General features: G+C 73.8%; 52 protein-coding genes and 1 riboswitch (2 of these 53 only partly in view). Of the genes, 13 read left to right on the top strand and 39 right to left on the bottom strand.

All coding sequences use genetic code 11. The annotated features are described in order from the left end of the window. Nucleotides 1–499 carry the start of a Tex family protein gene (locus OG702_RS31550; protein WP_327293444.1) on the bottom strand. 1,874 nt of this gene lie to the left of the window's left edge, so the window shows 499 of its 2,373 coding nt (coding positions 1–499); its start codon is at nucleotides 497–499; its stop codon lies beyond the left edge, outside the window. Between the two features lie 172 nt (nucleotides 500–671). Continuing rightward, complete coding sequence (locus tag OG702_RS31545) at nucleotides 672–1,178, bottom strand: GNAT family N-acetyltransferase (protein ID WP_327292356.1); 507 nt, start codon at nucleotides 1,176–1,178, stop codon at nucleotides 672–674. Between the two features lie 173 nt (nucleotides 1,179–1,351). On the opposite strand from OG702_RS31545, the gene OG702_RS31540 reads away from it, so the two are divergent. Beyond that, nucleotides 1,352–2,395 carry a fatty acid desaturase family protein gene (locus tag OG702_RS31540; RefSeq protein ID WP_327292355.1) on the top strand — a complete coding sequence of 348 codons (1,044 nt, stop codon included), beginning with the start codon at nucleotides 1,352–1,354 and terminating at the stop codon, nucleotides 2,393–2,395. 36 nt (nucleotides 2,396–2,431) lie between these two features. Here OG702_RS31540 and OG702_RS31535 read toward each other — a convergent pair whose 3' ends face one another. Beyond that, complete coding sequence (locus OG702_RS31535; protein WP_327292354.1) at nucleotides 2,432–3,856, bottom strand: M1 family metallopeptidase; 1,425 nt, start codon at nucleotides 3,854–3,856, stop codon at nucleotides 2,432–2,434. 175 nt (nucleotides 3,857–4,031) lie between these two features. Here OG702_RS31535 and OG702_RS31530 point away from each other — a divergent pair, with 175 nt between their 5' ends. Beyond that, complete coding sequence (locus tag OG702_RS31530) at nucleotides 4,032–4,748, top strand: MerR family transcriptional regulator (RefSeq protein ID WP_327292353.1); 717 nt, start codon at nucleotides 4,032–4,034, stop codon at nucleotides 4,746–4,748. A gap of 46 nt (nucleotides 4,749–4,794) precedes the next feature. On the opposite strand, the gene OG702_RS31525 is transcribed toward OG702_RS31530, so the two are convergent. From OG702_RS31525 to OG702_RS31500, 6 genes are all read right to left on the bottom strand, one after another. After that, nucleotides 4,795–6,978: a 3-hydroxyacyl-CoA dehydrogenase NAD-binding domain-containing protein gene (locus OG702_RS31525; protein WP_327292352.1), complete on the bottom strand. Its 2,184-nt coding sequence runs from the start codon at nucleotides 6,976–6,978 to the stop codon at nucleotides 4,795–4,797. A gap of 43 nt (nucleotides 6,979–7,021) precedes the next feature. Continuing rightward, complete coding sequence (locus OG702_RS31520; RefSeq protein WP_327292351.1) at nucleotides 7,022–8,236, bottom strand: acetyl-CoA C-acetyltransferase; 1,215 nt, start codon at nucleotides 8,234–8,236, stop codon at nucleotides 7,022–7,024. Between the two features lie 71 nt (nucleotides 8,237–8,307). After that, nucleotides 8,308–9,483: a CaiB/BaiF CoA transferase family protein gene (locus OG702_RS31515; protein ID WP_327292350.1), complete on the bottom strand. Its 1,176-nt coding sequence runs from the start codon at nucleotides 9,481–9,483 to the stop codon at nucleotides 8,308–8,310. 112 nt (nucleotides 9,484–9,595) lie between these two features. Beyond that, nucleotides 9,596–11,563 (bottom strand): primary-amine oxidase, encoded by a 1,968-nt coding sequence (locus tag OG702_RS31510; protein WP_327292349.1) that lies wholly within the window; start codon nucleotides 11,561–11,563, stop codon nucleotides 9,596–9,598. Between the two features lie 133 nt (nucleotides 11,564–11,696). Beyond that, nucleotides 11,697–13,223 (bottom strand): APC family permease, encoded by a 1,527-nt coding sequence (locus OG702_RS31505; RefSeq protein ID WP_327292348.1) that lies wholly within the window; start codon nucleotides 13,221–13,223, stop codon nucleotides 11,697–11,699. A 48-nt stretch (nucleotides 13,224–13,271) separates the two neighbouring features. Beyond that, nucleotides 13,272–14,228: a hypothetical protein gene (locus tag OG702_RS31500; RefSeq protein ID WP_327292347.1), complete on the bottom strand. Its 957-nt coding sequence runs from the start codon at nucleotides 14,226–14,228 to the stop codon at nucleotides 13,272–13,274. Nucleotides 14,229–14,473: 245 nt separating this feature from the next. On the opposite strand from OG702_RS31500, the gene OG702_RS31495 reads away from it, so the two are divergent. The 3 genes from OG702_RS31495 to OG702_RS31485 all read left to right on the top strand — a co-directional run bounded on the left by OG702_RS31495 (nucleotide 14,474) and on the right by OG702_RS31485 (nucleotide 17,845). Beyond that, a complete protein-coding gene (locus OG702_RS31495; RefSeq protein ID WP_327292346.1) occupies nucleotides 14,474–15,868 on the top strand; it encodes a hypothetical protein in 1,395 nt (464 codons plus the stop codon). Between the two features lie 96 nt (nucleotides 15,869–15,964). Next, entirely contained in the window at nucleotides 15,965–16,330 is a 366-nt protein-coding gene (locus tag OG702_RS31490) for a nuclear transport factor 2 family protein (protein ID WP_327292345.1), read from the top strand. 57 nt (nucleotides 16,331–16,387) lie between these two features. After that, nucleotides 16,388–17,845: an MFS transporter gene (locus OG702_RS31485; protein ID WP_327292344.1), complete on the top strand. Its 1,458-nt coding sequence runs from the start codon at nucleotides 16,388–16,390 to the stop codon at nucleotides 17,843–17,845. Nucleotides 17,846–17,908: 63 nt separating this feature from the next. On the opposite strand, the gene OG702_RS31480 is transcribed toward OG702_RS31485, so the two are convergent. The 6 genes from OG702_RS31480 to OG702_RS31455 all read right to left on the bottom strand — a co-directional run bounded on the left by OG702_RS31480 (nucleotide 17,909) and on the right by OG702_RS31455 (nucleotide 22,610). Next, nucleotides 17,909–18,349, bottom strand: a complete 441-nt coding sequence (locus OG702_RS31480; RefSeq protein ID WP_327292343.1) for a nitroreductase family deazaflavin-dependent oxidoreductase — start codon at nucleotides 18,347–18,349, stop codon at nucleotides 17,909–17,911. A gap of 54 nt (nucleotides 18,350–18,403) precedes the next feature. After that, nucleotides 18,404–18,589, bottom strand: a complete 186-nt coding sequence (locus OG702_RS31475; protein ID WP_327292342.1) for a hypothetical protein — start codon at nucleotides 18,587–18,589, stop codon at nucleotides 18,404–18,406. Nucleotides 18,590–18,733: 144 nt separating this feature from the next. After that, complete coding sequence (pspAB, locus tag OG702_RS31470; protein WP_327292341.1) at nucleotides 18,734–19,291, bottom strand: PspA-associated protein PspAB; 558 nt, start codon at nucleotides 19,289–19,291, stop codon at nucleotides 18,734–18,736. After that, nucleotides 19,291–20,190: a zinc metalloprotease HtpX gene (gene htpX / locus OG702_RS31465; protein WP_327292340.1), complete on the bottom strand. Its 900-nt coding sequence runs from the start codon at nucleotides 20,188–20,190 to the stop codon at nucleotides 19,291–19,293. The genes pspAB and htpX overlap by 1 nt, the downstream gene beginning before the upstream one ends. Nucleotides 20,191–20,326: 136 nt before the next feature. Continuing rightward, the gene (locus OG702_RS31460) at nucleotides 20,327–21,280 is read right to left on the bottom strand and encodes a quinone oxidoreductase family protein (protein WP_327292339.1); all 954 of its coding nucleotides are present in this window, start codon (nucleotides 21,278–21,280) and stop codon (nucleotides 20,327–20,329) included. Nucleotides 21,281–21,422: 142 nt separating this feature from the next. Then, entirely contained in the window at nucleotides 21,423–22,610 is a 1,188-nt protein-coding gene (locus tag OG702_RS31455) for a citrate synthase (RefSeq protein ID WP_327292338.1), read from the bottom strand. A gap of 110 nt (nucleotides 22,611–22,720) precedes the next feature. On the opposite strand from OG702_RS31455, the gene OG702_RS31450 reads away from it, so the two are divergent. Continuing rightward, on the top strand, nucleotides 22,721–24,004 hold the full coding sequence (locus OG702_RS31450) for a citrate/2-methylcitrate synthase (RefSeq protein WP_327292337.1): 1,284 nt from the start codon (nucleotides 22,721–22,723) through the stop codon (nucleotides 24,002–24,004). Nucleotides 24,005–24,021: 17 nt separating this feature from the next. Here the strand turns inward: OG702_RS31450 and OG702_RS31445 are convergent, their stop codons facing one another. Beyond that, nucleotides 24,022–24,228: a hypothetical protein gene (locus OG702_RS31445; protein WP_327292336.1), complete on the bottom strand. Its 207-nt coding sequence runs from the start codon at nucleotides 24,226–24,228 to the stop codon at nucleotides 24,022–24,024. Nucleotides 24,229–24,349: 121 nt separating this feature from the next. Here OG702_RS31445 and trxA point away from each other — a divergent pair, with 121 nt between their 5' ends. After that, nucleotides 24,350–24,730, top strand: coding sequence for a thioredoxin (gene trxA, locus OG702_RS31440; RefSeq protein ID WP_327292335.1), 381 nt, complete (start codon nucleotides 24,350–24,352; stop codon nucleotides 24,728–24,730). A 231-nt stretch (nucleotides 24,731–24,961) separates the two neighbouring features. After that, nucleotides 24,962–26,542 (top strand): bifunctional 3'-5' exonuclease/DNA polymerase, encoded by a 1,581-nt coding sequence (locus OG702_RS31435; protein ID WP_442814752.1) that lies wholly within the window; start codon nucleotides 24,962–24,964, stop codon nucleotides 26,540–26,542. Nucleotides 26,543–26,609: 67 nt separating this feature from the next. Here OG702_RS31435 and OG702_RS31430 read toward each other — a convergent pair whose 3' ends face one another. The 10 genes from OG702_RS31430 to OG702_RS31385 form a co-directional block, all read right to left on the bottom strand. Further along, nucleotides 26,610–26,828 carry a hypothetical protein gene (locus tag OG702_RS31430; protein WP_327292333.1) on the bottom strand — a complete coding sequence of 73 codons (219 nt, stop codon included), beginning with the start codon at nucleotides 26,826–26,828 and terminating at the stop codon, nucleotides 26,610–26,612. Next, nucleotides 26,825–27,313 (bottom strand): hypothetical protein, encoded by a 489-nt coding sequence (locus OG702_RS31425; protein ID WP_327292332.1) that lies wholly within the window; start codon nucleotides 27,311–27,313, stop codon nucleotides 26,825–26,827. The genes OG702_RS31430 and OG702_RS31425 overlap by 4 nt, the downstream gene beginning before the upstream one ends. A gap of 56 nt (nucleotides 27,314–27,369) precedes the next feature. After that, nucleotides 27,370–28,851, bottom strand: a complete 1,482-nt coding sequence (locus OG702_RS31420; protein ID WP_327292331.1) for a sensor histidine kinase — start codon at nucleotides 28,849–28,851, stop codon at nucleotides 27,370–27,372. Next, nucleotides 28,848–29,591 (bottom strand): response regulator transcription factor, encoded by a 744-nt coding sequence (locus OG702_RS31415; RefSeq protein ID WP_327292330.1) that lies wholly within the window; start codon nucleotides 29,589–29,591, stop codon nucleotides 28,848–28,850. Before OG702_RS31415 ends, OG702_RS31420 begins: the two co-directional genes overlap by 4 nt. A gap of 93 nt (nucleotides 29,592–29,684) precedes the next feature. Next, on the bottom strand, nucleotides 29,685–31,067 hold the full coding sequence (locus tag OG702_RS31410; protein ID WP_442814625.1) for a ricin-type beta-trefoil lectin domain protein: 1,383 nt from the start codon (nucleotides 31,065–31,067) through the stop codon (nucleotides 29,685–29,687). Further along, nucleotides 31,067–32,350, bottom strand: coding sequence for an RICIN domain-containing protein (locus OG702_RS31405; protein ID WP_327292329.1), 1,284 nt, complete (start codon nucleotides 32,348–32,350; stop codon nucleotides 31,067–31,069). The genes OG702_RS31410 and OG702_RS31405 overlap by 1 nt, the downstream gene beginning before the upstream one ends. A 219-nt stretch (nucleotides 32,351–32,569) precedes the next feature. Further along, nucleotides 32,570–33,547: a lysylphosphatidylglycerol synthase transmembrane domain-containing protein gene (locus OG702_RS31400; protein WP_327292328.1), complete on the bottom strand. Its 978-nt coding sequence runs from the start codon at nucleotides 33,545–33,547 to the stop codon at nucleotides 32,570–32,572. A 402-nt stretch (nucleotides 33,548–33,949) separates the two neighbouring features. Further along, nucleotides 33,950–35,866, bottom strand: coding sequence for a ricin-type beta-trefoil lectin domain protein (locus OG702_RS31395; RefSeq protein ID WP_327292327.1), 1,917 nt, complete (start codon nucleotides 35,864–35,866; stop codon nucleotides 33,950–33,952). Nucleotides 35,867–36,127: 261 nt separating this feature from the next. Next, a complete protein-coding gene (locus OG702_RS31390) occupies nucleotides 36,128–37,153 on the bottom strand; it encodes a LacI family DNA-binding transcriptional regulator (RefSeq protein ID WP_327292326.1) in 1,026 nt (341 codons plus the stop codon). Between the two features lie 190 nt (nucleotides 37,154–37,343). Further along, nucleotides 37,344–38,360, bottom strand: a complete 1,017-nt coding sequence (locus OG702_RS31385) for an enoyl-CoA hydratase/isomerase family protein (RefSeq protein WP_327292325.1) — start codon at nucleotides 38,358–38,360, stop codon at nucleotides 37,344–37,346. A 143-nt stretch (nucleotides 38,361–38,503) separates the two neighbouring features. Next, nucleotides 38,504–38,594: riboswitch (ZMP/ZTP riboswitch) on the top strand. A gap of 23 nt (nucleotides 38,595–38,617) precedes the next feature. Between OG702_RS31385 and OG702_RS31380 the strand changes: the two genes are divergently transcribed. Continuing rightward, nucleotides 38,618–40,063, top strand: a complete 1,446-nt coding sequence (locus OG702_RS31380; RefSeq protein ID WP_327292324.1) for a glycine hydroxymethyltransferase — start codon at nucleotides 38,618–38,620, stop codon at nucleotides 40,061–40,063. Nucleotides 40,064–40,143: 80 nt separating this feature from the next. Here OG702_RS31380 and OG702_RS31375 read toward each other — a convergent pair whose 3' ends face one another. Next, a complete protein-coding gene (locus tag OG702_RS31375) occupies nucleotides 40,144–40,425 on the bottom strand; it encodes a DUF4190 domain-containing protein (RefSeq protein WP_327292323.1) in 282 nt (93 codons plus the stop codon). 74 nt (nucleotides 40,426–40,499) lie between these two features. After that, nucleotides 40,500–40,652, bottom strand: coding sequence for a hypothetical protein (locus tag OG702_RS31370; RefSeq protein ID WP_327292322.1), 153 nt, complete (start codon nucleotides 40,650–40,652; stop codon nucleotides 40,500–40,502). A gap of 101 nt (nucleotides 40,653–40,753) precedes the next feature. On the opposite strand from OG702_RS31370, the gene OG702_RS31365 reads away from it, so the two are divergent. The 4 genes from OG702_RS31365 to OG702_RS31350 all read left to right on the top strand — a co-directional run bounded on the left by OG702_RS31365 (nucleotide 40,754) and on the right by OG702_RS31350 (nucleotide 44,265). Further along, entirely contained in the window at nucleotides 40,754–41,389 is a 636-nt protein-coding gene (locus OG702_RS31365; protein WP_327292321.1) for a TetR family transcriptional regulator, read from the top strand. Nucleotides 41,390–41,732: 343 nt separating this feature from the next. Then, on the top strand, nucleotides 41,733–42,812 hold the full coding sequence (locus tag OG702_RS31360) for an AraC family transcriptional regulator ligand-binding domain-containing protein (RefSeq protein ID WP_327292320.1): 1,080 nt from the start codon (nucleotides 41,733–41,735) through the stop codon (nucleotides 42,810–42,812). A gap of 108 nt (nucleotides 42,813–42,920) precedes the next feature. Next, the gene (locus OG702_RS31355; RefSeq protein WP_327292319.1) at nucleotides 42,921–43,328 is read left to right on the top strand and encodes a ThuA domain-containing protein; all 408 of its coding nucleotides are present in this window, start codon (nucleotides 42,921–42,923) and stop codon (nucleotides 43,326–43,328) included. Nucleotides 43,329–43,458: 130 nt separating this feature from the next. After that, nucleotides 43,459–44,265 carry a DUF6227 family protein gene (locus tag OG702_RS31350; protein WP_327292318.1) on the top strand — a complete coding sequence of 269 codons (807 nt, stop codon included), beginning with the start codon at nucleotides 43,459–43,461 and terminating at the stop codon, nucleotides 44,263–44,265. A 54-nt stretch (nucleotides 44,266–44,319) separates the two neighbouring features. Here OG702_RS31350 and OG702_RS31345 read toward each other — a convergent pair whose 3' ends face one another. The 11 genes from OG702_RS31345 to OG702_RS31295 all read right to left on the bottom strand — a co-directional run. Beyond that, complete coding sequence (locus OG702_RS31345; RefSeq protein WP_327292317.1) at nucleotides 44,320–45,276, bottom strand: carbohydrate kinase family protein; 957 nt, start codon at nucleotides 45,274–45,276, stop codon at nucleotides 44,320–44,322. A gap of 85 nt (nucleotides 45,277–45,361) precedes the next feature. Next, complete coding sequence (locus tag OG702_RS31340) at nucleotides 45,362–45,952, bottom strand: hypothetical protein (RefSeq protein WP_327292316.1); 591 nt, start codon at nucleotides 45,950–45,952, stop codon at nucleotides 45,362–45,364. Nucleotides 45,953–46,004: 52 nt separating this feature from the next. Beyond that, a complete protein-coding gene (locus tag OG702_RS31335) occupies nucleotides 46,005–46,763 on the bottom strand; it encodes a hypothetical protein (RefSeq protein WP_327292315.1) in 759 nt (252 codons plus the stop codon). Nucleotide 46,764: 1 nt separating this feature from the next. Then, nucleotides 46,765–47,439, bottom strand: a complete 675-nt coding sequence (locus tag OG702_RS31330; protein WP_442814621.1) for an RNA polymerase sigma factor — start codon at nucleotides 47,437–47,439, stop codon at nucleotides 46,765–46,767. A 347-nt stretch (nucleotides 47,440–47,786) separates the two neighbouring features. Next, nucleotides 47,787–48,986, bottom strand: coding sequence for a glycoside hydrolase family 6 protein (locus OG702_RS31325; protein ID WP_327292313.1), 1,200 nt, complete (start codon nucleotides 48,984–48,986; stop codon nucleotides 47,787–47,789). Between the two features lie 196 nt (nucleotides 48,987–49,182). After that, nucleotides 49,183–50,085: a carbohydrate ABC transporter permease gene (locus OG702_RS31320; RefSeq protein ID WP_327292312.1), complete on the bottom strand. Its 903-nt coding sequence runs from the start codon at nucleotides 50,083–50,085 to the stop codon at nucleotides 49,183–49,185. Beyond that, a complete protein-coding gene (locus tag OG702_RS31315; RefSeq protein ID WP_327292311.1) occupies nucleotides 50,082–50,978 on the bottom strand; it encodes a carbohydrate ABC transporter permease in 897 nt (298 codons plus the stop codon). The genes OG702_RS31320 and OG702_RS31315 overlap by 4 nt, the downstream gene beginning before the upstream one ends. Further along, nucleotides 50,978–52,312 carry an ABC transporter substrate-binding protein gene (locus tag OG702_RS31310; RefSeq protein WP_327292310.1) on the bottom strand — a complete coding sequence of 445 codons (1,335 nt, stop codon included), beginning with the start codon at nucleotides 52,310–52,312 and terminating at the stop codon, nucleotides 50,978–50,980. The genes OG702_RS31315 and OG702_RS31310 overlap by 1 nt, the downstream gene beginning before the upstream one ends. A 10-nt stretch (nucleotides 52,313–52,322) precedes the next feature. Next, entirely contained in the window at nucleotides 52,323–53,759 is a 1,437-nt protein-coding gene (locus tag OG702_RS31305; protein WP_327292309.1) for an aldehyde dehydrogenase family protein, read from the bottom strand. A 285-nt stretch (nucleotides 53,760–54,044) separates the two neighbouring features. Continuing rightward, nucleotides 54,045–55,199 (bottom strand): ROK family transcriptional regulator, encoded by a 1,155-nt coding sequence (locus OG702_RS31300; protein ID WP_327292307.1) that lies wholly within the window; start codon nucleotides 55,197–55,199, stop codon nucleotides 54,045–54,047. A gap of 286 nt (nucleotides 55,200–55,485) precedes the next feature. Beyond that, nucleotides 55,486–55,526: the 3' portion of a hypothetical protein gene (locus tag OG702_RS31295; RefSeq protein WP_327293442.1), read on the bottom strand. 2,800 nt of this gene lie beyond the right edge of the window; the window shows 41 of its 2,841 coding nt (coding positions 2,801–2,841); its start codon lies off the right edge, out of view; it ends in the stop codon at nucleotides 55,486–55,488.

Genomic DNA, 55,526 nt, shown 5'->3' with positions numbered 1-55,526 from the left:
GGATGGCGCGGGCGCCGTCCAGCGCGGCCGCCGCGTCCTCCACCCCGTTGTCCGCGGAGACGTAGGCCGCCGCGGTGGTCTGCGGGTCGAGCGCGGGGTCGGCGAGCAGCGCGTCGGCGAGCGGTTCGAGGCCGGCCTCGCGGGCGATCTGCGCCTTGGTGCGCCGCTTGGGCTTGTAGGGCAGGTAGATGTCCTCCAGGCGCGCCTTGGAGTCCGCGGCCACGATCTGCGCGCGGAGCGCGTCGTCGAGCTTGCCCTGCGCCTCGATCGACTCCAGGACCGCGGCTCGCCGCTCGTCCAGCTCCCGCAGGTAGCGCAGCCGCTCCTCCAGGTTGCGCAGCTGCTCGTCGTCGAGGGTGCCGGTGGCCTCCTTGCGGTAGCGCGCGATGAACGGCACGGTGGCCCCGCCGTCGAGCAGATCGACGGCCGCCCGCACCTGACCTTCGCGTACGCCCAACTCCTCGGCGATCCTGCGTTCGACCGAAACGTTGCCGCTGATGATGCCGCTCCTCAGGCCCGGGCCAAGACGCGTGACGCTTGGCGGTTGCCAGCATCGTAGACGCCGCCGGGCGGTGGCATGCGGCAAGGCGGCCGGGGCCGGCGGCGGGTCGCGGAACGGGCAGGGTGACACCGGCGGCCGCCCGGGACCGCCAGGAGGTCCGGGCTCCCGGTCAGGCCAGTGCCTTCTCGAACCAGTGGTCGGCGTACGGGTCGGTGTTGTACCGCTCGATCTCGCGGTAGCCGTGCCGCGCGTACAGCGCCCGGGCCTCGACCAGGTCGGCGCGGGTGTCCAGGCGGATCAGCCGGGCGCCGAACGTGTCGCGCGCGATGCCTTCCGCCACCGCGATCAGGCTGCCTGCCACGCCTTTCCTGCGGGCCTCGGGCGCGACGAACATCCGGGTGAGCTCCACCGTGTCGGGGTCCAGTACGCGCACGCCCAGGCAGCCCACCGGGGCGGCGTCGATCCTGGCGACCACGAACATCCCGGTGGGCGGCGCCAGGTCGTCGCTCGGCTCCTCGGCGATGACCTCGGAGATCTCGGTGTCGTCCGTCGGGCGTCGGTAGTAACGGGTGATCAACTCCGCGTAATACCTGCGGATCAGCGTTACCGCGTCGGGGTGCGACACTGGTAGGGGCGCGGTCGTCAACTCGGCCGTGCAGAGATCGTCCGTGGTCATGCGGTCCATCCTGGCAGCAGTCGGGTGGGGATATCCCCCGGTTTTCCGGGGGTCTGGCACCCCGGGAAACCGGGTGATGGCGCCATGGTCCGCGGCGGGCGGTGGTTCGTAGCGTCGCACTACGGCCCGGCCGGGCCGTCATGCCGGACACCGCCCGTCACCCAGGAGCGCCCATGCCGACCGTCCTGACCACCGTCGAACCTCCTGAGCGGGCCCCGGACAGCGGGTCGAGCGAATTCACCCCGCTGCTGCGCGCGGTGCGGGAAGCCGGGCTGCTGCGGCGGCGCCGGGGGCACTACGTGATGTCGATCGCGGTGAACCTGCTGGCACTGGCCGCGGTGTGGACCGCCGTGGTGCTGCTCGGCGGCACCGGGTCGTGGTGGGTGCTCGCCCTGGCGCTGCCTGCCGCGGTGCTGTCCACGCGCAGCGGCTTCGTCGGGCACGACGCCGGGCACCAGCAGATAGCGGCGGCCCGCCAGGTCAACCGGGCCATAGCCCTCTTCCACGGCAATCTGCTGCTGGGCATGGGTGCGGGCTGGTGGACCGACAAGCACAACCGGCACCACGCGAATCCCAACCATGTGGGCAAGGACCCGGACGTGGAGGTGGGCGCGCTGGTGTGGACCCGGGCCCAGGCCGTCGAACGCAAGGGCTTCGCACGCTTCCTGACCCGGCACCAGGCCCGGCTGTTCTTCCCGATGCTGCTGCTCGAAGGGCTGGCGCTGAAGGTTGCCAGCTTCCAGGACCTGCGCCGGCTGGACCGCAGGGGGCGGCTGATCGAGGGTTCGCTGCTGGTGGCGCACCTGGTGGGCTACGCCGCGCTGCTGCTGACCGCCATGCCGCTGCCGCAGGCGATCGCCTTCGCCGCGCTGCACCACGCGCTGTTCGGCGTGCACCTGGGCTGCGCCTTCGCCCCCAACCACAAGGGCATGGAGATGCCCGAGGAGGGCGCGCGCTGGGGGCATCTGCGGCGTCAGGTGCTGACCTCGCGCAATGTACGCGGCAATCCGCTGGTGGACTTCCTGCTTGGCGGCCTCAACTACCAGATAGAGCACCACCTCTTCCCGAGCCTGCCCCGTCCGCATCTGCGCCTGGTGCGCCCGCTGGTGCGCGCGCACTGCGCCCGCGTGGGCGTGCGGTACACCGAGACCGGGCTGTTCGACTCCTACGCGCAGGCACTCGGCCACATGCACGCGGTCGGCGCCCCGCTGCGCTGAGCCCCGGCAGGCAGTGGCGGCCCCCGAAAGGGGCGGTCACAGCCGGGCCGGCTTGGCGGTCCCGTACAGCCAGGTCGCGAATAGCGGCGTCAGGTCACGGGTGGTCAGTCCGGCGCAATAGGCGGTGAATTCGGCCGTCGAGGCGTTGCCGTAGGCGTGGGCGGCGGGCCAGCCGCGCAGCAGCTTCGCGAAGGCGGCGTCGCCGAGGGCCCGGTGCATCTGGTAGAGGACCAGGGCGCCGCGGTCGTAGACAGGCTGCGCGGAGACGTCGGCGGCCGTGGGCGGTACGGCGGGCGGGAACGCCCACGCGGCGGGGTCGGCGAACGCCGTGGCGGCACTGCGGGAGACCGGGACGCCGTCCTCGCGTTCCTGCCACAGCCAGGTCGCGTACGTGGCGAAGCCCTCGTTGAGCCACATGTCCTGCCAGCTGCGCGGGGTGACGGAGTCGCCGAACCACTGGTGGGCCAGCTCGTGCACCAGCGTCGGCACGTCCACCGCCGGCCCGTCGCCGTCCCCGGGGAAGACCGGGCGGTTCTGGGTCTCCAGGGAGTAGCCGACCTGACCCGACGGCAGGTCGTCCACGACGGCGCCCGCGGAGCCGAAGGGGTAGCGGCCGAACAGGCCGCTCTCCCAGTCGAGGATCTCCGGCAGCCGGCGCAGCGCGGCCGCGGTCCGCGGGTCGTCGGAGCGCGGGTCCACCGCGGTGTACAGCGGCACGCCGCCGGGGGTGCGGGAGCGGGTGACGGTGAAGCGGCCGATGGCGACGGTGGCCAGATAGGTGGCCATCGGCGCCGTGCCGCGCCAGTGGAAGACCGTGCGGCCGGCGGCGCTGCGGGTGCCCGCCAGGTCGCCGTTGGACACCGCGGTCAGTCCCGCGGGCACCGACATGGTCAGGTCGAACGCGGCCTTGTCCGAGGGGTGGTCGTTGCCGGGGAACCACGCCATCGAGCCGACGGGCTCGCCGAGCGCCAGAGCGCCGTCGCCGGTGCGGAACCAGCCCTCGTGCGAGCCGTCGGGGTCGGTGAGCAGCCGGGGCACGCCCGCGTACCCGACGGTGGTCTCGAAGCGGGCGCCCCGGCGCAGCACGCGGGCCGGCCGGACGGTCAGCTCGGTGCCCGACCTGCTGGTGCGGGCCGGGCGGCCGTCGACGCCGACGCGGGTGACCGTCAGGCCTGCCAGGTCCAGGTCGAAGCCGCTGAGGTCGCTGGTCGCGGTGGCGGTGACGACGGCGGTGCCGGACAGCCGCCCGGAGCCGGGGTCGTAGGACAGGTCGAGGCCGTAGTGCGTGACGTCGTAGCCGCCGTTGCCCGCGGCGGGGAAGAGCCGGTCGCCCAGGCCCGGGGCGCCGGCCGCGGGCCCGCCGCTGCCGGAGCAGGACAGCAGGCAGGCCAGCGCGGCGCCCGCGAGGCAGGCCGGCAGCAGCCGCGGGACACGGTGCGGGGCGGCTCGGCGAAGGGGCACGCGGGCCAGCGTACGAGGTGCGCGGCTGTGACCGTTCGCGACGTGGCCCCCGCACCGGGGCGCGGCGTCTGCTCGGCTGTGCGTCCGTCCGTAACGGTCGCGGTGGCGGCCGCGGGCGGCACGTGAGCTGCGGCGGCGTCTTTCACAGCGCCGGTGGCACAGCAATACTGTTGCGGTGCCGCAGACCGCCCTGACCATCGACGAGCTGGCCGCCCGCGCCGGGGTGACCGTACGCACCGTCCGCTTCTACGGCGCCCGCGGGCTGCTGCCGCCGCCGGACATCGGGCCGCGCCGGGTGGGGCACTACGGGGCGGAGCACCTGTCGCGGCTGGCGCTGATCGAGGAGTTGCAGCAGCAGGGACTCACGCTGGCGGCCATCGAGCGCTATCTGGCGCAGTTGCCCGACTCCATCAGCGAGCACGACCTGGCGATCCACCGGGCGCTGGTGGCGTCCTGGCTGCCGGGGGGCGGCACGCGGCTCGGCCGGCAACAGCTGGAGCAGCGGGCCGGCCGCCCGCTGGCGGACGCCGACGTGCAGCGGCTGGCGGCGATGAACGTGCTGGAGCCGACCGAGGACCCCGACGTCTTCGTGGTCGACCCCGGCACCCTGCATCTGGGGGTGCGGCTGCTGGACACGCCGATCCCGCTGGAGGCGATCGTGGCGGCCAGGGAGGCCATGCAGAAGCACGCGCGGGCGGCGGCCGCGGCGATCAGCCGGATCTTCCGCGAGTCGGTGCGGGAGCCGGTGCGGGAGAGCGAACCGGACGCCGCGCTGCGTTCGCTGTCCGCGCAGATGCAGCCGCTGGTGGTGCAGGCGCTCGTGACGACCTTCCAGCGCTCGCTCAACGAGCAGGTGTGGGCCTGGCCGCCGCCCGCCGCCGAGCAGCCCTGACGGGGCTGCGGGCGGCGGGCGGCGGTCCGCCGGGGCAGACGGAGCGTCAGCCGGCTGCCCTGCGGTCGGTGAAGGTCTCACCGCGTTCCGCCGTGGCCGTCAGCAGGGCCGGCGGGGCGAACCGCTCGCCGTAGGCCGCGGCCAGCTCGCGGGCCCTGGCGGTGAAGCCGGCGACGCCGCCCGGGTAACCGTTGATGTACTGCAGCACGCCGCCGGTCCAGGCCGGGAAGCCGATGCCCAGCACCGAGCCGACGTTCGCGTCGGCGACCGAGGTGAGCACGCCCTCCTCCAGCAGCCGCACGCTGTCCAGCGCCTCGGAGAAGAGCATCCGCTCCTGGAGGTCGGCGAAGGGGATCTCGACGTCCTGCCGGCCGAAGTGCTCGGCCAGGCCCGGCCACAGCCCGGTCCTGCGGCCGCCGGAGTAGTCGTAGAATCCGGCGCCGCCACTGCGGCCGGGGCGGCGGAACTCGTCGACCATGCGGTCGATGACCGCCTCGGCCGGATGCGCCCGCCACGTACCGCCGGCCGCCTCGACCCCGGCGCGGGTCTCCCGGCTGATCCGGACGAAGAGCGTCAGGGTCAGCTCGTCCAGCAGCGAGAGGACCTTCGCCGGGTAGCCGGCCTGCGCGGCCGCCTGCTCGACCGAGGCGGCCGGGACCCCCTCGCCGATCATCGCGACGCCCTCGTTGATGAAGTTGCTGATCACCCGGGAGGTGAAGAATCCGCGCGAGTCGTTCACCACGATCGGCGTCTTGCGGATCTGCCGCACCAGGTCGAAGGCGCGGGCCAGCGCCTCGTCGCCGGTCTGCTCGCCCTTGATGATCTCCACCAGCGGCATCCGGTCGACCGGCGAGAAGAAGTGCAGGCCGATGAAGTCCGTGCCGCGCTCGACGCCCTCGGCGAGCTGCGAGATGGGCAGCGTGGAGGTGTTGGAGCACAGCAGCGCGTCGGGCGCGACGATGTGCTCGATCTCCTGGAAGACCTTGTGCTTGAGGGCCGCGTCCTCGAAGACCGCCTCGATGACCGCGTCGCAGCCGGCCAGGTCGGCCGGCTCCGCGGTGGGGGTGATCCTGGCCAGCAGCGCGTCCCGCTTCCCGGCGGTCGTCCGCCCCTTGGCCAGCGCCTTGTCCAGCAGGCCGGCCGAGTAGGCCTTGCCGCGGTCGGCCGCCTCCTGGGTGACGTCCTTGAGGACGACGTCGATGCCGGCCCGGGCGCAGGAGTAGGCGATGCCGGCGCCCATCATGCCGGCGCCGAGCACGGCCACCCTGGTGACCGGGCGGGCGGCGACGTCCGCGGGGCGCCCCGCACCGGAGTTGACAGCCTGCATGTCGAAGAAGAAGGCCTGGATCATGTTCTTCGAGATCGGGCCGCAGGCCAGCTCGGTGAAGTAGCGGGCCTCGATCACCGAGGCGGTCGCGAAGTCCACCTGGGCGCCCTCGACGGCGGCCGCCAGGATGTTGCGCGGCGCCGGGTAGGGGGCGCCGGCCAGCTGCTTGCGCAGGTTGGCGGGGAAGGCCGGCAGGTTCGCCGCGAAGGCGGGGCTCCTGGGGGTGCCGCCGGGGATCTTGTACCCGGGGGTGTCCCAGGGCTGGCGCGACTCCGGGTGGGCGTCGATGAAGGCGCGGGCGGCGGCGAGCAGGGCGTCGCGGTCGGCGGCGACCTCGTGGATCAGGCCGGCGGCCAGCGCGCGCGGCGCGGAATACTGGGTGCCCTGCAGCAGCACCTTGAGCAGGGCGTCGGCGATGCCGAGCAGCCGTACGGTCCTGACCACGCCGCCGCCTCCGGGCAGCAGGCCGAGGGTGACCTCGGGCAGCCCGATCTTCGTCCCCGGGGTGTCGAGGGCGACGCGGTGGTGGCAGGCCAGCGCGATCTCGTAACCGCCGCCGAGCGCGGCGCCGTTGACGGCGGCGACGACGGGCTTGCCGAGGGTCTCCAGCCGGCGCAGCGCGCTCTTGATGCGCAGGGTGCCGGTGAAGACCTGCTGGGCGTCGTCGGGGGTGGCGCGGATCAGGTCGCGGAGGTCGCCGCCGGCGAAGAAGGTCTTCTTGGCGGAGGTGATGACGACGCCACGGATGTCGTCGACCTCGGCCTCCAGCCGGTCGACCACCGCGTCGAGCGAGTCGGCGAACGCGGCGTTCATGGTGTTGGCCGACTGCGCGGGGTCGTCGAGTACGAGGGTGACGACGCCGTCCGCGTCCTGCTCCCAGCGGATGGTGGTGGGCTCGCTCATGTCGGGTTGGCTCCGTTAGCGGGGGTGGGGGCGGGGAGACGGGTCAGAGGCGTTCGACGACGGTGGCGATACCCATACCGCCGCCGACGCAGAGGGTGGCGAGCCCGTGGCGCAGGTCGCGGCGCTCCAACTCGTCGATGAGCGTGCCGAGCAGCATCGCGCCGGTGGCGCCGAGCGGGTGGCCCATGGCGATGGCGCCGCCGTTGACGTTGACCTTGTCAAGGCCGACGCCCAGGTCCGCGGCGAAGCGCAGCACGACCGCGGCGAAGGCCTCGTTCATCTCGATCAGGTCGATGTCGTCGATGGTCAGGCCCGCCTTGGCGAGCGCCTTGCGGCTGGCCGGGGCGGGGCCGGTGAGCATGATGGTCGGCTCGGAGCCGGAGACGGCCGCGGAGACGATACGGGCGCGCGGCGTCAGGCCGTAGCGCTCGCCGATCTCCCGGCTGCCGATCGCCACCAGGGCGGCGCCGTCGACGATCCCGGAGGAGTTCCCGGCGTGGTGGACGTGGTCGATCCGCTCCACCCAGTGGTATTTCTGCAGCGCCACCGCGTCGAAGCCGCCGAGGTCGCCGATGTCGGCGAAGGACGGCTTGAGCGCGGCCAGCGACTCGGGGGTGGTGCCGGGGCGCATGTGCTCGTCGTGGTCGAGCACCACGAGCCCGTTGCGGTCCCGCACCGGCACCACGGAGCGGGCGAAGCGGCCGTCCTTCCAGGCCTCGGCGGCGCGTTCCTGCGACATCGCGGCGTAGCTGTCGACGTCGTGGCGGGAGAAGCCGCCCATGGTGGCGATGAGGTCGGCACCGATGCCCTGCGGGGCGAAGCCGGTCTGGAGGTTGGTCATCGGGTCCATCGCCCAGGCGCCGCCGTCGGTGCCCATCGCGACCCGGGACATCGACTCGACCCCGCCGGCCAGCACCAGGTCCTCCCAGCCGGAACGCACCTTGGCCGCGGCCATGTTGACCGCTTCAAGGCCGGAGGCGCAGAAGCGGTTCTCCTGGACGCCGGCCACCGTGTCGGGCAGGCCCGCGGCGACCGCGGCGATCCGGGCGATGTCGGAGCCCTGGTCGCCGATCGGGCTGACCACGCCGAGCACGATGTCGTCGATCGCCGCGGGGTCCAGGTCCGGGTAGCGGCCGCGCAGTTCGTGGATGAGGCCGACGACGAGGTCGATCGGCTTGGTCCCGTGCAGGGAACCGTTGGCCTTCCCGCGCCCTCGCGGGGTGCGGACGGCGTCGTAGACGTAGGCGTCGGTGCTCAACGTCGGGCCTTTCTGTGCGGGCGGGCGTACGGCTGGGCGGGCGGTGCGGCGGTCGTCCGGCGGGTGCGGGGTCAGCTCCCGGCCGTCGGGCCGGGCGTTCCGGTCAGGGCGGGGGTGTCCCAGTCACGGGCCACCTCAGCAGTGTGCGCGCCCGGCAGTGCCGGCGGGCGGCGCAGCGCGGTGGGCGTCACCGAGAAGCGGGGTGCGGGAGCCGGCTGGGTCATGCCGTGCGCCTCGGCGAAGGTACCGCGGGCGGCCAGGTGCGGGTGCCTGGGTGCCTCGGTCAGCGACAGCACGGGCGCCGCGCAGGCGTCGGTGCCGGCGAAGACCGCGGTCCACTCCTCGCGGTCCCGGCTCAGGAAGCGCGCGGCGACCGCGGCCCGCAGCTCCGGCCAGCGGGCGGGGTCCGCGCGCAGCGCGGCCTCGTCGTCGGTCAGGCCGAGCAGCGCGGCGAAGGTGTCGTAGAAGCGCTGTTCCAGGGCGCCGACGGCCATGTGGCCGCCGTCGGCGGTGCGGTAGACGCCGTAGAAGGGCGCGCCGCCGTCCAGCAGGTTGCCGGCCCGCCGGTCCTGCCAGGTGCCGGCCGCGAGCATGCCGTGCAGCATCGTGCTCAGGTGGGCGGTGCCGTCCACGATGGCGGCGTCCACCACCTGGCCCTCGCCGTGCGTACGGGCGTGGTGCAGGGCGGCGAGCACGCCGGTGACCAGGTAGAGCGAGCCGCCCGCGTAGTCGCCGAGCAGGTTGGCGGGGGCGGCCGGGTCGCCGTCCGCCGGTCCGGCCAGGCCCAGCGCGCCGGTGATCGCGATGTAGCCGATGTCGTGGCCGGCGCTGGCGGCCAGCGGGCCTTCCTGGCCCCAGCCGGTCATCCGGCCGTAGACCAGTCGCGGGTTGCGGGCGGTGCACTCCCGGGGGCCGACGCCGAGGCGTTCTGCGACTCCCGGGCGGTAACCCTCGATCAGGATGTCGGCGCGCTCCACCAGGTCGAGCACGGCCGCGGGGCCCTGCGGCGCCTTGAGGTCGACGAGCACCGACCGCTTGTTGCGGTTGCTGAGGTCGGTGGCCGGGTCGATGCCGAGCGCGGGTGCGCCCGGGCGGTCGACGCGTACGACGTCGGCGCCCAGGTCGGCCAGCAGCATCGCCGCGAAGGGGCCGGGCCCGATCCCGGCCAGTTCGACCACCCGCACCCCGGCCAGCGGGCCGGGCGCGGCCGGGGCCTGCGGCGGCCGGTTTGACAGCGGTGATGTCACACCCGTGATGGTAGAAACGTGTTCCAGTTTTTGCAAGGCCCCGGCTGAGCAACCGCTTAGTGTCGCGGTGAATGCCGCCGTCCGTGTGCCCCGCCCGCCGGCTGGCGGCGGTTCAGGCGTGGCAGTGCGCTCCGGATCCGCCGCCGGTCTCCTCGGGCAGGTCGAGCGCCGGGTTGCGGTCGAAGAAGCCGGTCGGCCTGAGGCTGAAACCGCAGGAGTCGACCGGCATCACCGGCCAGTCCTCCAGCCGCGGCAGATGGGTCGGGCCGAAGGAGTGCCACACCGTCAGATCGGTGTCCTCCAGCGCCTCGCCGGGCTGCGACCACGCGGTGACCCCCGTGCCGCCCGCGTGCTGGTTGGGGTAGTCGCCGTCCGGGTAATGGCGCTCCGGGCGGTAGCGGGTCACCCACAGGTGCTTGGTGGCGTACGCGACCCGTTCGGCGACCGGCGAACCCGGCTGCGCGAGCAGCAGCGGTCCGCTCTGCGGCACCAGGGTGTAGGAGACCGGCGCGCCCATCCGGTTGCGGGCGCCCGGGTTGACGATCCGCCAGCGCCTGCCCACCGCGGGGTCGGCGACCCGCCCGGCCTGGCCGCTGTCGGCGACCGGGGTGGTCGTGGTGGTGAAGGCGTTGCCGTTCGGGTTGTCCGGGCCGGCCGGCAGCCTGACCACGTCCACTTCCTCGACCGTGTTGCCCGGCCCGTCCACGGTCATGTCCAGCCGGGCGCAGAACAGGTGCTGGTGGAAGGGGGCAAGCAGGCCAGGGGCGATCTCGGTGGCGTACGGGGATCCGGCGCCCGGCTCGGCGGCGGAGGTCTGCAAAAGCCCGGTGGCCTTGGCCTCGAAGGCGATCGTGCCGTCCTGGTGGAGATACCAGTAGAAGCCGTAGTCGTAGTTGCCCAGGGTGGCGATGTAGGAGATCACCAGCCGCCGGGCGCGGCGGGAGTCCACCGCGAAGCCGTCGAAGATGTTGGTGTGCTTCCAGAGCAGGCCGGTGTCCTCCTCGTGGATGCAGATCGCGTTGGGGAGCGTCTCGGGGCGGCCGTGGTCGTCAGCGAGCACCGCGTCCACGTAGGCGATCTCGCCGAGGCAGTCGCAGCCCAGCCGCAGCGCGTTGGCGTTCCTGCCGAGCAGGTACTCCCCCGCGTCCAGGTAGCAGACCCAGTTGCGGGCCGGGTCGGGCTCGGCGTAGGGCACGGCCATCTCGGCGATGGAGGCGCGGTGCAGCACCGGCCGGTCGCGGTCGCCGTCGCGGTGGGTGATCTCGTGCAGGACCAGGCCCTCGCGGGCGTTGAAGTCCAGTCGCAGCCGCCAGTTCTGCCAGCGCAGCACTGGCCCTTCGAGGGCGAAGGACGGCCCTTCCGGCTGGGTGATCTCCAGCGGCCGCAGGTCGGTACGGGCGGGACCGGTGAAGCCGGCCTCGTAGCGCCCGCATTCGGCCGGGACGGGGACGGCTCCGGTGTCGATCAGCCGGACCACCCGGCGGTCGGTGAGGTCGACCTCGGCCACCAGGCCGCCGACCGGGTGGGCGAACGGGTTGTCAGCCACCGTGCAGCGCAGGAAGGTCAGCGAGCGCAGCATCCGCCGGCCGGTCTCCGAGGCGACGCCGAAGTTGCCCGCGGCCAGCGGCGCGGCGATGACCAGGGAGAGGTCGGTGACGCCCCGGTCGGCCATCGCCTTGCGCCAGCCCGGGTCGGCCTTGACGATCTCGTCGCAGGTCTCGTACTCCTCGAACAGCAGCGGCGGCTGGCCGTCGGCCTCCGGGTCCAGGTCGCGGTAGGACAGCAGCACTCCCGCGGCGGTGTCGGTGACGTCCACCAGCGCCTCGGCCGCGCGGCCGGTGCCGGAGTCCAGCAGCGTGACCCGGACCCGGCGGGTGACCGGGTCGCCGGGTCGGTGCGCGAACACCGCGTGCCGGTCCGGCTCGTCGGGCAGCACCAGCGGGAAGCGGGTGGCCCCGGTGACCTTGCCCTCGGCCGCCAGCGCGGCGCGGGCGGCGTCGATCTCAGCGGCGGTCAGCGGGTCAAGCGGGTGCGGGTCGGCGGCGGGCGCGGTCTCGGTGTCCGTTGAGCAGCAGGTCATGGCGGGTCCTGACGACGGCGACGGGTGGGTGGGGAGAGCGGCGGGCGGCAGGTCGCGCACGCAGGCCGCGGCAACGCCAGCGGCCCGCCGCACCCGGCTGGGCGGGGCGGGCCGCTGGCGCGGGCCGTTCGGGTCAGCTGGACGCCTCGGCCGCGGCGGCCTTCTCCAGCTGGAAGGCCTCGTTGCCCTGCCCGATCCTGGCGTGCACCTCGGGGCGGGTGACGCGCAGCACCTGGCCGTAGACCAGTCCGATGACGGCGGCCAGCGCGATGACGCCCGGCAGGATCCAGCGCAGCCCGTGGCCGGGGTTGGCGCCGAGCAGCACGGAGAAGTCCTTCACCGAGTAGACGAAGATCGCCCCGAGCGCGAGGGCGGCCACCGCTGAGGTGACCAGCCGCCAACCCTGGACGCGGGCGGCGCCGCGCTTGACGAAGAAGGAGATCACCGCGACCGCCGCGGTGCACATCAGCAGCACCACACCGAGCGCGCCGACGTTGCCCAGCCAGGTGAACAGCCGGAGCACCGGCGCGGTCGGGTCGCCCACCGGCTTGTCGTCGGTGACGGCGAAGACGACGACGATCACCACGGCGACGGCGGACTGCAGGAACGAGCCGATGGCCGGGGCGCCGCTGCTCTTCGCGGTACGGCCGACCGCGGCGGGCAGCAGCCCGTCACGGCCCATGGCGAAGGCGTAGCGGGCCACGACGTTGTGGAAGCTCAGCATCGAGGCGAAGATGCCGGTGATGAAGAAGACGTTGAGCGTGTCGGTGAAGGCGGTGCCGAGCCGGTCCTGGGTGAGCGCGAAGATCAGGTTCGGACCCTCCTTCTGCGCCCCCGCGATGACGCCGGAGGGACCGGTCGCCACGGTGATCGCCCAGGCGCTGAGGGCGAAGAAGACGGTGGCGAAGCCGACCGCGAGGAACATCACCTTGGAGACCACCCGCTGCGGGTCGCTGGTCTCCTCGGCGTAGACCGGGGCCTGCTCGAAGCCGAGGAAGCCCGCGATGGTGAAGCACAGGGCGGTGCCGAGGCCCGCGCCGCTGAGGGTGCCGGGGTTGAAGGCGTGCGCCGAGACGCCCTGGGTGCCCGGGTCGCTGAGGAAGCCGACGTCGAACACCACGATCATCGTGGTCTCGATGAGCAGCAGCACGCCGAGGGTCTTGGCGTTGAGGTCGATCTTCAGCGCGCCGAAGACCGCGGTGATCGCCACCCCGCCGAGCGCCGGGATCCACCAGGCGACGTTGTGCTGCCAGTGCTGGGCGATCTGGCTGGAGATCTCGAAGCCGAACAGGCCGTAACTGCCGCACTGCATCAGGCTGTAGGCGAACAGCGCCACGTACGACGCGCCGGCGCCGACCGTGCCGCCGAGCCCGCGGGATATGTAGGCGTACAGCGCGCCGGCGTTGTGCACGTGCCGGCTCATCTCGGCGTAGCCGAAGCTGAACAGGATGAGCACGGCGCCCACGATGACGAACAGCAGGGGCACCCCGACGATGCCCATGGTGGCGAAGGTGGTGGGGATGACCCCGGCCACCACCAGCAGCGGCGCGGTGGCCGCGAGTACCGAGAGCAACAGGGCCGGCGCGCCGATCCGGTCCGCGCGCAACGCGCGCTGCTCTCCCTTGTATGTGCTGATCCCGGTCGTACTGCCCGTCAGCATGGCTCTGTTGTCCTTCTTCCGTGGGTGGTGGTGCCTGAGGGAGCGGTCCTACGAGGTACCGAAACCGAGCGCGGCGTTGCGCGCGGCACGGAACGACTTCTTCGGGTCGCGGTCGAAGTACGACCAGGGGACGCGGGTCGCGTCCCGTCCGATCCGGTTGAAGAGGGCGGCGGCGGCCACCATGTCACCGGCGTGGGTGTGCACGAAGGCCAGGTGGTTCAGGTCGAGCAGCAGTCGCGGATGGCTGCGGTCGTCCCAGTCCAGCCACCAGTCGAAGGCGCTGCGCAGGCTCGCCCTGGCCCGCGGGCTGGTCCAGTAGGGCAGCCGGGTGGGGTCGGCGGGCAGCGAGCCGGCCGCGGCCAGCGCGTGGTAGCGCTCGACCAGGGCGACGAGCGGCAGCACGCCGAGCGGCGAGCCGGGCCCGGCCTCGTCCGAGGCCCACTCGGCGAACTCGTACACCTCGTGGAAGGGGTCGTCGCCGTCGGTCTTCTGACGCTCGGCCAGGCAGCGGGTCATCAGGTAGTGCCCGTGGTGGTGGCCGCGGTGCCGGCCGCGGACCTGGTCGAAGGCGCGGACCTGCTCGTCGTCGGTGCCGGTGTGGCGGGCCAGGATGAGCAGCCCGAGCCACGGCGAGGGGTCGGCCGGCGTCATCCTGGCGGCGCGCAGGCAGGCCTCGCGGGCGGAGTCGGGGCTCTGCCGGCCGGCCGCGGCCCGGAAGACCGCGGCGATGGCGTGGAGGGCGGCGGCGTCGGCGCTCTCGGGTTCCGCGAGCCGCCATTCGTCGGCCCAGGTGGCGGTGCTGCGGCCCTCGCCCAGGACGACCAGCCGGTGACCGCGCAGGTCCCAGTCGTCTCCGGTGCGCGCCAGGAGCGCGCGGACCTCCGTCCAGCGGCCCTGCGTCAGGGCAGCACGAACGGCGACCAGCTCCTCGTCGCCGAGAGCGGTGTCGAAGGCCACGTCGTCCTTGCCACGCGAAAGGCGGAAGGGTGGCGGCGGTGGGGTCATCCGCGGGCAGCCCTCCACGGCGCGCGTTACGTCATGTGATCGCCAACAGCCAAGCGGTTGGCGCCCGTCGGGGACAAGTGTGGTCCTGTTGTCTCGCTGTAGTCCCGTAGGGTGGCCTCGGTTTGGATCCCGGAAGCCACGGATTTCGCGCGTTAAGCTGCGCGGACACCCGCCGGACTGGTATTCGAATAATCGATTCCGCTACGAAGTGGCGTCGGCGTGGGCGGCGCGGCAGGGACCGGTGAATGGACGGCACACACGTGGCACGTGAGGACTCCGCCGCGTCGACACATCCGCTGGCCTACATACGGCGCAGGCACGGCTGGAGCTACCAGGACCTCGCCCGGGTGATCGCCGACCACGCGCGGGCGCTCGGCGTGCCCATGGCGGCCCGGCGGGAGAAGGTGTGGCGCTGGGAGCACTGGGGTGTCGTGCCCGAGGCCGACAGCCAGCGCGCGCTGGCCCGCGCGCTCGGCATACCGGCGCGCGAGGTCGACGCCCGCCCGTGGCCCCGCTGGCTGCCCGCGCACGGCGGCATGCCCGACGGGCTGCCCTGGACCACCGAGGGCAGCCTGACCGCGCTGGCCTCCGTCCTGGACGACGCGGCCGGCGACCCCCGCGGCTTCCCGATCGCCGACGAGCAGGCGCTGCTCGACGCCATCGCCGACTGGGACGCGGCCGGCGCGGAGGACGCCAGGCACCGCGGCATGGTGGCGCGCGACCGGGTGCCCGCGCAGGCCACCGGCCCGGTGGGCCCGCTCGTGGTGGACGGGGCCTCCCTCGACTGGCTGGAGGCCGGGGTGACCGGACTGCGCCGGCTCGACGACCGGCTCGGCGGCGCCGCCGTGCGGCACCGGGTGGAGGCCGATCTGCGGCTGGTCAGCGGCCTGTTGCGGCGCGAGCTGCCCGGGCGCGGCGGGCGGGGCGCGGTGCAGCGGCTGCTGCGGGTGGCCGCGGACCTGGCCCAGCTCGGCGGCTGGTCCGCCACCGACGCCGGGCGGCACGGGGCCGCCCAGCGGCACTACCTGACGGGGCTTCGGCTCGCGCACAGCGCGGGCGACCGGCCGCTGGCGGCCGCGGTCTGGGGCGGCCTGGCGCTGCAGTCGGTGATCGCGGACCGGCCGCGGGACGCGCTCGCCGCCGCCGAGGCAGCGGTACGGGCGGCGGGCGGCGCTCCCCCGCAGGTCCGCGCGCTCGCCGCCACCCGGCTGGCCAGGGCGCACGCGGCGGCCGGCGCCGAGGGCGCCTTCCGGCGGGCGGCGGCCGAGGCGGAACGGCAGCTCGCCATGGCGGGCGCCGACCCGGGACCGCCGTGGCTGTACTGGCTGGACGCCACGGAACTCACCGCGCAGCAGGGCCTCGGGCTGCTCGCGCTCGGCCGGGCGGCCGAGGCGATGCCGCTGCTGGACGGGGCGCTGGACCGGCTGGAGCCGGGCTTCGTCCGCGACCGCAGCCTCTACGCGGCCCGATCCGGCGAGGCGCACGCCAGAGCCGGTGACCGGGAGGGCGCGCTGGCGCTGGGCCGGGAGGCCGCCCGGCTGTCCAGGCACTGCGGCTCGCCACGGCTCGCGGCCGCGCTGGACGCGCTCAAGGCGTGCCTCGACGCGGACGGGCAGCGGGACCGGACAGCCCTTACCTAACGATGACCGATTCCCCCGCAACGCCGACTCCGTAGCGTCGTGACCTGCAAGAAGGCGGCGCAACCCGGCGCCGGCGAGAGCAGGGAGACGGCAGTCATGAGCGACATCCAGCAGCTGGTCGAGCAGTACATCGCGGTGTGGAACGAGAGGGACCCGGCGGCCAGGCGGCGCGGGATCGACGCGGTCTTCGCGGCCGACGCCCGCTACACCGACCCGCTGGCCGACGTCACCGGCCCCGACGCGCTCGACGCGGTGATCGCGGCGGTGCAGGCGCAGTTCCCCGGCCTGGTCTTCGGCCTCGGCCCGATCGACGCGCACCACCACGTCGCCCGCTTCACCTGGGAGCTGGGGCCGGCCGGCGGCGAGTCGCTGGTCGTCGGCTTCGACGTGCTCACCGCGGGCGAGGACGGGCTGGTGCAGCACGTCGCCGGCTTCCTCGACAAGGTACCGGCCGCCGCCTGACCGGCCGACCGCCCCTCAACCCTCCCCCGCCCCCTTCCTCATGACAGGAGTTCCGCCATGGCCTCGGCCGCCTCCACGCTCTCCCCGCCCGCGCCCGGCAGCGCCGCTGAACATCCCGGGCGGACCGGTCTCGGCCTGCTGGTCCTGCTGGCCGCGACCTTCATGACCTCGCTCGACCTCTTCATCGTCAACGTCGCGATCCCCGCGGTGCAGAGCGATCTGCGGGCCGGCTCCGCGGCGATCCAGTGGGTGGTGGCCGGCTTCGGGCTGGCCGTGGCCACCGGGCTGGTCACCGCGGGGCGGCTCGGTGACATCTTCGGCCGCCGGCGGATCTTCACCGTGGGGCTCGCGCTGTTCACCGCGACCTCGGCGGCCTGCGGTCTCGCGCCGACCTCAGGGACCCTGGTGGCGGCGCGGGTGCTGCAGGGCCTGTCCGCGGCCCTGATGGGCCCGCAGGTGCTGGCGATCCTGCAGACCGGCTGGGCGGGCAGGGCGCAGGCCCGCGCGTTCAGCATGTACGGGCTGACAATGGGTCTCGGCGCGGTCTTCGGGCAACTCATCGGCGGGCTGCTGATCAAGGCGGACCTGCTGGGTCTCGGCTGGCGGGCGTGCTTCCTGATCAACCTGCCGGTCGGGCTCGCCGCACTGGCCGTGACGCCGCGGGCACTGCGCGAGTCGCGGGCGCCGCGGCGGCCGCGGCTGGACAACACCGGTGTGGCGCTGTCCACCGCCGCGGTGGTCGCCCTGGTGCTGCCGCTGATCCAGGGGCGCTCGCTGGGCTGGCCGCTGTGGACGTGGCTGTGCCTGGCGGGCTCGGCGGCGCTCTTCGCGGTCTTCGTGGCGCACCAGCGGCGGCTGGGCGCGGCGGGCGGCGACCCGGTGCTCGACACCTCGCTGTTCCGGCAGCGCGGCTTCACCGCGGGAGCGCTGGCGCAACTGGTCTTCTGGACCGGGCAGGGCTCGTTCTTCCTGATCCTCGCGCTGTATCTGCAGGCGGGCCGCGGCCTGGACGCGCTGGCGTCGGGTGTGGTCTTCCTGGCGATCGGCGGCGGCTACCTGCTCACCTCGACCGCGGCGCACCGGCTCGCCGAACGCCTCGGCCGCCGTACGGTCCCGGCCGGCGCGCTGCTGATGGCCGCGGGTCTGGGCGCCCTGTGGGCCGCCGTGCACGCGGCGGGCAGCACCGGCAGCCGGTGGGAGCTGGTGCCGGGGCTGTTCCTGGACGGGGTGGGAATGGGCATGGTGATCGCCCCGCTCACCCACGACGCCCTGGGTACGCTCCCCGCGCACCTGGTGGGCGCGGGCTCCGGGGTGGTGGCGACCATCCAGCAGGTCAGCGGTGCGCTGGGCATCGCGCTGATCGGCATCGTCTTCTACGGCGCCGTGGGCGCGGGGGCACCGGACCGCTACCCGCACGCCTTCGGGCTCGGCCTGGCCTTCCTGCTCGGGCTGGAACTGGTGCTGGCCGCGCTGACCCTACGGCCCACCGGCCGCGCGGCACGGCAGGCCGGCTGACCGGGTCACAGCTGAGGGGCGCCCATCCTGCTGGATGGGCGCCCCTCAGCTCGCGCGGCGGCGTCAGACGCGGGTGAGGCGGATGACGGGGATGTCGCGGTCGGTGCTCTTCTGGTAGTCGGCGTACGGACCGTAGACCTCCACCAGATGCGGCCAGACCCGGGCCTTCTCCTCCGGGGAGAGCACCTCGGCGCGGGCCGTGAAGCGCTCGCCGAGCACCCGCAGGTGGACCTCCGGATTGGCCACGAGGCTGTTGAACCACTTCGGGTGCTCCGGGGCGCCGCCCTTGGAGGCGACGATCAGGTAGTCGTCCCCGTCCCGGCCGTAGATCAGCACCGTACGGCGCCAGTCACCGGTGCGGCGGCCCTGGTAGTCCAGCAGCAGGCACGGCGAACCCTGGAGGTCGGTGGCCTCGGTGCCGTTCGACTCCTCGTAGCGCGTGGCCTGCTCCCGCACCCACGACTCCGGGTTGACCTTCACCTGGGCGGGGTCGTAGACAGTCATCCGTATGCCTCCTGGGGGATTGCCGGCAGCCCTCCCACTGTAGATGGGCTCTGGTCAGCGACGACCGCGCCGTCTGGAGGGGTACGACCAGCCGGATCCGACGCCGGCGAAGTGCAGGGCGACGAAGAACAACCCCGCGATCATCAGGCTTATCGGTGTGAAGGCCGCGTCCGTGTCGGTGCTCGTGACGTTGATCAGATAGGCGATGGCGAAGATGACGGCGCCCACAGCTGCCAGCATGTGACTTCTCCTCGGCGACGGGCCGCCCCTGCGGACGGCGGTCGGGCTGCGCGGACGCCGGCGGCGTCCGTCACCGACCGCCTGCCCCGCAACCGCCCTTCGACGCACGCCGGTTCGATTCCGCAGGTCCGGCGCTCAGGCGGCTCATCCGGCCAGGCCGGGCGCGCCCCAGACCGGGAACCAGCGGGCCAGGTCGGCCTCCAGCCGCAGGTCGTTGGCGACCAGTGCCCTGACCTGGAGCTCCAGCGCATGGTCGCGCTTCTCACCGGGCAGCGGGGCGAAGGGGTAGAACGACCCGCGTTTGTACAGGTAGACCAGGGCCATCCGGCGGCCCTGCGGGTCCCGGAAGGCGACCAGCGAGCACAACAGCTGCGGTCCGAAGCCGCCCGCCTCCAGCGCCGAGTTGACGGCGTGCAGATCGGTGACGAGGTCGGTGATCTCGCTGGGGTCGCGCCGGGACAGCAGCCAGGTGTAGCCGTAGGTGTCCTGGCTCGTCTCGACCGACAGCAGGCTGTGCAGGTCCTGCTGGATCTCGGCGAAGGCGCCGCCCTCGACGGCGGCGAAGCAGACCGCGCCCTCGCCGGTCGGGCGCAGTTCGCTGGCCGCCTGGAGGGTGATCGCCGCCGACGAGAGCCCGAAGAGCTGGTCCAGGTCGGGGCGGACCGGTTTGCTGCGGCCGAGCAGCACGTCGAGCAGACCCATCAGCGGCGGTCCAGTTCGACGGTGATCGCGGCCAGTTGCGCCAGGCGCTGCTCCAGGCTGGGGTGGGTGGCGAGCAGCTTGGAGACGGTGCGGTTGGTGGTGAGGGCGGGGGCGAAGTAGAAGGCGTTGAAGGGCTCGGCCGCGCGCAGGTCCTTGCTGGGGATGGCGGCCAGATCGCTGCTGACCTTGGTGAGCGCCGAGGCCAGCGCGGAGGGCCGGCCGGTCAGCAGGGCGGCGCTGCGGTCGGCGGACAGCTCGCGGTAGCGCGACAGCATCTTGGTGAGCAGGAAGCTGATGGCGTAGACCACGGCGCTGACCAGCGGCACGAGGATGAACAGCGCGGCGGTGCCCGGGTCGCGGCTGCGCCGGAAGCCGCCCCACAGGCCGATCCTGGTGATGACGCCGGCCAGGATGCCGAGGAAGGAGGCGATCGTCATCACGGCGACGTCCTTGTGCGCGATATGGGACAGCTCGTGGGCGACGACACCCTCCAGCTCCTCGGGTTCCAGCCTGCGCAGCAGCCCGCTGGTGACGCACACCACCGTGTTCTTCTTGTTGCGGCCGGTCGCGAACGCGTTGGGCGTGTCGGACTGGGCGACGGCGACCTTGGGCTTGGGAAGGTCGGCCAGCGCGCAGATCCGGTCGACCACGCCGTGCAGCTCGGGCTGCTGCTCGGCGGTGACCTCATGGGCGCCCATGCTGAAGGCGGCGATGCGGTCGCTGAACCAGAACTGGACGACGAAGAGCAGCCCGGCGATGATCAGGATCATCGGCCACGCGCCCCGCAGCAGGGCGATCAGCGCACCGACGAAGACGACATAGAGCAGTCCGATCAGGAACATCGTGACGACCATGCGGGTCGTCAGTCCCCGGTCCTGTGCGAAGCGGTTGCGTGGCATGGCCCCTCCCGAGCTGTGCGGGGCGCGGGTCGCGGGCGGCGGCCCTGCGTGCTCCACTGGTCATGATGGTGGTCATGATGGTGCATTTCCAACTGTTGCACCGATCCAACGACCGGGACGCCCCTTCCGGTTCCGCTCATCGGGTCATATCGAGCACCAGCTTGCCCACCGTGCGCCTGGCGCGCAGCTCGGTGTGCGCCCTGGCAGCCTCGGACAGGCCGTAGACGCCGCCGAGCCGGGGGCGCAGCCGCCCGTCCGCGGTCATCGCGAGCAGTTCCGCCATCGGCTCCCGGTACATCCCGGGACGGCCCAGGCAGTGCATCAGCCAGAAGCCGACGACGGCACGCGAACGGCCCATCAGCCGGGCGGGCTCCACCGGGGTGGCGGCGGTCCTGGACGCCATGCCGTAGGCGACCAGCCGGCCGAAGGGGGCGAGGGCGGCGAGCGAGGCGTCGAAGACCGGTCCGCCGGTCATCTCCAGCACGATGTCGACCCGGTGCCCGCCGTTGGCCTCGGTCAGCCGTTCGGTGAGCCCTTCCGGGTCGCTGTCGACCGCGACGTCGGCGCCCAGTTCCTCCGCCAGGTCGCGCTTCTCCCGGGTGGAGGCGGTGGCGACCACCCGGCCCGCGCCGAACTGCCTGGCCAGCTGGACGGCGAGCGAGCCGGTGCCGCCGGCCGCCGCGTGCACCACGACGCTCTCGCCCGGCGCCAGCCGCGCCGACGTCCGCAGCAGGTGCCAGGCGGTGAGGCCCTGGACCACCAGCGCGAGCGCCTGCCCGTCGGTGACCTCGTCGGGCAGGTCGTGGGCCAGCTCCTCCTGCACGACGGCCTTCTGGGCGTAGCCCCCGTTGTCGGTGAGCGCGACGACCCGGCGGCCGTCCGCGGTGCGGCCGACGACCTCGGCGCCCGGCACCATGGGCAGCGTGGAACGGGAGAGGTAGGAGTTCTCCACGGTGTGCGTGTCGGCGTAGTTCACCCCGGCGGAGTCGACGTCCAGCAGCAGCTGCCCCTCGCCTGCGACGGGCTCGGGCAGTTCGGTCTCCCGCAGGACCTCGGGTCCGCCGAACTCGGTGATCTGGATCGCGCGCACGCCGACTCCTCCGGGGGTGGGTCTGCCTGCCGGGTTCCCGGCACGGCGAGATATTACCGACCAGTCGGTATGGAGGCCAGCCCTGGCGGCGATCCCGACGTCCCCCTTCCGGCTTCCGGCCGCCCCGGACCGGGAGCCGCGCTCAGGGCGCGGGCACCGGCCGGGGCGGCGGCGGACCCACGTAGCGGGCGGACGGGCGGATGATCTTGCTGTCGGCCGCCTGCTCCAGGATGTTGGCGCTCCAGCCGACCACCCGGGCACTGGCGAAGGTCGGCGTGAACATCTCCCGCGGCAGCCCGCACAGCTCCATCACCACGCCGGCGTAGAACTCCACGTTGACGTGCAGGTCGCGTCCCGGCTTCAGCTCGGCCAGCAGCGCCTCCGCGCGCGCCTCGACCTGGACGGCGAAGTCGACCAGGTCGCCGCCGATGCCCCGGGCTATCGCCTTCAGCAGCCGGGACCGCGGGTCCTCGGTGCGGTAGACGGGATGGCCGAAGCCCATGATCCGCTCGCCGGCCGCGATGTGCTCCCGCAGCCAGCCGTCGATGCGGTCCGGGGTGCCGATCCGGTCCAGCGTGTCGAGGGCGCGGCTCGGCGCGCCGCCGTGCAGCGGCCCCGACAGCGCCCCGATCGCCCCGACCAGGCAGGCCGCCAGATCCGCGCCGGTCGAGGCGATGACCCGGGCGGTGAAGGTGGAGGCGTTGAAGCCGTGGTCGACCGTCGAGATCAGATACTGCTCGACGGCCCGCGCCCGCTCGGGCGCCGGCTCCTCGCCGGTGAGCATGTAGAGGTAGTTCGCGGCGTACGGCAGGTCGTCGCGCGGTTCGACCGGCGCCAGGCCGCGGCCGAGCCGGTGCAGCGCGGTCAGCAGGGTCGGCACGGCCGCGCAGGCGGCGAGCGCGTCGGCCTGCCGCTGCCCGGGGTCGAGGTCGTACAGCGGCCGGAATCCGGCGGCGGCGCCGGTGAGCGACAGCGCCGTACGCAGTCCGGCCAGCGGCCCCGACGCGCCGGCCGCACGGGCCACCGCGGGCAGCGCGTCGCGGACCTCGGCCGGCAGGTGGCGCAGCTGCGCCGTCTGCCGGGTGAAGCGGGCGCGCTCCTCGGCGGTCGGCAGGACTCCGTGGACCATCAGGTGCCACACGTCCTCGAAGCTGCGGCTCGCCGCCAGCTCGACCGCGGAGAACTCGCGGTAGTGGTAGAAGCCCTCGGTCCCGCGGACGTCGCCGAGCACGGTGTCGGTGACGATCACGCCCTTGAGGCCGCGCGGGGCGTCGAGCGCTGCCGGCGGCGGGGTGGAGGTCGCGGCGGCGGGCGGATGGGTGGTGGACATCGGTTCCTCCTCGGCTCTTTACTTGACTGTCCATGATTGATTCGTAGCCTGTCAATGTTGACTGGTCAATATGCAGCGAGGGTTGACGGGAGGTGGATACGGTGGCGTCCATGACGGACGGGACAGCGGGCGACGGCGAGGACCGCATCAGCACGCGGGAGGCCGCCGCACGCCTGGGCGTCAAACCGGAGACGGTGTACGCCTACGTCAGCCGGGGGCTGCTCGGCAGCCGCCGGGCCGCCGGCGGGCGGGGCAGCACCTTCGACCCGGCCGAGGTGGCCGCACTCGCGGCCCGCGGGCGGACGGGGGCCGCGGCCGCCGCCGCGCCGGCCGAAGGGGCCGAGGGCGGCTGGGGCCGGATCCGTACCGGCGTCACGCTCATCGATCCGGCGACCGACAGCTACGCCTTCCGGGGGGTGGACGCGGTCGCCCTCGCCGAGGCGTACGCCTACGAGGAGGTCGCGCACTGGCTGTGGACCGGGGAGCTGCGGCCCGGCGTCCGCTTCACCGCTCCCCCGCAGCCGCTGGCCGCCGCCCGGGCCGCGGCGGGCTCGCTGCCCGGGGACAGCGGCCCGGTGGACCGGATGCGGGTCGCGGTGATCGCCGCGGGCGCGGCGGATCCGCTGCGCTTCGACCTCGGCAGGGACGCGGTGCTCGGGTGCGCGCGCGGGCTGGTGCCCACGCTGGTCGACGCGCTGCCGCCGGCCGGCCCCGACGTCGCCGACGGCGCCGCGCCGATCGCCCGGCGGCTGTGGTCGCGGCTCACCGCACGGGACGCGGACCTGGCGTCGGTGCGGGTACTGGACACCGCGCTGGCCCTGCTCATCGACCACGACCTGGCCACCTCGACGCTCGCGGTCCGGGTCGCGGCCTCGGGCCGCGCGCATCCCTACGCGGCGGTCTCGGCGGGGCTCGGGGCGCTCGACGGTCCGCTGCACGGGCAGGCCAGCGCGCTGGCCCACCGGATGCTGCTCGACGTCATGGAGCGCGGCGGCGCGGGCCCGGTCGTCGCCGCGCACCTGCGCGCAGGGCACGCCGTGCCGGGGCTCGGCCACCGGCTCTACCGCGGCGAGGACCCGCGGGCACGGCTGCTGCTCGCGCAGCTCGCCGAGGTGCCCGCGGCGGCCGACGCGCTCGCCGCCGCTCGCGACACGCTGGCCACGGCCGCCAGGCACACGCCGCTGCACGCCAACGTCGATCTGGCGCTGGCGGTGCTGTCGGTCGCGTCCGGCATGCCCGCGGAGGCCGGCGAGGCGGTCTTCGCCGTGGCCAGGACCGCGGGCTGGGTCGCGCACGCGCTGGAGGAGTACGCCGAGCGGGCCCTGCGCATGCGCCCCACCGGCGTCTACGACGGGCCCCCGGCACCGCGGCCGCTGCCGCGCCCGCAGGGGTGACGCGGGGATATGGCGAGCTAGGTACGGGTGGGGTGCGGGATGCGGCCGACCAGGTCGGACCACTCGGTGTCGATCTGGCCGGGGACCATGCGGCCGGCCGAGCGCCACTGGTCGGCGAGCGCGGCGAAGACCGGGGCGTCCGACCGGTACTGGTGCAGAACCGTTCCACCTCGGGCCGCCTCGTCGGTGGCCTGCGCTGTCCTCTGCCGCTGCATCGGTGCCATACGCCGACAACGAGTGCGCGGTGCCGCACGCCATGGACGCGCGGTCGGCACCACCCGGACGAGTGACGGGGCGGCCCGGGGCGGACGGAATTTCCCGGCGAGGCCACCCGTTGTGGCAGTCATGAGCACTGTGGAGCTGACCAAGGAGAACTTCGACGAGGTCGTGTCCGCCAACGACTTCGTCCTCATCGACTTCTGGGCCGCCTGGTGCGGGCCGTGCCGGTCCTTCGCACCGGTCTACGACAAGTCGTCGGACAAGCACGAGGACCTGGTCTTCGCGAAGGTCGACACGGAGGCGCAGCCGGAGCTTGCGGCGGCCTTCCAGATCCAGTCGATCCCGACGCTGATGATCGTGCGGGACAAGGTGGCGGTCTTCGCCCAGCCGGGCGCGCTCCCCGAGCCCGCGCTTGAGGACGTCATCGCGCAGGCCCGCGCGCTGGACATGGCGGAGGTCCACAAGTCGGTCAAGGAAGCCCAGGAAGCCCAGGGACAGCAGGGCTGATCAGCACGCCACGAGCCCGGCAGGCGCCACGCGCCGCCGGGCTCCTCGCCGTTCCCGGGCGCACGGCGGCCGGGCCGGCCTGCCGGTGTCAGTGGTCGCGCCTACTCTCGTGGAGTGGGTGCAGCCGTGGACGCCGGAGCCGGGCGGGTGGCCGTCGTGGCCGATCCGGTCGGCGGCGGCGGGCGGCTGTGCGGGGTCGGTGAGGACGGCGCGGCGGTCGGCGGGACCGAGATGGTGGCGGACCTCGCCGGGGCGGTGCGGGCCATCGAGGCGGCGGCCGGGCCGCGCTGGGTGTGGGGCGGGACGGAGGAGCTCTATCCGGCGCTGCTTGACCGGGGCGGGATCCGGGTCGGCCGCTGCCACGACGTCAAACTGGTCGAGTCGCTGCTGCTCGGCCAGGAGGGCAGGCACGGCAGGCCGCGCTCGCTGGGCGCGGCCTGGGCCCGGCAGCACGGGCTGCCGGAGCCGCCGGACGCCCCGGAGGCGGGCGCCGACGACCAGCCGGTGCTGTTCGCCGCCGACCGGCACCACCTGCCGCCCGGCGCGGACCCGCTGACGGCGCTGATCGAGGTGCACGCCGCCCAGCAGCGGCGGATCGCCGCGGGCGAGCACCCCGACCGGATGCGGCTGCTGTGCGCGGCGGAGTCCGCCGGCGCGCTGGCTGCGGTGGAGATGGGCAGGGACGGTCTGCCGTGGAGCGCGCGGGCGCACGACGACCTGCTGACCGGGCTGCTCGGCCCGCGCCCCGCGGGCGGTGCCAGGCCGGCCAGGCTCGGCGAGCTGGCGCAGCGGATCCAGGACGCGCTGGGCCGCCCGGTCAATCCCGACTCCCCCGCCCAGCTGCTGCCCGCCTTCGCGCGGGTCGGCGTGCAGCTGACCTCGACCCGTTCGCACGAGCTGCGCAAGGTCGCGCACCCGGCCGCCGGGCTGCTGCTGCGGTACAAGGAGCTGTCGCGTATCCATGCCGCGCACGGCTGGGCGTGGCGCGAGGCCTGGGTCCGTGACGGCCGCTTCCGGCCGGAGTATGTGGTGGGGGGTGTGGTGTCGGGCCGCTGGGCGACCCGGGGCGGCGGGGCGCTGCAGATTCCGCGGCCGCTGCGGGCGGCCGTGGTGGCCGACCCGGGCCATCTGCTGGTGGTCGCGGACGCCGGCCAGCTGGAGCCGCGGGTGCTGGCGGCGATGTCCGGAGACCAGGGCCTGGCGCGGGCGGCGGCCGGCGGCGACCTCTACGCGGCGGTGGCCCGCGACGCCTTCTCCGGCGACCGGCCGCGGGCCAAGATCGCCCTGCTCGCCGCGATGTACGGTCAGACCAGCGGCGAGGCGGGCCAGTTGCTCGCGGTGATGCGGCGGCGCTTCCCCGTGGCGCTCGCGCTGGTGGAGGCCGCGGCCCGCACCGGCGAGGCGGGCGGGATCGTACGCTCCCAGCTCGGCCGTACGTCCCCGGCGCCGTCCGCCGACCGGTTCGTGGACGAGGCGGCGGATCCGGCGGACGGGGCGTCACCGGACCGCAGGGCGGCCAGGTCGTGGGGGCGCTTCACCCGGAACTTCCTGATCCAGGCGAGCGCCGCGGACTGGGCGCTCGCCATGCTCGCTGCGCTGCGCCGGGAGCTGGCCGCGATCGGTGCCGCCCCGCGGCTGGTGTTCTTCCAGCACGACGAGGTGGTCGTGCACACCCCGGCGGACCTCGCGCCCGCCGTGGAGTCCGCGGTCGCGGCGGCGGCCGACGAGGCCCGCCGGCTGGTCTTCGGTGCGACCCCGGTGCCCTTCCCGCTGGAGACGCACGCGGTGCGCCGCTATGCCGACGCGAAGTAGCCCGCCGGGGCCGGCCGGACGCGGACCCCGCCGGCCGGGCGGATCCGTCGGACCGGCCCCGGCGCGGTCACTTGTCGGCCGCGGCGTCGGAGTCGGCCACCGCGGCGGCCGAGTCCGCGTCGTCCAGCAGCTTCTGCATGTGGGCGAGCTCCGAGGCGGCCGGCGCCGGCGAGGCGCTGCCGGGGCTGTCCGCCGCGTGGCCGTGGTTGCCGCAGCCGGTCAGCAGCAGCGCGCCGAGCGCGGCGGCCGGCAGCAGGGCGAGCGGACGCCAGCGCGCCCGGCTCACTTGGCCGTGTCCTTCGCGCTGTCCTTCGCGGTGTTCTTCGCGCCGTCCTTGCCGGCGCCCTTCGCGGTGCCCTTGGCCGGGAAGTGCTGGGTGCCGCACCAGGTGCGAACGGCGCCCAGGTCGGTGGAGCGCTGGTTGAGGGTGGTGACCAGCGACTTGCGGAAGGTCAGCCGGCCCTTGAGGTAGGTCGACACGGCCGTGTCGCCCTTGGCGTCGGCGTTGCTGATCCGCTTCTGCAGCCGCGCGACGGAGCCGCGTTCGGTGACCGGCCCGTTCAGCCGGGCCAGAGCCCGGTCGATCCGCGCGTCGACGGTCGGCAGCCGCTTGCACAGCGCGCGGGCGCCGTCCCCGGTCGGTGCCTTGCCGGCCGCCGGGGCGGACGCGGAGGGCGTGGGGGTGGCGGTGTCGGCCGCGGCTGTCCCGGCCGCGGTGAGCAGGGCCGCGGCGGCCGCGGTGACGGCGACCGCGGTACGGGTGGTGCGCATGGTTTGACCTCCTCGGTGACGGCGCCGGCTGCTGCGCGGTGCCGGTTCGCCGGAGGTTAGGGACGGTCTTTGTGGAAACCTTGTGGGGTGGCCGGTGCGGCGCTCTGGGCCCTGAGCCAGTCGCGTTGCCGTGGCAGGGCGGGCCCTTGGGCCATGTGGGGGACGTCCAGGACGAACCAGGCGCCCGGGGGGCCGTCGGGCCGGCCGGTCACGGTGACCGTGCCGCTGTGCAGGGCGGCCTGCTGGCCGACCAGTGCCAGGCCGAGGCCGGATCCCGGGCTGTCGGGGCGGCGTTGGAAGCGGGTGAAGACCGACCGGCGGTCCTCCGGCGGCACTCCCGGGCCGTGGTCGCCGACGGTCAGCCGTACGGCGGCGCCGTCCGCGGTGGGCTCCAGCACCGCCTCCACCTGGCCGGCACCGTGGACGACCGCGTTGGCGAGCAGGTTGTCCACCGCGGAGCGCAGGCCCTGCGGCCAGGCGCGTACGACGCAGGGCCCGGCCGAGCGGACGGTGACCAGGGCCCCGGGGTGGTCGCGGCGCAGGTCGCGTACCGCGGAGTCGAGCAGGTCGGCGAGGTCGACGGGGACGAAGGCGTCGGCCTCCACCAGGTCGCCCTGGGCCAGGGTGCGCAGCATCACCAGCAGGCCGAGCAGCCGCTCGTGGCCGGCCCGCAGGTCGGCGACGACCTCGGCGCGCTCGGCCCCCTCGGGAGCGGGGTCGCCGTCCAGCACGTCGAGGTTGATCCGCATGCTCATCAGCGGGGTGCGCAGCTCGTGCGAGGCGGCCGCGGAGAAGGAGCGCGCGGTGACCAGGGCCTCGGCGGTACGGGCGGCCTGCTCGTCGTAGCGGGCCAGCACGGTCCGCAGCGTGCGGGCCAGGTCGTCGACCTCCGGGACGCCGGTGGGGGTGTGGTCGAGCCGGGCGGTGCTGGTCCGCGGGTCGATGCCGGCGGCGCGGCGCTGCAGGGCGAGCAGCGGGCGGGCCAGGCGTACTGCGGCGAGCCAGGCGGCCAGCCCGGCGACCGGCGCGGTCAGCAGGGCCACGGTGAGCACCCTTCCGCGTACCTGCGCGATCTGCCGCTGGCCCGCCGCGTCGGTGGAGAACAGCCACAGGGTGCCGCCGGCGGCCGGCCGGACCGCGGTGAGCGGCACGGCGAGCACCCGCCAGCTCTGCGCCCCCGCTGCCACGGTGACCGGGTGCGCGGCGTCCCGCGCCGGGGGCAGCGTGACCGCGGCGGCGGGCTGCGGGCCGCCGGTGACCGAGCCGGCCGGCCCGTCCACCCGGATGCCGACGTCAAGGGCGGCGGTGAAGAGCTTGCGCTGCCTGGCCTGTTCGACGCTGGCCGGGCGGTCGTTCGCCATCGCCCGCAGCAGGGCGAGGGCCTCCGGCCGGACCGCGGTGGCGCGTTCGCGCAGATGGGCGTCGCCGGCGGCGTGCACGTCGCGGCCGACCAGCCGGACCATGATCCAGCCGGAGCCGACGACCAGCAGCGGCACCACGACGGCGACGGCCAGCGCGATACGGGCGGACAGTCTCATGTGGCGCTCCCGCCGTCGTCGCCGGGGCGCAGGACGAAGCCGACGCCGCGGACGGTGTGCAGGATGCGGGGCCGCCCGCCGGACTCCAGCTTGCGCCGCAGGTAGCTGACGAAGGTGTCGACGGCGTCGGTGCGCACCTCGAAGTCGTAGCCCCACACCCGGTCGAGCAGCTGGTCGCGGGTCAGCACGATGCCGGTGTTGCGGGCCAGCGTCTCCAGCAGCTCGAACTCACGCCGGGTCAGGTCGAGCGGGTCGCCGTCCCGGGTGGCGGTCCTGGCGGCCGGGTCGAGGACCAGGCCGCAGGCCCGTACCTGGTCGTCCGGGCGCGGCGGGCGGCGGCGCAGCAGGGCGTCGAGCCGCAGCACCAGTTCCTCCAGCGCGAAGGGCTTGACCAGGTAGTCGTCGGCGCCCGCCTGGAGGCCGGCGACGCGGTCGGCGACCTCGTCGAGGGCGGAGAGCACCAGCACCGGCAGGTCGTCGCCGCCGGCCCGCAGCCTGCGGCAGACCTCGATGCCGTCGATGCCGGGCATCGAGATGTCCAGCACCAGCACGTCGGGGGCGGCGGCGCCGCCGAGCACGTCCAGCGCGGCGGCGCCGCCGTCCGCCTCGCCCACGGTGTAGCCGCGCAGCCGCAGCGCGCGGCCGAGGGAGCGGCGGATGGCGGCGTCGTCGTCGACCACCAGGACCCGCCCGCGTCCCTCACCGCCGCCGGTCCCTGTGCTGCCTGTGCTGCCTGTCATGTCCGTTGTGCCTCCGCTCCCCGGCCGCCGTGCATGGTGCATCGCGAGAACCATGCCTACACGGCCGGGGAGCGGAGTGCTGGTGCCGGGGTCTCACCCGCCGTACTGGGCGAAGGTACGGGTGAAGTCCCAGGCCTGCTGCGAGACACCCGAGCAGGTGTCGTCGTTGGGGTAGGCGCCGGAGCAGGGCCGGTCCCGGTTGGCGGACCAGAAGGTCAGCCGGGCCAGGTGGTGGCTCTGCGCGTAGGCGAGGATGGTGCGGAAGTCGGCCACCGTGACGGTCTCGTTGTTGTCGGTGATGCCGTTCATCGAGGAGATGCCGCTGTGCCGGTAGGCCTGGTCGTCGGTGTAGCCGTAGGCGTTCTTCACCGCGTTCTTCAGGCCGTCCGCGGCCCTGGTGGTGAGGGTGCCCATGTTCTGGCCGGCGCCGCCGAAGTCGAACGGCATGATCGTCCAGCTGTCGACGGTGAGCCCGGAGGCGGCCGCCTTGGAGATCAGCCCGGTGTCCGGGCCGCTCTGCCCGGTGCCGATGGTGACGTAGACCGCGAGGCCGGGGTTGTTGGCCTTGACGGTCTTCAGCGCGTCGACTGTGCGCTGCTGCACGGTGCCGTTGCTGTAGGCGTCGGCCTCGATGTCGATGTCGATGGCGTGCAGCCCGTAGGCGCTGATCACCTTCTGGTACGCCCCGGCCAGCGCGCTAGCGCTGGTGCAGGACTGCTCCAGCTTGTTGCCGCTGTAGCCGCCGAAGGACGGGATCACGTCGCCGCCGGCCGCCCTGATCTTGCTGATGGTGGCCTGGTCGACGCCGCCGGTCAGCGCGCGGCCGCCGTCCCACTGCGGGTTGCAGGTGCCGTTGCTGAGCACGAAGGCGAGGGTGAACCACTTCACGCCGGTGGCGTTCATGATCGTGGTCGGGTCGGGCGGGTTGCCCCAGCCGTTGTACAGATACGGGGCCACCGCCTGCTCGCCGTTGGCGGGCGGCGGGTCGGTCGGGGGTGTGCCGCCGCCGGACGGCAGCGTCCACTTCTGGTTGGCGGCGCCGGAGCAGTCCCAGATCTGCAGCCGGGTGCCGTTCGCGGTGCTCGGGCCCGTCGCGTCCAGGCAGCGGCCGGAGCCGCTGTTGACCAGCTGCCCGCCGGTGGCGCTCCACTTCTGGGCGTTGCTGCCGTTGCAGTCGTAGAGCTGGACCTTCGTGCCGTCGGCGGTGCCGGCCGCGGTGACGTCCAGGCACTTGCCCAGCGCCCTGATCGTCCCGTCCGAGCCGACCGTCCAGGACTGCGCCGTCGTGCCGTTGCAGTCGTAGAGCTGCACCGCCGTGCCGTTGGCCGTACCGGCGCTCGCGACGTCGACGCACTTGCCGCCGTAGCCGGTGATCGCGCCGGACGGGTCGGCGCCGGAGGCCTGGGTGATGCCGAAGGTGCCGAGGGTGCCGGCCGCCATCGCGGTGGCGAGCAGGAGGGCATGTTGTCTTCTCATCAGCCGGTCACGGTCCACTTCTGGTTGGCTGCGCCGGTGCAGGTCCAGATCTGCAGCCGGGTGCCGTTGGCGGAGCTGTTGCCCGTCGCGTCCAGGCACTTGTTCGCCGCGGGGTTGACGATGTCGTGGGCGCCGGTGACGGTCCACTTCTGGGCGTTGCTGCCGTTGCAGTCGTAGAGCTGGACCTTCGTGCCGTCGGCGGTGCCGGCCGCGGTGACGTCCAGGCACTTGCCCAGCGCCCTGATCGTCCCGTCCGAGCCGACCGTCCAGGACTGCGCCGTCGTGCCGTTGCAGTCGTAGAGCTGCACCGCCGTGCCGTTGGCCGTACCGGCGCTCGCGACGTCGACGCACTTGCCGCCGTAGCCGGTGATGGCGTGGCCCGTGCCGGGGCTGCCGCCGCCTGAGGTGTCGGAGGTGGTCACGTGGACGTAGTCGACCACCAGCTGCTGCGGGAAGGTCGTGCTGCCGTCCGGGTCGCCGGGCCAGTAGCCGCCGACCGCGAGGTTCATGATCAGGTAGAAGGGGTGGTCGTAGACCCAGCGGTTGCCGTTCAGGTCGGCGGGGGTGCGGGTCTCGTAGACGTTGCCGTCCACCGACCACTTGATCGAGTTCGGCGCCCAGTCGACGGCGAAGGTGTGGAAGGCGTCGGAGAAGCTCTGCCCGTTCGGCAGGGTGTACCCGGCGCCGATGCCGTTGGCGCCGGAGTAGCCGGGGCCGTGGATGGTGCCGTGGACGCTGCCGGGCTCGAAGCCGACGTTCTCCATGATGTCGATCTCGCCGTCGGTCGGCCAGTTGCCGCCGCCGAGCATCCAGAAGGCCGGCCACATGCCCTGGCCGCGCGGGAGCTTCATCCGGGTCTCGAAGTGGCCGTAAGCCTGGCTGAATTTCTGCGGGGTGGACAGCCGGGCCGAGGTGTACTGGCAGGTGCCGTACCAGCACTGGTAGTTGGCCGGGTTCTCCTTGCGGGCGGTGATGACCAGGTCGCCCTGCCCGTCGAGGGCGGCGTTGTGCGTGCCGCTGGTGTAGTACTCGCGCTCGTGGTTGTTGACGTTGTCACCGGTTTCGTAGCCCCACTTGGAGCCGTCGACCGCGCTGCCCGCGGGGCCGTTGAAGTCGTCGGTGAAGGTGGCGGTGGCCGCGGCCGGTGCCGCGGCGGGTGCGGCGGCGGCCCGGGCGGGCGAGGCGGTCTGCTGCAGCAGTCCGCCGAGCAGCAGGGCGGCCGCGGCCAGCAGCGGGAGGGGGCGTATCCGTCTGGTGCGTCGGGTGGGGGGTGATGCCGACATGCCGGACTCCTCGGTAGGGGCGGCGGGGGACACGGGACCGGAGCACACGGGGAGGTCATGCTCCTGACAGGCAGCGAGCCGGACCGCGCCGCCGGTGGATTCCGTGGTCGGGGGGCGGACTTCGCTCATGTCTTAGTTCAGGACGTGATTTAAATGGCGGCGGGAAGTGGCGTCAATACTTCCGGCAAAGGTCTGTACCAAGAAGTTCTCGCGGGCCGCTCACAGCTCCTGCCGTCGCACCAGCACCGCCAGCACCAGAACCCCGGGCACCAGCGGCAGCCAGGCGGTGACCAGCCGGTAGCCGAGCACGGCGGAGGTGGCGGCGACCGCGGAGGCGCCGGCGGTGACCAGGGCCAGCCCGAGCGCCGCGTCCAGCGATCCGAGACCGGCCGGTGTCGGCAGCCAGCCGGCCGCGGTGCTGGCGAACAGATATGCCACCACCACCCCGCTGACCGGCACCGGGGCGTGCACCGCCCGCACCACCGAGACCAGGACGGCCGCGTGCATCGCCGGGAAGGCCAGCGAGCCGCCCCACAGCGCGGCCACCCGGGCCCGGTTGCCGTGCAGCACGCGGACGTCCCGGGCGACCGAGGCGAGGAAGTCCCGCAGCCGGTCGCGCAGCCGGCGGGCGCACCGGGTCAGCACCAGGCCGCCCGCCACGAGCGCCGCGGCCACCCCGGCGTACATCAGCGGCTGGCCGGGGACCTCGGGCCCGCCGCCGGTGACCCGGTGCAGGTTCAGGGCGCCGGGGAAGAGCGCGAGGACCGCGAGCAGCAGCGCCACCCGGCCGATGACCGCGGCGCAGGCCCGTACCGCCAGCGCCGCCACCGAGCGGGTCGGGCTCAGCCCCCTGCGCACCAGGAACCGCAGGTTGACGGCGTTGCCGCCGACACCTGCGGGCAGCACGTGGTTGGCGGCGGAGGCGGCGAACTGCGCGGCGAGCAGCAGCCCCGGCGGCAGCCGCTCGACGACCGCGCCCTGCTGGGCGGTGGCCGAGCAGACCCAGGTCATGAAGGCCGCCAGACAGGCCACCGCCAGCCACTCGCCGTCCGCCGACCCCAGCTGGCCCGCACTGGAGCCGATCATCGCCCACCTGCTGGTCACCAGCGCCGCCACGGCGACCAACGGCAGCAGCACCGCCATCGACCGCACCGAAGCGCGCTGCCAGCCGGCACCCTCGTTGCGGGCGATGGACACGGGGACTCCTCGTCGCGTGGGGCACGGCGCGGGCGCCGCGGGGAGCAGGGCAGCGGCCCTGGTGACACGTGCACTGGGGAGGCGGGACGGGGCGCGGGCGGGCGGGCGCCGGAGCGGAAGCCGACACTCCACCCAGGTTAGGCTTCGACGGCTACGGCGTCCCCTCCGCGCGCCGCCACCTGGGTCAACGTCTGACAAACAGCTGTTGACGACTCGGTAGGCGACCGGCCACCGGCGGCCCGGGCGGCGGCGGAGGGCGGGCGGCGCCGGGCCACCGGATCAGGGCATGCCGAACCGCCGGCCCGCGCTGGGTGCGCGGGACCGGCGGTCCTCTTTCTCTTCCTTCGGCGAGGCCGGCCGCGGTGAGAGGTCCGCGGGCCGGCCGTTCACGGGGTCAGCGGATCACGCGGCGGGCGCGCTCCACTGCTGGTTGGCGGCGCCGGTGCAGTCCCAGATCTGCAACCGGGTGCCGTTGGCGGAGCTGGGTCCCGTCGCGTCGAGACATCTGCCCGACTGCGGGTTGACCAGCGTGCTGTTGGCTCCGCGGTTCCACACCTGCGAACCGGTGCCATTGCAGTCGTACAGCTGCACCTTGGAGCCGTTGGCGGTGCCGGCCGACGCGACGTCCAGGCACTTGCCGAGCGCCTGCAAGGTGCTGCCTGAGGCCGTCCAGGACTGGGCGGCGGTGCCGTTGCAGTCGTACAGCTGCACGGCGGCGCCGTTGGTGGACGAGGAGCCGGCGACGTCGACGCACTTGCCGCCGTAGCCGGTGATGGTGCCGGTGTGGCCGCCGGTGTTCCCGCCGCTGCCGGGCGGGCCGGCCCAGGTGAAGGTCGCCGAGGCGCCGCCGGGCAGCGAGTAGGAGAAGTTCTCGTTGCCCCAGTTGACCCGCAGGGTCTGCGCGGACGACGACTCGTTGTAGGCGATGAGCGCCTTGGAGCCGTCGGGGTTGCGCCAGGCGACGTTGCGGACGGTGGAGTTGTCGGTGGAGCCGATCCTGGTGGCGCCGGGCTTCACGAACTTGGTGAGCTGGCCCATCGTGTAGTACTCGATGGTGTAGTCCACCTGGCCGCTGCGGCTGTCACCGTTGTGCACGGTGACCAGTCCGGTGCAGGTGCCGCAACCACCGTTGTGCGGACCCATGTTCTGATCGACCGCCAGGCTCCACTTGACCCAGCTCTGGCCCCAGTTGCGGGTGTAGTCGATCAGGTTCTCCATGTCCTCCTTCTGCTGGTTGGCGATCCAGGTGCCACCGGAGTGCTCGGTGTCGAAGGCGGGCAGGGTCGGGTACTGGTTGTGGACCGTGGTCTGCTCGCTGACGTTGCCGCCGTAGCCGTGCCAGGCGATCCCGCCGAAGTTGGGGTCGTTGCGCACGGCGGCGTCGGTGACGGTGGGCGCCGCGTAGCTGTCGTAGGTGTCCCAGTTCCAGTCAAGCGCCAGGACCTTGGTGGACAGCCCGGCCGAGTGCAGCGCGGGCAGCAGGTTGGTCTTGGTGAAGTACGCCAGACCCGAGCCGTTCCACTGCGCCGACGGATAACCGCTGCAGCAGGTGGGCTCGTTCTGCACGGTGACGTAGTCCACCGGGACGCCCTGCGCCTGGTAGGCCTGCAGGTACTTCACGAAGTACTGCGCGTAGGCGGGGTAGTACTGCGACTCCAGCCAGCCCTGGCTGTAGGCGTCGTTGTCCTTCATCCACGGCGGCGGGGTCCACGGGGTCGCCATGACCTTGACGTTGGGGTTGAGCTGCCGGGCCTGCTTGGTGAGCGGCACGACGTCGGCCAGGTCGTGGGCGATGGAGAAGTGCGCGAGGGTCGGGTCGGTCTGGCCCGCGGGCATGTCGTCGTAGGTGTAGTTGTCGCGCGCGAGGTCCGAGGCGCCCATCGGGTTGCGCAGGAAGCCCAGGCCGATCCCGTTGACCGGGTCGAACAGCTTCTGCATGACCGTGTTGCGGGTCGACGCCGACAGCGCGCCGCTGCTGTTCATCAACCAGGCGGCGGTGTCGGTGAAGGAGGCGCCGCCACCGGTGAACTGCTGGTAGGTGGTGCCCTCGTCCACCGTCACGTTCTGGCCGGAGCCGCCGGTGCCGGAGCCGAAGGACAGCGGGGCCTGCTGTTCCAGGCCCTTGACGACGTTGCGTCCGCCGGAGTCGTTGGTGGTGGTGAGGTAGACCTGCACGCTCTCTCCCGCGGCGTGCGCGGTCGCGGGAACGGCGAGCAGGGGGGTGATCGCCGCGGCTGCGGCGGTGAGGGTCCCGACGATGACGCGTCGCAGTCGGGATCCGGAGGATCTGCCCGTGTGGGGCCGGGTTGCTGCGCTCATGGGTCGTTGCCTTTCTCGGCACGATGGCATGGGCCTGACATGGTCAAGCGTGCAGCGAGGGGGTCCGCACGCGTGTTTCACACCTTGTTTCACGGCTTATATCGCGACGTGATTTAACTAGGGCACATCACGGCCGTCAAGGGATCGCACGGCGGCCGCGCCGGTGAAACACCATGTAACAAAAGACGGTTGACCGCTTCAGCGGCAGCGCGCGGGCGGGCCGGGGCCCGCCCGGGCCGCGCTCCCCTCCGCCGCGGCGGCCTAGGCGGCGCGCGGCGCGGTGCTGCCGCGCGGGACGAGGGACGGCGGCGGGAGCAGGATGTCAGGGACGGCGGCGCCGTCGATCAGCGAGAGCAGCGCCGTCGCGGCCCGCTCGCCGTACTCCATGACCCGCCGGCTCACCGCGGTCAGCGCGGGGTGCACCAGCCGGCACAGCTCGCTGTCGTCCCAGGCCACGAGTGACAGCTCGCCCGGTACGGCCACGCCCATCTCCTGGGTGACGCTCAGCGCCGCCACCGCCATCACGTCGTTGTCGTAGACGATCGCGGTGGGCCGCAGCGACCCGGACAGCAGGCGCCGGGTGGCCCGGGCGCCCTGCTCGCCTGAGTAGTCGGTGTAGACCGACGGCACGCCGTCCAGGCCCAGTTCCACGGCGGCGGCGTCGAAGGCCTCCCCCCGCTCCCTGGTGTGCACGAAATGCGCCGGGCCCGCCACGCGGGCGACCCTGCGGTGCCCCATGGCGGCCAGATACGCCAGCGTCTCGCGCACCGCGGCGCCGTCGTCCAGCCACACCGACGGGACGCCCGAGGCGACCCCCGCGTGCCCGATCGCGACCGCGGGCAGACCCAGTTCGGCGACCAGGCCCAGCCGGTGGTCCTGCTCGCGCAGGTCCACGAGCAGCACCCCGTCGACCCTGCGCTCCCCCCACCACCGCCGGTAGGCGGCCTCCTCGGACGCCGCGTCGTCGGTGACCTGGAGCAGCAGCGCGGTGCCGGTACGGGCCAGGCCCGCCTCGACACCGGAGATCAGCTGCATGAAGAACGGCTCGATGCCCAGCACCCACGCCGGCCGGTCCACCACCAGGCCGATCGCGCCGCTGCGCCCGTCGGACAGCGCGCGGGCGGCGCTGCTGGGGTGCCAGCCCATCCGCGCGGCGATCTCCAGGATCCTGGCCCTGGTCTGCTCGGATACGCCCGTCTTGCCGTTGAGCGCGTAGGACACGGCACCCTTGGACACGCCCGCAGCCTCGGCGATGTCGGCGATGGTGGGACGCTTCTTGGGGCTCATCTCGGCCTCGATACGGCAGGCGGCCCTCGGGCCGTGTACGGCGAGTGCGGCAGGTACGGCGGACGTGCACGGATCCGGCAGGTCGGCGGCGTGAACGGCCCGCACACCTTAACAACGCCGAAACCGGCCGGGCACGGCCGCCGGAGTCCGGCATCGGCCGCCTGCGCTCAACCGGTTGAGCGCGCACCGGTCACAACCGGGGCGCCCCCGCCGTCGACCAGAGGGGCCTGCGGTCCTTGTCGACCAGCGCGGCACGCACGCCCTCGTGGAAGTCGGCCGTGCGGGCGGTGCGGCACGCCAGGTCGAGTTCGCGCCGCAGGCACTCCTCAAGCGTCGAGCCCGCGCCGGCCGTCAGCAGGTCGAAGGTGGCCGCCAGGCTCCCCGGCGAGGCGGCGTCCAGCAGGGCGAGCGCGTCGTCCGCCCAGTCCCTGGCCCGTGTCTCCGCCGCCAGCCGGGCCCGCAGCTCCGGGAGGTCGGGCGCGGAGAAGCAGCGGGCGACCGCGTCCGCGTGCGCGGCCGGCGGAGCCGGGGCGGCGAAGCGGTCGAGTACGGCTTCGAGCGCGTCGTCCGACTCGGTCAACGCGGCCTCCAGCGCGGGCAGATCGGCGGCGGGCACGTAATGCGTGCCGAGCCCGCACGCGACTGCGTCGGCGCCGGTGACACGGGCCCCGGTCAGCCCCAGATACCAGCCGAACGCGCCCGGCAGCCGCGGCAGGAAGTAACTCGCCCCGATGTCGGGGAAGAAGCCGATACCGGTCTCGGGCATGGCCAGCGAGGCGCGTTCGGTCACCACCCGCGCCGAGCCGTGCACCGAGACGCCCAGGCCGCCACCCATCGCGTAACCGTCGATCAGGGCGACGTACGGCTTGGGGTAGCGGGCGATCAGCGCGTCGAGGGCGTACTCGGCGGAGAAGTACCTACGGACCGCGGTGTCGTCGCCGGCCAGGCCCGCCGACCGCATCGCCAGGATGTCGCCGCCGGCACAGAACGCCTTCGGCGAGGTGCTGCGCACCACCACGCGACGGACCGCGGGGTCGGCGCGCCACGCCGTCAGCGCGCGGGTCATGAGGTGGACCATCGTGAGGTCGAGGGCGTTCAGCGCGCCGGGGCGCGCCAGCTCGATCACGGCGGTGCCGTTCCGGGTGACCCGGGTCAGCACGGTGGGCTCCGGCCGGTCCTGCGGGCCGGGGGCGGCGGGCTTGTCCATGGTGCTCCCTGCGTCGTGCCGTGCCCTTCGCGGGCCGCGGCTCCATGAAACACCCGCGCCGGCGGGGCTCGCGGCCCGGCTCCCCTGGCCACCCGCCGGTGCGACCGGCGCGGGGAGGGCGCGCCTCCGGGATTGATAGGGTCGGCGTGAGCCGTGACTGGCGCGCTGGGATGGGGTCAACCATCGGGGAGCGGCTCGTCGTGATCACTGGAGCCGTGCGCCTGGGCCGTCCCGTAGCCGACGACCGGAGGACCTCCATGGCAGCAGAGCCGTACAGCACAGAGTCGATCGCCTTCCGCAGCGCGCTCGACGTGATCCGCGGCGTCGAGCCGCGGGTGGCCGACGCGATCTCCGCGGAGCTCGCCGACCAGCGCGAGATGCTCAAGCTGATCGCGAGCGAGAACTACGCCTCCCCCGCCGTGCTGCTGGCGATGGGCAACTGGTTCAGCGACAAGTACGCCGAGGGCACCATCGGGCGGCGCTTCTACGCGGGCTGCCGCAACGTCGACACCGTCGAGGCGCTGGCCGCCGAACACGCCCGCAACGTCTTCGGCGCCGCGCACGCCTACGCGCAGCCGCACTCGGGGATCGACGCGAACCTGGTGGCCTTCTGGGCCGTGCTCTCGCAGCGGGTCGAGACGCCGGGGCTCGCCAGGGCCGGGGTACGGCAGGTCAACGACCTGTCGGAGCAGGACTGGGCCCAACTGCGGGCCGAGTTCGGCAACCAGCGGATGCTGGGCATGTCGCTGGACGCCGGCGGCCACCTCACGCACGGCTTCCGGCCGAACATCTCGGGCAAGATGTTCGACCAGCGCAGCTACGGCACCGACCCGGAGACCGGGCTGCTGGACTACGAGGCGCTGCGCGCCACGGCCCGCGAGTTCCGCCCGCTGATCATCGTGGCGGGTTACTCCGCCTACCCCCGGCTGGTGAACTTCCGCATCATGCGGGAGATCGCCGACGAGGTGGGCGCGACCTTGATGGTCGACATGGCCCACTTCGCCGGCCTGGTCGCGGGCAAGGTGCTGACCGGCGACTTCGACCCGGTGCCGCACGCCAACATCGTCACCACCACCACGCACAAGTCGCTGCGCGGCCCGCGCGGCGGCATGGTGCTGTGCGACGACTCGCTGGCCGAGCATGTCGACCGGGGCTGCCCGATGGTGCTCGGCGGCCCGCTGCCGCATGTGATGGCGGCGAAGGCGGTGGCGCTGGCCGAGGCCTCCCGGCCGGAGTTCGGCGCGTACGCGCACCGGATCGTGGACAACGCGCGGGCGCTGGCCGACGGCCTGCTCAGCAGGGGCGCGAAGCTGGTCACCGGCGGCACCGACAACCACCTGGTGCTGATCGACGTGTCCGGCTACGGCCTGACCGGGCGGCAGGCGGAGGCGGCGCTGCTGGACGCGGGGATCGTCACCAACCGCAACTCGGTGCCGCAGGACCCGAACGGCGCCTGGTACACCTCCGGCATCAGGATCGGCACCCCGGCGCTGACCACCCGCGGGCTCGGCGTGCAGGAGATGGACGAGATCGGCGGGCTCATCCACGCGGTGCTGTCCGGGACGACGGCCGCGGCGGCGCCCAAGGGCGGCCTGTCCAAGGCGCACCACGTGCTGGACCCGGCGGTGGCCGACCAGGTCGCCAAGCGGGCGTCGGACCTGCTGGCCGGCTTCCCGCTCTACCCGGGCATCGACCTGAGCTGACCGGAGCCCGGCATGACGAAGGCCCGGCCGATCGGCCGGGCCTTCGTCATGCCGGGCTCCGGCAACCTCTTGGGGGCCCGTCAGGTGAAGGACCAGAGCACGCCGTGGCCGGCGACGGTCAGCGCGACCTGGATCGCCAGGGCCGCGACGCCGAGCGCCAGGCCGAGCAGTGCGCGGCCGCGGCGGCGGGTGCCGCGGGACAGCGCGGAGAGGGCCAGCACGATCGCGGCGGGGCCGAGCACCAGGTTGAGGACCAGCAGGCCGGGCAGGCCGAGCAGGAAGGAGGCGACGGCCATGCCGTCGGCGTCACGGGTGGGCGCGGCCGGTGTGCCGGTCGGGGCCGGGTGGGCTGCGGTGTTCACGGTTTCCTCTCCAGGAACGCTCGGGGACGGTTCGGGGCCGATCGCGGCGCGTACGTCCGCGTCGCGGCTGCCGGTCAGCCGCGGTGCCGGGCGACGGCCTCGCGTACCGCGAAGGCGAGCAGCCAGGCGGCGATGGCGGCGGACGCGACGGTGAAGGCGGTGAGCGAGATGTGGGCGCTGGCGCCCATCACGACGCCGATGCCCAGCAGGAGGACGACGAGACTCATGTCGGCTGCACCTCCGAGGAGTTGAGGTTTCGGATAACAGATGTTCACTGAGTTCGACCCTACCCTGGCAATGGTGGGCGAACAGCTGTTTACTGAATGACATGAGTCACACATCGGGGATCCGGCAGGCCCAGAAGGAGCAGACCCGCCAGGCGCTGCTGGACGCCGGGCTGCGGCTGCTCGACCGGCAGAGCCTGAGCAGCCTGGGGCTGCGCGAGGTCACCCGCGCCGTCGGGGTCGCCCCGGCGGCCTTCTACCGGCACTTCCCCGACATGGCGGCGCTCGGCGTCGCGCTGGTCGGCGAGGCCCTGGGCAGCCTGCACACGGTGATCAGGGACGCGATGGCAGGCGGCCAGGACTCCGACGAGCTGATCGACCGTACGGTGGCGATCACCGCGGCCTACGTGGACGACCACCGCGCCCACATCCGCTTCATCGCCCGGGAGCGTTACGGCGGGGTACGGGCGGTGCGTACGGCGATCGCCACGGAACTGGCCCGCTTCACCGACGAGGTGGCGGCCGGGCTCGCGCCGCAGCCGGCGTCGGCGGGCTGGAGCCCGGCGGATCTGCGGGTGCTCGCCGGGCTGTACGTCGACCACATGGTGATGACGGCGGCGGCCATCATGGAGGCGCCGGAGGACGACCCGGCGGTCCGCAGGGAGATCACCCGTGCGGCCCGGCTGCGGATGCAGATCATCAGCCTCGGGCGGAGCCACTGGGCGAGCGGCCGGAGTTGAGCACGGCGCACGGCGCCAGGCCGCCCGCGGACCGCGGTGCGCGGTGCGCGGGCGGCATGCCTTCGCCGGCGCGAACGGTGACCCGTCCGCGCCGGCACCCTCCCCCTGGTGTCGCCGCACCTCCCCCGCGCGGGCGAACCCGATACCCATGAGCATCGTTGCCCCGATCATGGACCGGACGGTTCGCTCACGGGAGGACACAACGCGCCAGGCAGCGGACAGAACGCGCCAGCCCGGGCGTAGGCTGCGGGAGCGCCCCCGCGCGGCGCGCACCGGCTGTCCCCTGTCCGTCCCCACCTGCCGCGGACCCGCCGCAGACCGCAGACTTGCCGAGGTGCCTGGCATGCTGTCATCCGACCCGCCGCCCGCCAACCAGCCGGCGGCAACCCCCGCGCTGACCGACTGCGTCGTGGTGCCCAGATTCATCGCCAGGGCCGCCGCCCGGAACGCCGCGGAGGCCGAATCGCTGGTACGGGCCGCGGGGCTGCCGACCGTGCTGCGCGCCCCGGAGACCGCGCGGACGCCGTCGGCCGGCACCTTCCGGCTGTGGCGCCAGGTGCTGCAGCGCACCGGCCGAACCGACGCGGGCCTGCTGGCGGCCAGGCGGTACCGGCACGGCTTCTTCGACCTGGTCGACTATCTGGTCAGCACCGCGCCCACCCTGGGCGACGGCCTGGCGCTCTGTGCCGCCCACGTGTATCTCGTCAGCAGCAACTCCGAACTCACCACCGAGGTGTCAGGCGACGAGGTCACCGTCACCTACGACATCCTGCGCCCGGACGACGAGCTGCGCGGCGTGGTGGCCGAGTTCGTCCTCGCGGTGCTCACCGGGCAGCTGCGGCACGGCACCGGGAGAGCGCTCTCGCCGGCCCGGGTGTCCTTCGCCCACCAGGCACCGCGACGGACCACCGCGCACGCCGAGTGCTTCGGCACCGCCAGGGTCGACTTCGGCGCCCCGGCCGACTCGATCACCCTGCACCGCAGGGACCTGGAACTGCCGATGGTCACCGCGGATCCGGCGCTGGCCGCGATCATCAAGCGGTCCGCCGCCGCCTTCCCGCCGCCGCGGCGGGGCCACGCCGGCCCGCTGCCCGGGCTGCGGGCCGCGATCCTGGCGCAACTCGCCGACGGCCGGCCGTCGCTGAACAGCACCGCCCACCGGCTTGCCGTCAGCCCGCGCACCCTGCAGCGCCGCCTCGCCGAGGCCGGCACCACATGGCGGGCCGAACTCGACACCGTCCGCAGGGAGCGCTCGGCCGGCCTGCGCCGCTCGGGTGCCGAATCCGGCCAACGCGTCGCCACCCGGCTCGGCTTCGCCGAGACGCGGTCGCTGCGGCGGGCGATGAACCGCTGGGACGCCCGCGACACCGACCGGCCCGCGGGGCCGCCCCCTCGGCCGGGGCGCGGGGCCGGCTCGCCGTGAGCGCCGGCCACGGCGGCGGCCGGGCGACCGATCCGCTCGCCGTGGAGCCGTGGCTCGGAATCTCGGCAGGACCGTAGCGCCGTACAGCCGTAGAGGAGACAGTCGTCCATGCCCCAGCATGTCGCCGTGTTCAGCGCGACCGCCGGACACCGGCACGACTCGATCGGCGCCGGTGCGGCCGCGCTCGCCGAACTCGCCGCGCCCGAGGGCCTGCCGGTGCGGCACACCGAGGAACCCGGGGAACTGGCGCGCCTGTTGGGGCAGGGCTGCGCCGCGGTGGTCTTCCTCTCCCCCACCGGCGAGGTGCTTGACGACGACGCCCGGCACGCCCTGCGGGCGTACGTCACCGGCGGCACGATGGGGGCCGACCATCCGCTGGTCTGGTGCCGGCGGGTGGGTGCCGGCCGGTCGTTCTGCACCGCGCTCGGGCACGCCGCGTCGGCCTACGCCGGCCCCGGCTTCCGCGCGCATCTGCGCGGCGCGCTGCTGTGGTCGGCGGGGCGCGCGGGGAGCTGAGCCGCGCGGCAGGGGGCGTGAAAATCGGTCGCACGCCCGGAAATGTCGTCGTTCGCGGGCGCAATCGGCGACGGCGCTACTACCCTGAGTCGCCGGGCGGGTTGCGGACGGCGGAGGGCGGGAGGACCGTATGGACGTGGACGGCGCGGACACGGCAGAACCCGAGCGCTCGGGCGGTGCGCCGGGGGACCAACTGGCCCGGCTGCTCGAAAGGGCGGACAACGGCGCCGCCGCGGCACGCGAACTGAACGCCGTGCGCTCCGCGTTGATGCACCACTGCGGGCTCCAGTCGTGCCGTCACACCAAAGGTCCGCCGCGGCGGCTGAACCGGCGGACCTTCCGGCACAGCTTCCTGCTGCCTGACGGCAGCGTACGGGTGGTGTGGGAGCTGGAGCACGACACCGGCCCCGACGCGCTGCCGCACCGCTCGGTCTTCACCGAGCAGGAGGGCCTGACGCTGGCCGAGTGGGAGGTCGACACGGCCTTCGGCGGCTCGACCGGCCCGCAGGAGATGCCGTACGACGCGCGTGACGGCCTCCGGCAGGACCCGGCCGCCGAGGACCTCGACGCGCTGCTCGCACCGGGCCGGGAGAACGCTCTCCGGCGCGCCTACACCGAGGGCGACTCGGCCGAGCACGCCAGGCGGCTGCTGCGCAGAGCGGCCAACGCCGGTGCGCCGGGCAGCGAGGTCGGCAGCCGGCTGCGCGCGGCGATCGCGCACGACATCAGCATCGTCACCCGCAGGACGGCACTGGTGGCCGGCCGCCAGGTGTCCTGGTCGCTGTACGAGCACGCGTTCCTGCTGCTCGACGGCAGCGAGCTGAGCCTGTGGGAGATCGACCACACCCGTACGCCGAGCGGCGACCCGGTGTGCGAGGTCTACATGTCGCAGGACGCCGCGCTGGACACCGCGATCCGGCGGATCGAGGCGGGCTGACGGCGCCGCGCCCGTCGCCGGCGTCGGCCGGCGCACCGACGCGCCGGGCCCGGGTCAGCCGACGGACGACGGGCGCGCCGGGGCGGTGTGCCCCGCGCGTTCGACGGCCGCCGCCAGCGCCGCCGCGCTGATCAGCTCCTCGTGGGTGCCCGGGCTGCCGCACGCGTAGGCGCCGGAGACGGATCCGGCCAGCACGCAGGCCTCCAGCGAGGCACCGCGGAAGCGGCTGTGCAGGAAGGCGGTGAGGAAGGCGTCGCCCGCTCCGTTGCTGTCCACCACGGGGCGTTCGGGCACGACGGCGGGAAATCGCCGCGGCCGGTTGTCGCCGCGCTCCATGACATGGCAGCCGGCCGCCCCGTCGGTGGCCACCACCAGGGAGGCCCTGCCGTGCTCCAGGATCTGCCGCATGACCGCGGGAATGCGCTCCCCGACGGTGGCGGCACTGAGGAAGACCAGGTCGGCGCCGTAGGCCCAGGGGTGCGCCGAGCTGTCCTCGCCGTCCCAGGAGTGCAGGTCGGTGGAGACGGTGCGGCCGAGCCGCAGGGCGTCGGCGAAGACCGGTTCCGCGAGTTGCGCGCGCGAGACGTGCACATGCCGGGCCCGTTCGAGATACGGCAGGTAGAAGTCGCGGGGCAGCCTGAGGTCGTGCGGGTGGCGGCCGTCGTAGAAGGAGAAGCGGCGCCCCTCCCGGTCGACCAGGTTGACGCTGCGCGGGGTGCCGGCCGGCGCCGGCAGATGGCTGAAGTCGAGGCCGGTGGCGGCGTAGCGGTCCAGGATCAGCCGGCCCTGCGGGTCGTCGCCGAGGAAGTCGATGAACTTCGTGACCAGGCCGAGCGCGTGGAAGCCAAGCGCCACGCCGTTCCCGGTGTGCGCCACGTAGTCCCTGATCGGCGGGACGAGCAGGAAGTCGCCGCCCGGCACCGCCAGTTCGTCCACCATGACGATGGTGTCGACGCCGGTGCCACCGACCACCAGCACGTCATAGGCCGGCTCGGTCGGTGCGGTCGTCATCGGCGCTCCCCGTCATGGTCCAACGCGGTCCGCCGCGCTGCAACTTGCGGAAAGATCTTACCGGGCGGCCGGGCCGCGCACCAGATCATGGCGCGCGGCGGTCAGGGCCGTGTTCGCTCCGTGGACCGCCGCCGACCGCCCGGTCGCGCTCCCCCTCCTCCTCGTGCACCCCCTGCTCCCCGTGCTCGGTCAGCATGACCAGCGAGAGCCGGGACAGCGGCGGGACAGGGCCGTTGTGGCCCGCCCGGCGCAGGGCGACGATCAGCGTCAGCCGGATCATCTTCCTGGCGGCGTACAACAGCAGCGCGGCGAGCGGCAGTTCGGCGACCGCCGCGGTCACGATCGCACTGGTCAGGTCCCCGCTGTTCCAGTCGAGCACGATGTCGAACCACGCGTCGCAGCACAGCAGCGTGGCGGTCGCCACGGCCCAGGGGATGAAGATCTGCAGCCGGCGCCAGGCGCAGAGCGCGGTGATGCCGATGGCGACGATCAGCGCGGCGTCGAAACCGACCCAGGCACAGCGCCAGTTGCCGACCGTCCGGTGGTTCGGCAGGCTCACCGACAGGTAGGCGATCCAGGGAATGAGGAAGAGGAAGCTCCCCGTGACGACGGCGAGGAACATCGCCCGCAGGTGACGCACGTGCGGGTCGTTCGGCGACGGGATCTCCGGCAGCATGCCGCACACTCTGCCCGATGGGGCGTGTGCGCGGCCGTGCCCGCACGCCGGGTCAGGGCCGTTTCGTCGTCGCGCCGGGTGTCGTGGCGACGGGCGGGGCCGGCAGCAGGGCGCGGCAGTAGGCGGTGATCCGCCGGCTCCCGCCGGCCTCCCGCTGCAGCCGGGCCGTCAACCGGGCCGGAGGGGTGCGCCCGTCGTGTCCGGCGGCCAGATACAGCCGGCACAGCGCCCGCACCAGGGCCGGCGACCGGCCGTGCGGGCCGGTGGCCCGGGAATGGCCGGGCGGACCGCCGGCGGGGGCGGTGGCCGTGGCGGCGGGGGGCATGGTGTGAGCGGGCGGGGCGGGGCGGGCGGTCTCCCGCGCGGCCTCGCTCGGCCCGGGCGCCGGGGCGGCCGTACGGGCCGCGGGGGCGGGCGGCGGGCCGCTGTGGGAGGTGTGGCTGCGGGCGGGCAGGACGCCGGTGCCCGCGGCGACCGCGACACCGCAGAGCGCGAAGACCGCCGCGAGACCGCCGGCCAGGGCCCGCGCCGACCGGAGCGGGCGGCCGCGCCGGCGGGCCCGTACGCCGCGCCGCGCCGTACCGCCGTCCTGGCCTGCCCTGGCGCTGGTGGCCGCCCGGAAGGCGACGACTGCGGCCTGCTCCCGCTCCGGATCGACGGCGGCGCCACGGGCAGCGGCGGTCAGCACCCGCAGGAGAGCGCTCCACCGCGGGTCGCCCGGCGCGCCCTGCTCGCCCGCGGCCGCCGCCTTCACCAGCCGCTCGATGTCCGTCCGCTCCCGGCCCGTGGCCGGCTCGTTGCCACCGCGCACCTCACACCTCCCTGTCGTCGTCGCAGTCCCGCTCGCCCGCGCCCGCCGCGTCCGGTGCCCCGAGCCTGCGGGGCGGTGCGAGCTGTTCGGCCAGCCGGCGCAGCCCGCGGTGCGCGGCGGTGCGGACGGCGCCGGGGCGCCTGCCGAGCACCTCGGCCGCCGCGGGCCCGCTCAGCCCGATGACCACCCGCAGCAGTACCGCTTCCGCCTGGTCCGGCGGAAGGGCCGCGATCATCGCCAGGGCCCGCGCGGTGGACAGGTTCTCCAGCGCCACGCCCGCCGAGTCGGGCGAGGCGGCCGGTTCCGCCGCGACGGCGTCGAGCGCGGTGGTGCGCGGCCGGGAGCCGATCCTGCGCAGGTGGTCGAGCGCGCGGTGCCTGGCGATCGTCGCCGCCCAGCCGCGGAAGGCCGCGCCGTCGCCGTGGAAGGCGGCGAGGTCGCGCACGATGTCGTGCCAGGCCTCGGCGGCCACGTCGTCGGCGTCGTCGCCGACCAGCCCGCGGACGTACCCGAGCAGCATCGGCTGGAGCGCGCGGTAGACGACGCCGAAGGCGGCCTCGTCGCCGTCGCGGGCGCGCGTCACGGCGCGGCCCAGCGTCCCGTCGTCCGCCCGGGCGCGCCGCCGGCCACCGGCACCGACCACCGTTTCCTCTTCGTACGTCACGGCACCGCGCATCGTGCCCATACCCCCCGGGCGGTGGTCCCCGCGGGGTGGCCGTCCCGACAGGTACAGCGCCCGGACCGCGACAGGTGTCACACCCGGTCCGGAGCGGTACGGCGTCCCGCGGGTGCGCCGGGAGCGGACCGGTGCGTCCCTCCCGACATGCCGGCCCCCTCCGCTCGCTGGCGGACCGCGCGCCGCCCTCGGGCGCACGGTCCTGCTTCTCACAGCGTGCTGGTCGCGGAAAACGTCACACCGGCCCCACCCGCACCCCGCACGCCGGGCCCGCGGCGCGGAGCACGGGCCGGCGGGGCGGGGAACGGCGGGGCGGCGGACGGCCCGGCGCGGACCGGCGGGGCGGCTCAGTGCGGGAGGAGCGGCGGGTGGGCGTTGTGGACCAGTTCGAGCGCCTGCTGCGGGAACCACTTGCCCGCCGCCGGGTCCTGGTAGCCGCGCTCGGGGTCGTCCGGGCCCGCCGTGCCGCGGGTGCACTGGCCGTCGGACTCGCCGGGGATCTTGACCCAGAGCCTGGCGTCCTGGAGCGGGTCGCCGGTCGTCAGCGTCGGGCGGGCGCCGAGGCCGCGCCCGGGCGGGTTGCACCAGTCCTGGGCGTCGGAGTAGACGCCGGCCGGCGGGGTCCAGGGGCCCTGGCCGTTGCGGCTGGTGTCGGCGACGAAGTGCTTCATCGCCGAGGGCGCGGTGTGGACGTTGGCGTCCAGCCAGGCCTGGGCGTCGTTCACCGGCCAGTACTGGTTGGGGCAGGAGGCCGCGCTGCCGCCGGTGGAGACGTAGGCCAGGCAGGAGGAGACGAGCTTGCCGTACCAGGCGATCTCGCTGTCGGAGCGGTAGTTGGAGACGTTGAGGTAGTAGCCGCTGGCGTCGTCGACACCGCCGGCGATCAGCCGGGGCACGATGTCGTTGATGCTGTGCCAGCCGCTGTGGCCGGCGTCGAGGTAGACCTTGGTGCCGGAGAGCGGTTCCAGCGCGTCCACGGCGTAGTGGATCTGGTCGTAGCGCTCGGCGGTCCTGGTGCCCTGGGCGTCGTCCATGCCGCAGTCGGAGGGCACCAGGGCCAGCGAGTCGGGCTCCAGGACGATGTCGGCCGGGCGGTTGCCGACGCCGGCCTTCACCGCGTCGATCCAGGCCTGGTATTCGGCGGTGTCGGCGGCGCCGCCGGCGGAGTACTGGGCGCAGTCGCGGCCGGGGATGTTGTAGAGCGCCAGCACCGGCAGCGCGTGCCGGCGGGCCGCCGCGGTGACCGTCCGGTCGACGGCCGTGCGGGTGTCGGCGGGACTGGCGCCGCCGTCGAACCAGACGGCCTGCGGGGTGAGGGTCATGGCGAGCAGGCCGGCGGCGTCCTTGAGCTGCCAGTGCCTGACGAGGTCCAGGATCTGCGCGTTCGCGTCCGGGTTGGCCGGCGGGGTGAACAGCGTGGTGGGGGCGGCCGGGTGGTGGCCGGGCGCGGTGGCGTGCGCGGGCACGGCGGCGGTGACGGCGGCCAGGGCGGCGGTGGCCGCGGCGACGGTGAGCGTACGGGTACGTGCGCGGACGCGTGCGGTCATGTGGGGGCTCCTTGACAGGCGGGCGCGGGTGCCGTTCAGGGGAGCGCTCTCCGGGGTGAGTGGGAGCGCTCCCACATGCAGAGGAATTAACTCCTCGCACGGGAGCGCAGTCAATCCCCTGTGCGGGCTTCAAGAAGTGAAGACTCTTCAAGCCCGCACAGGGTCGGGGCCGGACACAGGCGCGAGTCGCGGTCCCCTACTTGAGGGCTCCCGTCACCAGGTCGATCCGCCAGAAGCGCTGCAACGACAGGAACAGCGCGATCACCGGCAGGACGGAGAGCAGCGTCCCGGTGATCACCAGCGAGTACAGCGACGCCTCGGCGGCGCCGTGCCGCAGCAGGCTGTACAGGCCCACGGTGAGCGGGAACTTGTCGTCGGAGGTGAGCATCACGTACGGCAGCAGGAAGTTGTTCCAGATGGCGATGAACTGCAGCAGGAAGACGGTGACCAGGCCCGGCCCCATCAGCCGCAGTCCCACCGAGACGAACAGCCGCCCCTCTCCCGCCCCGTCGATCCGCCCGGCCTCCAGCAGCGAGTCGGGGACGGCCGACTGGGCGTAGATCTTACACAGGTAGATGCCGTAGGGGTTGAACAGCTGCGGCAGCAGCACCCCGATCAGGCTGTCGGTCAGGCCGACCTTGGACAGCAGCAGATACTGCGGCACCGCGAGCACGATCTGCGGCAGCAGCACCCCGGCCAGGATGGTGTTGAACAGCGCGCCGCGGCCGCGGAACTCGTACTTCGCCAGCGCGTATCCGGTCGCGGCGGACACCAGGGAGGCGAGCAGCCCGCCGACGGCGGCGTAGAAGAAGCTGTTGAGCATCCAGTGCCAGAAGATGCCGCCCTGGTAGTGCGACAGGTCGCGGATGTTGTGGACGATGCCGAGGTCGAGGGAGGGCGTGTAGGTGTCGGTGGAGAAGAGCTTGGTGCGGGACTTGGTGGCCGCGACGAGGATCCACAGCGTCGGCACCACGCAGTAGAGCGCGCCGAGCACCAGGGCGGTGGTGGGCAGGATCGCGATCCGCCGCGGGCGGTAGGCCGCGGGCGACGCGGTCGTACGGTCGCGGGGCGGCGCCGAGACGCCGGCCGTGGCGGTCATGCGGCCTCCTGCTGGACCCGGGACTGGATGAGGCGGGCGGTGACGAAGGACACCGCGAGGGCGGCTGCGGTCAGCACGACGGAGGTGGCGGCGGCGGAGTAGATGTCGGAGTTGCCGAACGCGTCGTCGTAGATCTTCATCAGCGGCACCCAGGTGGACGACACCGCGTTGGACAGCGGTTTGAGGGTGTTGGGCTCGTTGAAGACCTGGAGTGCGGCGAGCACCGTGAACAGCGTGCACATCACCACCGCGGGCAGCACCATCGGCACCTTGATGCGGCGTATGATCTGCCACTCCGAGGCGCCGTCGAGGCGGGCGGACTCGAAGAGTTCGGCGGGCAGCGCGCGCAGGGCGGTGTAGATGACGATCATGTTGAAGCCGACCGCGCCCCACACCGCGACGTTGCCGACCGAGAAGTAGACCGCCACCTGGCCGAAGAAGTCCACCCGGTCGCCGCCGATCGGGCTGGTGGCGGGCAGGTAGAGGAAGCCCCACATCAGCGAGGCGATCACGCCGGGCACCGCGTAGGGCAGGAAGATCGTCAGCCGGGTGATCCGCTTGAGCCGGGTCCGCTCCAGGTCGAGCAGCACCGCGAAGAGCAGCGCGAAGACGACCGTGGCGGGCACGGTGACGGCGCCCAGCGCCAGCATCCGCAGCACGCCGGACCACAGGTCGGCGTCGCCGAGCACGTCGCGGTAGTTGGCCAGGCCGGCGAAGACGGTGTGGGTGCCGCCGCCGAGCAGGCCGCCGTTGACCTTGCGGCGCTGGAAGCTGAGCAGCAGCGCGTAGCCGCCGGGGGCCACCACGAAGGCGGCGAAGAGCAGCACGGCGGGCAGGACCAGCAGATACGGGAATCCGCCGGTCCTGCGCGCGGTCGTCGTGGTGCGTGCCATCAGCCGACCGTGAATCCGAGCTTCTTCATGTCCGCGACGGTGGCGCTCTGCATGCTGTCGAGCGCCCCGGCGAAGGAGCCGCCGGACTGCAGGGCCTTGCTGAAACCGTCGGTGTAGCCGGTGAAGGTGACGGTCACGTCGGGACCCCACATCGGGAAGGAGCGGGCCGCGGGGGCGACCTTCTTCACCTCGGCGTAGAAGTCCGGCTGGTTCGGGAAGAACGCGGGCGCCGCCTGCAGCACCGGCAGCGAACGGCCCGAGGTGGCGGCCGGGTAGACGTTGATCTGCTTGACCTGCTCGGTCACCGCCGCGTCGTCGGTGTTCAGCCAGGAGGCGAACTCGGCTGCCTGGGCGGGGTGTTCGGAGTCGGTGGTGACGGTGGTGGCCGAGCCGCCCCAGATGCCGGTGGCCGGGTCGCCCGCGGTCCAGGCCGGCAACGGCGCCACCGCCCACTTGCCCTTGGTGGCGGGTGCGATGCCGCCGAGCTGGGCCGGCGCCCAGGCGCCGGAGATCCAGCTGAGCAGGGTGCCGTCGTTCATCTGCTTGTTCCACTGCGGCGAGAACGAGGGGTTCTTGGCGATGCTGCCGTCGCCGACCAGGCCCTGCCAGTAGCCGGCCACCTTCTTGGTGGGCGCGTCGGCGATGTCGACCTTCCACGAGTCGCCGCTGGTGGACCACCAGTTGGCGCCGGCCTGCTGGGCGAGGCCGGTGAACCAGCCGGGGTCGGCCGCGTCGAAGTTGGTCAGATACGACGCGGGGGCCTTGCTGCGTACGGTCCTGGCCTCGGCCGCGAACTCGTCCCAGGTCTTCGGCACGCTCAGGCCGTACTTGGCGAACAGGTCTGTGCGGTAGAAGAGCATCAGCGGGGCGACATCCTGCGGGACGCCGTAGACCTTGCCCTGGAAGACGGTGCTCTTCAAGGTGGCCGCGTCGTACTTCGTGACGGTGTCCTTGGTGTAGCCGGTGATGTCGGCGACGACGCCCTTGGACACCAGCGCGGGCAGCGACTGGTATTCGACCTTGGCGACGTCGGGACCGTTCTTGGCCTCGTGGGCGGTGATCATCTTCGCCACCAGCTGGTCGCCGCCTGCCGGGTTGGAGAGCTTCACCTGGATGTCGGGGTGGCCGGCGTTCCACTTGGCCACCACCTTGTCGATGTTCGGGTCCCAGTCCCAGAACGTCAGCGTGACCTTGCCCTTGCTCGCGCCGGTCGCCGACGCGTCGGACTTCCGGTCCGAACTCCCGCCCCCGCAGGCCGCGGTCGTGGCCAGCAGGCCGGCCGCGAGCAGCGCGACGGCGGCGACACCGCGCCGTCTTCTCGGTATCACGCTCATGGGGTTGTCCTCAGCTCTCTTCGTCGGCGGGCGCGGTGGCCCAGTCGGGGAAACTCAAGGGGGTGCGCTGCAGGCCGATCCACTGGCGCCGGGTGAAGCCGGGCATCTGGTTCTCGGCGCCGTGCCGTGCGTGCGCGTCGTTGACGTGCACCTCGCCGGCCTGCAGCTGCTCGGCGACGGACAGCCCGCGGATCAGGTCCCGGGTGAAGACCGAATTCATCAGCATGGGCAGGCCGTTGGTGAGGGCGATGGCCTCGGCCTCGGTGTCGACGACGGTGACCGGCAGGACGGGGCCGAAGATCTCCTCGCGGAAGGCGGGCATCCGCGCGGTGACGCCGGCCAGCACGGTGGGCCGGTAGAACAGCCCGTCGTAGCTGCCGCCGGTCACCAGCCGGGCACCCATCGCCAGTGACGGCTCCACGATGGCGCGGTGCACCCGGTCCCGCTGCGCCGCGCTGATCAGCGGGCCCAGGTCGGTGCCGGGGTCGAAGGGGTCGCCGACGGTGAGGGCCGCGGCCCGCCGGGTCAGCGCGTCGAGGTAGTCCTCGGCCACCGCGCGCTGCACGATGTGCCGGCTGGCGCTGATGCAGGTCTGGCCCTGGAATTCGAGGGAGGCGATCATGGCGCAGCTCGCGGCGAGTTCGACGTCGGCGTCGTCCAGCACCACGAAGGCGTTGCTGCCGCCGAGTTCGAGCCGGATGTCGCGCAACTCGCCGGCCGCCGCACGGTCGATGGCCAGGCCCACCTCGCGCGACCCGGTGAAGTCCAGCATGTCCAGGCCCTGGTGGCGGGCCAGCGGCCAGCCGGCGTCGGGGCCGTCGCCGGTGACGACGTTGAATACGCCCGGCGGCAGGCCCGCGTGGTCCGCGGCGGCGGCGAGCACCTGGCCGCCGATCACCGGGGTCAGCTCCGCGGGCTTGAGCACCACGGTGTTGCCGAACGCCAGCCCGGGCGCCAGGGCACGCATGGCCAGATTCATCGGGTAGTTCCAGGGGGTGATGAGCCCCAGCACGCCCAGCGGCACCGCACGGGACAGCGAGAGCTTGCCCGCCTTGTACGGCGGCAGGATGTCGCCGGCGCTCTCGCCGACCTGCACGGCCGACAGCGCGAGCTGCCGGATGCTGGTGCCGACCTCGTCCTCGGCCTTGGCCCGCACTCCGCCGGTCTCGCGCATGCTCTGCTCGACCAACTCCTCGTAGTGCGCCTCCAGATACCCGCAGAAGGCGCGCAGATAGCCGGCCCGCTCCGGTGCGGAGAGCGCTCCCCAAGCGGGCTGCGCGGCCCGGGCCGCGGCGACAGCCCGGTCGATGTCGGCTGCCGAGCCGAGCGCGTAGCTGCCGATCGGCTTGCCGGTCGCCTTCTCCTCGACCACCCCGGTGCGTCCGGAGGCGGCGGGCACGAAGGCTCCGTCGATGTACAGCCGGCCGTCGCCGGGTTGGGAGGGCATACGTGCTCCAGGGTGCGGGAGGGTGACGGCGGGCCGCCGCTTTTTACGGGACTTAAACTAAGTAGCAGCCGATGGGGGGTCAACGGTCGTGACGAACAAATTTCGCCGAAGTTGCCCCCGTGCGGGGCCGCCCGCCCGGGCACGCGGCCCCGGGCCGGGCTTCAGGGAAGAGAAGCGGACCCCCAACTCCCCACCGGCAACCGCCGGGTGGGACCCCGGGGCGGCGGGCGGCCCGCCCAACCTGCGCCGTCGGCTGCGGAGTTCAGCCCGTGGGCGGCGAAGGGCTCAGCGCCCCCCCGCCGTCAGCAGCCCGTGCACCGGGAGCGTGGCCGCCCCGAGGGCGACCTGCTCGGGACCGAGCCGGCCCAGTTCGAGGACCGTGCGCTCGGCCAGGTAGTCCAGGGTGTGGCGGCGCGTCGCGTCACGGACCGCGGGTAGCATCGCCGGGCCCATGGCCGCGCTGACCCAGCCGGACAGGATCACCCGGTCGGGGCCGAGCAGGTTGATCAGGTTGGCGATCCCGATGCCGAGGTATTCGGCGGTGGCGCGGACGGTGTCGGCGGCGGGGCCGGGACGGCCCGCGTCGGCGACGAGCGCGGCCAGCCGCGCCTCGGTGTCCGCCCCGACGGCGGCCCCGCGCCCGGCGCCGGACGGCTCGGCCACGCCGGCCAGCCGCCCGTAGCGCTCCAGGATCGCGTCCGCGCCGACGTAGGCCTCCAGGCAGCCGTGCGAACCGCACCGGCAGAGCGCCCCCCCGGCCTCCACGACGGTGTGGCCCCACTCGCTGGTGGTGCTGGTCACCCCGCCCGGTGAGCCGGTGGCGACCGCCGCCCCGACGCCGACCGCCAGCAGCCCGACGATGGCCCGCTGGGCGCCGCGCCCCGCGCCCCGCCACATCTCGGCCTGGCCGAGGGTGCGGGCGCAGTTGTCCAGGTGCAGGGGCGCGGGCACATGGGGGCGCAGCAGCATGTCGAAGGGCACGTCGGACCAGCCCAGCGTCGGCGCGTGCACCAACCCGTCCGGCAGCACCGCCCCCGGCACCCCCACGCCGACGCCGAGCAGCGCGGCCGCGTCGGCGCCGGCCTTCGCGGTGACCTCCTCGATGCCGGCCCGCACCAGTTCGGCGAGCACGGCGGGTTCCGGCCGGCCCTCGTCCATCGGGTAGGTGGCGGTCGCGACGGTGTCCAGCGTCCAGTCGAACAGGCCGACCTGGACGTGGGTCTCGCCGATGTCGACGCCGACCACCTGGGCGTATCCGGGGCGCACTTCGAGCAGCGTGCGCGGCCGGCCGCCGTCGGAGTCCAGCAGTCCCGCCTCGGCCACCAGGCCGTGGGCCACCAGGTCGGTGACGACGTTGCTGACCGTCGCCGAGCTCAGCCCGGTGGCCTTCATCAGGTCGAAGCGGCTGGCGGGCCCGTGCAGGTAGAGCCTGGTCAGCACGGAGGTGCGATTGTGCCGACGAAGGTCTCTCGTCGTCCGGCCCACCTCGCGCGTCACCGGGCTCCCCCTCATGGTCTCGGTCCCGGCGGTCCGCGGGGTCCGCCGGTCCTGGCGCGGGACCCGGCCGGTCGGAGCCGAGGTGCCGTCCGGCTGCACGGCACCCCCCGGGAATCGCAACGACATGGCACATAGTGCCAGATCGCGGCCTTCCCGCCGCCCCTCGGTGAGCGCTCTCCCAGAATTGTGCCGGTCCCGCCGGACCGTCCCCGCGGCCCTGCGGGCGCCGTCAGCCGCCCAGCAGCGCCTCCAGGGCCGCCGCGGTGTCCG

It is taken from the genome of Streptomyces sp. NBC_01198 (genome assembly GCF_036010485.1).
In the GTDB taxonomy this organism is placed as follows: Bacteria; Actinomycetota; Actinomycetes; order Streptomycetales; family Streptomycetaceae; genus Actinacidiphila.
Note: the sequence above shows the minus strand (reverse complement) of the source record. Positions and strands in the feature narration are given on the sequence as shown.

Bases quoted from the DNA above. Each gene is read 5' to 3' on its own strand.
- OG702_RS31545 (WP_327292356.1), bottom strand. From the start codon at position 1,178: ATGACCACGGACGATCTCTGCACGGCCGAGTTGACGACCGCGCCCCTA.
- OG702_RS31540 (WP_327292355.1), top strand. From the start codon at position 1,352: ATGCCGACCGTCCTGACCACCGTCGAACCTCCTGAGCGGGCCCCGGAC.
- OG702_RS31525 (WP_327292352.1), bottom strand. From the start codon at position 6,978: ATGAGCGAGCCCACCACCATCCGCTGGGAGCAGGACGCGGACGGCGTC.
- OG702_RS31510 (WP_327292349.1), bottom strand. From the start codon at position 11,563: ATGACCTGCTGCTCAACGGACACCGAGACCGCGCCCGCCGCCGACCCG.
- OG702_RS31505 (WP_327292348.1), bottom strand. From the start codon at position 13,223: ATGCTGACGGGCAGTACGACCGGGATCAGCACATACAAGGGAGAGCAG.
- OG702_RS31500 (WP_327292347.1), bottom strand. From the start codon at position 14,228: ATGACCCCACCGCCGCCACCCTTCCGCCTTTCGCGTGGCAAGGACGAC.
- OG702_RS31495 (WP_327292346.1), top strand. From the start codon at position 14,474: ATGGACGGCACACACGTGGCACGTGAGGACTCCGCCGCGTCGACACAT.
- OG702_RS31490 (WP_327292345.1), top strand. From the start codon at position 15,965: ATGAGCGACATCCAGCAGCTGGTCGAGCAGTACATCGCGGTGTGGAAC.
- OG702_RS31485 (WP_327292344.1), top strand. From the start codon at position 16,388: ATGGCCTCGGCCGCCTCCACGCTCTCCCCGCCCGCGCCCGGCAGCGCC.
- OG702_RS31480 (WP_327292343.1), bottom strand. From the start codon at position 18,349: ATGACTGTCTACGACCCCGCCCAGGTGAAGGTCAACCCGGAGTCGTGG.
- OG702_RS31475 (WP_327292342.1), bottom strand. From the start codon at position 18,589: ATGCTGGCAGCTGTGGGCGCCGTCATCTTCGCCATCGCCTATCTGATC.
- pspAB (WP_327292341.1), bottom strand. From the start codon at position 19,291: ATGGGTCTGCTCGACGTGCTGCTCGGCCGCAGCAAACCGGTCCGCCCC.
- htpX (WP_327292340.1), bottom strand. From the start codon at position 20,190: ATGCCACGCAACCGCTTCGCACAGGACCGGGGACTGACGACCCGCATG.
- OG702_RS31455 (WP_327292338.1), bottom strand. From the start codon at position 22,610: ATGTCCACCACCCATCCGCCCGCCGCCGCGACCTCCACCCCGCCGCCG.
- OG702_RS31450 (WP_327292337.1), top strand. From the start codon at position 22,721: ATGACGGACGGGACAGCGGGCGACGGCGAGGACCGCATCAGCACGCGG.
- OG702_RS31445 (WP_327292336.1), bottom strand. From the start codon at position 24,228: ATGGCACCGATGCAGCGGCAGAGGACAGCGCAGGCCACCGACGAGGCG.
- trxA (WP_327292335.1), top strand. From the start codon at position 24,350: ATGAGCACTGTGGAGCTGACCAAGGAGAACTTCGACGAGGTCGTGTCC.
- OG702_RS31435 (WP_442814752.1), top strand. From the start codon at position 24,962: ATGGTGGCGGACCTCGCCGGGGCGGTGCGGGCCATCGAGGCGGCGGCC.
- OG702_RS31425 (WP_327292332.1), bottom strand. From the start codon at position 27,313: ATGCGCACCACCCGTACCGCGGTCGCCGTCACCGCGGCCGCCGCGGCC.
- OG702_RS31420 (WP_327292331.1), bottom strand. From the start codon at position 28,851: ATGAGACTGTCCGCCCGTATCGCGCTGGCCGTCGCCGTCGTGGTGCCG.
- OG702_RS31415 (WP_327292330.1), bottom strand. From the start codon at position 29,591: ATGACAGGCAGCACAGGCAGCACAGGGACCGGCGGCGGTGAGGGACGC.
- OG702_RS31410 (WP_442814625.1), bottom strand. From the start codon at position 31,067: ATGAGAAGACAACATGCCCTCCTGCTCGCCACCGCGATGGCGGCCGGC.
- OG702_RS31405 (WP_327292329.1), bottom strand. From the start codon at position 32,350: ATGTCGGCATCACCCCCCACCCGACGCACCAGACGGATACGCCCCCTC.
- OG702_RS31395 (WP_327292327.1), bottom strand. From the start codon at position 35,866: ATGAGCGCAGCAACCCGGCCCCACACGGGCAGATCCTCCGGATCCCGA.
- OG702_RS31390 (WP_327292326.1), bottom strand. From the start codon at position 37,153: ATGAGCCCCAAGAAGCGTCCCACCATCGCCGACATCGCCGAGGCTGCG.
- OG702_RS31385 (WP_327292325.1), bottom strand. From the start codon at position 38,360: ATGGACAAGCCCGCCGCCCCCGGCCCGCAGGACCGGCCGGAGCCCACC.
- OG702_RS31380 (WP_327292324.1), top strand. From the start codon at position 38,618: ATGGCAGCAGAGCCGTACAGCACAGAGTCGATCGCCTTCCGCAGCGCG.
- OG702_RS31370 (WP_327292322.1), bottom strand. From the start codon at position 40,652: ATGAGTCTCGTCGTCCTCCTGCTGGGCATCGGCGTCGTGATGGGCGCC.
- OG702_RS31365 (WP_327292321.1), top strand. From the start codon at position 40,754: ATGAGTCACACATCGGGGATCCGGCAGGCCCAGAAGGAGCAGACCCGC.
- OG702_RS31360 (WP_327292320.1), top strand. From the start codon at position 41,733: ATGCTGTCATCCGACCCGCCGCCCGCCAACCAGCCGGCGGCAACCCCC.
- OG702_RS31355 (WP_327292319.1), top strand. From the start codon at position 42,921: ATGCCCCAGCATGTCGCCGTGTTCAGCGCGACCGCCGGACACCGGCAC.
- OG702_RS31350 (WP_327292318.1), top strand. From the start codon at position 43,459: ATGGACGTGGACGGCGCGGACACGGCAGAACCCGAGCGCTCGGGCGGT.
- OG702_RS31345 (WP_327292317.1), bottom strand. From the start codon at position 45,276: ATGACGACCGCACCGACCGAGCCGGCCTATGACGTGCTGGTGGTCGGT.
- OG702_RS31340 (WP_327292316.1), bottom strand. From the start codon at position 45,952: ATGCTGCCGGAGATCCCGTCGCCGAACGACCCGCACGTGCGTCACCTG.
- OG702_RS31330 (WP_442814621.1), bottom strand. From the start codon at position 47,439: ATGCGCGGTGCCGTGACGTACGAAGAGGAAACGGTGGTCGGTGCCGGT.
- OG702_RS31325 (WP_327292313.1), bottom strand. From the start codon at position 48,986: ATGACCGCACGCGTCCGCGCACGTACCCGTACGCTCACCGTCGCCGCG.
- OG702_RS31320 (WP_327292312.1), bottom strand. From the start codon at position 50,085: ATGACCGCCACGGCCGGCGTCTCGGCGCCGCCCCGCGACCGTACGACC.
- OG702_RS31315 (WP_327292311.1), bottom strand. From the start codon at position 50,978: ATGGCACGCACCACGACGACCGCGCGCAGGACCGGCGGATTCCCGTAT.
- OG702_RS31310 (WP_327292310.1), bottom strand. From the start codon at position 52,312: ATGAGCGTGATACCGAGAAGACGGCGCGGTGTCGCCGCCGTCGCGCTG.
- OG702_RS31305 (WP_327292309.1), bottom strand. From the start codon at position 53,759: ATGCCCTCCCAACCCGGCGACGGCCGGCTGTACATCGACGGAGCCTTC.